The sequence below is a fragment of the Mucilaginibacter sp. KACC 22063 genome, from assembly GCF_028736115.1.
Classification (GTDB): Bacteria; Bacteroidota; Bacteroidia; order Sphingobacteriales; family Sphingobacteriaceae; genus Mucilaginibacter.
Genome location: NZ_CP117877.1, coordinates 3,689,319 through 3,746,989, shown reverse-complemented (window position 1 = coordinate 3,746,989; position 57,671 = coordinate 3,689,319). Strand labels below are relative to the sequence as shown.

Sequence of the window (57,671 nt, the reverse complement as noted above, 5' to 3'; positions counted from 1 at the left end):
ATGGAGTTAATGGATGCTGTAGATAACTACATTCCAATCCCTCCACGTCTGACCGACCTTCCATTCTTGATGCCAGTTGAGGACGTGTTCTCAATCACTGGTCGTGGTACAGTAGCAACTGGCCGTATCGAGCGTGGTGTTATCAACTCTGGTGATCCGGTTGATATCTTAGGTATGGGTGCAGAAAACTTAAAATCAACTGTAACTGGTGTTGAGATGTTCCGCAAGATCCTTGACAGAGGTGAAGCTGGTGACAACGTAGGTTTATTGTTACGTGGTATTGAGAAAACTGATATCCGTCGTGGTATGGTTATCTGTAAACCAGGTTCAGTAACTCCTCACACAGATTTCAAAGCAGAGGTTTACGTATTATCAAAAGCTGAAGGTGGCCGTCACACTCCATTCTTCAATAAGTACCGTCCTCAATTCTATTTCCGTACAACTGACGTAACAGGTGAAATTTCACTTGCTGAAGGTGTGGAAATGGTTATGCCTGGTGACAACGTTACAATCACTGTATCATTGATTAACGCTATCGCTATGGAAAAAGGCTTACGTTTCGCTATCCGCGAAGGTGGTAGAACCGTAGGTGCAGGCCAGGTAACTGAAATTTTAAAATAATAAAATTTCAAAAGGTTAATTAGAAACATAAGTCTGCCATTAAACGCAGACTTATGTTTTCTTAATAATACACGGGAATAGTTCAACGGTAGAATAGAGGTCTCCAAAACCTTTGATCAGGGTTCGAATCCTTGTTCCCGTGCCAAAAACGATTAATACAAGATGGCTAACGTAGCTGAATATATTAAAGAGTCTTATATCGAGTTAACCCAAAAGGTTACCTGGCCAACCCTGCGTGAATTGCAGAACAGCGCAATTTTAGTGTTGGTTGCCGCTATTATCATAGCCCTTGTAATTTTTGGAATGGACCAGATCATTGGTTATTTGGTTAAGCAATTTTATAGTTCACTTACTTAATTATATACAGATAGGATGAGTGAAAATTTAAAATGGTATGTGGTTAGGGCTATTAGCGGGAAAGAAAAAAAAGTAAAGCAATATATTGATGCCGAAATTAACCGTTTGGGCATTTCGCATTTAGTACCGCAGGTTTTAATCCCTACCGAGAAATATTATCAGATGCGTGATGGTAAGAAGATCGCTAAAGAGCGTAACTTCTTTCCGGGTTATGTGCTGATGGAAGCAGCCTTAGATGGCGAGCTTGAGCACATCATCAAAAATATAAATAGTGTTATTGGTTTCCTTGGCGACAAGGCTGGTAATGCTATCCCGCTTCGTCAGGCTGAAGTTAACCGTATCTTAGGTAAGGTTGATGAGATGACTACCCAGGGCGAAACAATGAATGTTCCTTATTACGTTGGCGAGAACGTTAAAGTAATGGATGGTCCTTTCAACGGTTTCAGTGGTGTTATCGAAGAAGTAAACGAAGAGAAAAAGAAACTGAAAGTAATGGTAAAGATATTCGGGCGCCGTACGCCGCTTGAGTTGAATTACATGCAAGTAGAGAAAGAATGAGGAATGAAGAAGGACTGATATTCAGTCACTCACTCATTCAATAATTCAAGACTATAAAGAGCTTAAATGTTACATAGCTTCCACTTACTAACATTGAGTAATAAATTAAGTAAATTAAAATGGCAAAAGAAGTCGGTGCGTTAGTAAAACTACAAGTTAAAGGCGGCGCTGCTAATCCATCTCCCCCAATTGGACCTGCATTAGGTGCAAAAGGTGTGAACATTATGGAGTTTTGTAAGCAGTTCAATGCCCGTACCCAGGATAAACCTGGCAAGGTGTTACCGGTAGTTATTACTGTTTACGTAGACAAGTCTTTTGATTTTATCATTAAAACCCCTCCTGTAGCTGTTCAGTTAATGGAAGTTTCAGGCTTAAAAGGTGGTTCGGCAGAGCCAAACCGTAAAAAGGTAGCTAACGTTACCTGGGATCAGGTTGAAACTATTGCCAAAGATAAAATGCCAGACTTGAATGCGTTCACAGTAGAATCAGCCATGAAAATGGTTGCTGGTACTGCCCGCAGCATGGGTATCACTGTATCTGGTACAGCCCCTTGGAACAAATAATTAACACACAAATCAGTTTAAGAAAGTGGCAAGATTAACAAAAAATCAAAAAGCAGTACTCTCTAAAATTGAGGCTAACAAAGCGTACTCTTTACAAGAGGCAGCAACTTTGGTAAAAGATATTACTACTACCAAATTTGACGCTTCAGTTGATATCGATGTTCGTTTAGGTGTTGATCCGCGTAAGGCCAATCAAATGGTTCGCGGTATTGCTACCTTACCTCACGGAACCGGTAAAACTGTGCGTGTGCTTGTACTTTGTACTCCTGACAAAGAGCAGGAAGCAAAAGACGCCGGCGCAGATTACGTAGGTTTAGATGATTACATTGCTAAAATAGAAGGCGGTTGGACTGATGTTGACATCATTATTACCATGCCAAGTGTTATGGCTAAAGTTGGACGTTTAGGTCGTATCCTGGGTCCTCGTAACTTAATGCCTAACCCTAAATCTGGTACAGTAACTACCGAAGTTGGTAAAGCTGTTAAAGAGGTTAAAGCTGGTAAAATTGACTTTAAAGTTGACAAAACAGGTATCATCCATGCCTCAATAGGTAAAGTATCTTTCCCTGCTGAGCAGATCTATGAAAATGCTTTGGAAGTATTACAAACCATTTCAAAGTTAAAACCTTCAGCAGCAAAAGGAACATATTTCAAGAGCATTCACGTCTCTTCAACTATGTCTCGCGGAATCGAAGTTGAAACTAAAACAGTAGCGGGGATCTAATCATGAATAAAGAAGAAAAATACGAACTGGTTGAAGCTCTAAGCGAGCAGATCAAAGAGTATGGTAATTTCTATATTACTGATACTGCAGACCTAACCGTTGCTAAGGTTAACGACATCCGCCGTAAATGTTTCGATGGCGACATCGTGATGAAAGTTGCTAAAAACAGCTTAATCAAGAAAGCCTTAGAAGCATCAGAAGGCGATTTCAGTCCAATCTTCGATACATTGAAAGGTTCATCAACCATCTTATTCTCAAAATCAGCAAAAGCTCCGGCTAAGCTGATCAAAGAACTAAGAAAAAAGGGTGATAAACCGGTATTGAAAGCAGCATATGTATATTCAGCAGCCTTTGTTGGCGATAACCAGCTGGATGCATTAATGACGCTGAAATCAAAAGAAGAATTGGTTGGCGAGATCATTGGATTATTGCAATCACCTGCTAAAAATGTACTTTCTGCTTTACAATCAGGCGGAACTACAATTGCAGGCCTTGTTAAAACATTACAAGAAAGAGAAGGTTAACGAACGCCTACACAAAGTTCGATATTTATTAAAAACGTATTAAAGTAAAATTTAAATAAAATGGCAGATTTAAAAGCGTTTGCTGAACAGTTAGTAAACTTAACAGTAAAAGAAGTTAACGAGTTAGCTCAAATCTTAAAAGACGAGTATGGTATTGAGCCTGCTGCTGCAGCTGTTGCAGTTGCTGCTCCTGCTGCTGGTGGTGGCGATGCTGCTCCTGCTGCTGCAGAGCAAACTGCTTTCGATGTAATATTGAAAGAAGCTGGCGGTCAGAAATTAGCTGTTGTTAAGTTAGTAAAAGACTTAACTGGCCTTGGCTTGAAAGAAGCTAAAGACTTAGTTGACGGCGCACCAAAAGAATTAAAAGCTGGTGTTTCTAAAGAAGAGGCTGAATCTCTTAAAAAACAATTAGAAGAAGCAGGCGCAGTTGTTGAGGTTAAGTAATTTAACCCGGCGATAGCCTAAAGCATACAGACTCCGACCGGTAAAACGGTTGGGGTCTATTGCCATTTATACGGTTTGTGTTAAGCAAACAGGGCTTGGGCGCTAATTAAACCCAGCCTCAATATGTTAAGCCAAATCCTCAGATGGGAGATAACAGATCAAATGCGGCAGCGCAATGCAGCCTCAAATCAAAAATCTAACATCTCAAATCTTTTTAAATAAACTTAAAATTATAATCCCTTGGCAAACAACAATAATCAAAGAGTAAACTTTGCAACCAGCAGGCACGTAATTGATTACCCTGACTTTCTGGATGTTCAGTTGCAATCTTTCAGGGAATTTTTTCAGTTGGAAACTACTTCAGACAACCGCCACAAAGAAGGCTTGTTTAAAGTGTTTGCTGAAAACTTCCCGATCTCAGATTCAAGAAACATCTTTGTTTTAGAGTTTCTTGATTATTTTATTGACCCGCCACGTTACGATATACAAGAATGTATCGAACGCGGATTAACTTACAGTGTACCTCTGAAAGCTAAGCTGCGCTTATCTTGTAATGACGAGGAGCACGAAGACTTTGAAACCATTGTACAGGACGTGTATCTGGGTACCATCCCGTACATGACTCCAAAAGGTACCTTTGTGATCAACGGTGCCGAGCGTGTTATCGTTTCTCAGTTACACCGTTCGCCAGGTGTGTTCTTTGGCCAAAGCCGCCACACTAACGGTACGAAATTATACTCTGCCCGTGTAATCCCTTTCAAAGGGTCATGGATTGAGTTTGCTACAGACGTTAACAACGTGATGTATGCATATATCGACCGTAAAAAGAAATTCCCGGTTACAACTCTGTTACGTGCTATCGGTTATGATTCAGATAAAGACATCTTAGAGCTTTTCGAACTTGCTGATGAAGTAAAGGTGAGCAAATCAGGCCTTAAAAAGTTCATTGGCCGTAAGCTTGCTGCAAGAGTGCTTAAGAAATGGGTGGAAGACTTCGTTGATGAAGATACCGGTGAGGTAGTTTCTATTGACCGTAATGAGATCATTCTTGAGCGTGAAACCGTATTGGAAGATGACCATATCGATATGATCATTGATGCTGGTGTTAAAACTATCATCCTTAACAAGGAAGATGCTTCAACCAGCGGTGATTATACCATTATATATAATACCTTACAAAAGGATACTTCAAACTCAGAGAAAGAAGCGGTAGAGCACATTTACCGTCAGTTACGTAACGCTGAACCACCAGATGAGGAAACTGCCCGTGGTATCATCGACCGTTTGTTCTTCTCTGATAAACGATACGATTTAGGTGATGTGGGCCGTTACCGCATTAACCGCAAACTGAAACTTGACACTTCAAACGATATCAAAGTTTTAACCAAGCAGGATATCATTGCTATTGTTAAGTACCTGATCAAATTGATCAACTCTAAAGCTGAGGTGGATGATATTGACCACTTATCAAACCGTCGTGTACGTACGGTAGGTGAGCAGTTATACGCCCAGTTTGGTGTAGGTTTAGCACGTATGGCACGTACCATCCGTGAGCGTATGAACATCCGTGATAACGAGGTGTTCACACCAACCGACCTGATCAATGCACGTACATTATCATCTGTGATCAACTCGTTCTTCGGGACCAACCAGCTTTCACAGTTTATGGACCAAACCAATCCACTGGCAGAGATTACGCACAAGCGTCGTCTGTCAGCCCTTGGGCCGGGCGGTCTGTCACGTGAGCGTGCAGGTTTCGAGGTTCGTGACGTTCACTATACCCACTATGGCCGTTTATGTACCATTGAGACACCAGAGGGACCAAACATCGGTCTGATCTCGTCTCTGTGCGTTCATGCTAAGATCAACAACTTAGGTTTCATCGAAACGCCGTACAAACGTGTGGTTGATGGTAAAGTAGAAGTTAACGAGCCTGTTATTTACCTGTCTGCAGAAGATGAAGACGGTAAAACAATTGGCCAGGCTAATGCCCATTATGATGATAACGGTGTGTTTGAAACTCCACGTGTTAAAGCACGTTTCGAGGGTGACTTCCCGGTTATTGAGCCAGAGCGTCTGGACTTAATGGATATTGCGCCTAACCAGATTACTTCAATTGCAGCGTCGCTGATTCCGTTCCTTGAGCACGATGACGCCAACCGTGCGTTGATGGGTTCAAACATGCAACGCCAGGCAGTGCCTTTATTACGTCCGGAAGCTCCGATCGTAGGTACTGGTTTGGAAGGCCGTGTAGCAAAAGACTCTCGTACGCTGATCAATGCCGAAGGCAATGGTGTGGTTGAGTATGTTGATGCGAACGAGATCCGTATTAAATATGACCGTAACGAAGATGACCGTTTGGTTTCTTTCGATGGCGACAGCAAAAGCTACCGCTTAACCAAGTTTAAGAAAACCAACCAGAGCACAACCATCAACCTGAAGCCGATTGTAAAAAAAGGCCAGCGTGTTGAAAAAGGACAGGTATTGTCTGAAGGTTATGCTACCCAGAATGGCGAACTTGCATTAGGCCGTAACCTTAAAGTGGCATTTATGCCTTGGCAAGGTTACAACTTTGAGGATGCGATTGTAATTTCTGAACGTGTAGTATCTCAGGATATCTTCACTTCAATTCACGTGGAAGAGTTCGAACTTGAAGTTCGTGACACTAAACGTGGTGAAGAAGAATTAACTGCTGATATTCCTAACGTATCTGAAGAGGCTACCAAAGATCTTGACGAAGACGGTATCATCCGTGTTGGTGCAGAGGTTAAAGAAGGCGACATCCTGATTGGTAAGATTACTCCTAAAGGCGAATCTGACCCTTCACCGGAAGAGAAACTTTTACGTGCCATCTTTGGTGACAAAGCGGGCGACGTTAAAGATGCTTCTTTAAAAACGCCTCCATCAATTGGTGGTGTTGTTATTGATACTAAGTTGTTCTCCCGTGCTAAAAAGACTTCAAAATCTGAAGAAAAAATGCAGCTGGAGAAACTGGATAACAAACACGAAAAAGCGATCAAGGACCTTAAAAATATCCTGATCGAGAAATTGTTCGAGATTGTTAACGGTAAAACATCACAAGGTGTTTACAACGTTTATAAAGAACTGCTTGTTCCGAAAGGTGTTAAGTTTACCCAGAAAATTCTGGCCGAGCTTCAATACGAAAACATCAATCCAACTAAATGGACTACTGATGATGACAAGAACGATCAGATCAAATTATTACTGCATAACTACGGTATCAAAGTAAATGAGGAATTAGGTGCTTACCGTCGTGATAAATTTGCGATCAGCGTAGGTGACGAGCTTCCATCAGGTATCGTACAAATGGCTAAAGTTTACATTGCTAAAAAGCGTAAGCTTAAAGTAGGTGATAAAATGGCCGGCCGCCACGGTAACAAAGGTATTGTTGCACGTATTGTACGTGACGAGGACATGCCTTTCCTTGAAGACGGAACACCGGTAGATATCGTTCTTAACCCGCTGGGTGTACCTTCGCGTATGAACCTTGGACAGATTTACGAAACTGTTTTAGGTTGGGCAGGTAAAGAACTTGGTATTAAGTTTGCCACCCCGATCTTCGATGGTGCAAGCTATAGCGAAGTGGAAGAATGGATTGCTAAAGCAGGCTTACCTGCAACAGGCCGTACTTACTTACACAACGGTTTAACTGGTGAGCGTTTCGACCAGCCAACTACAGTAGGTATTATCTACATGCTGAAATTGGGCCACATGGTTGATGATAAGATGCACGCCCGTTCAATCGGTCCGTACTCACTTATCACACAACAACCATTGGGTGGTAAAGCACAGTTCGGTGGTCAGCGTTTTGGTGAGATGGAGGTTTGGGCACTTGAGGCATTCGGTGCAGCTAACATCCTTCAGGAAATCCTTACTGTTAAGTCTGACGACGTGATTGGCCGTGCTAAAACTTACGAAGCCATTGTTAAAGGCGAAAACCTACCTACACCATCAGTACCTGAATCATTCAACGTATTGGTTCATGAACTTAGAGGCTTAGGTTTGGATATTACATTAGAATAATGAATTGATTAGTGAAGGACGGGGCTAACAAGCCCTGTCCTTTGTTAACTTTTATGTGCAAATAGTGATCAAAGGTCACTCATTCACTAAATCACTCATTTAAATATTAAAACAAAAGGAGACTATGTCTTACAAAAAGGATAATAAAATCAAAAGTAACTTTACCAGCATTACCATCAGCTTAGCCTCACCAGAGTCTATTCTTGAGCGTTCAAGCGGTGAAGTTTTAAAACCAGAAACCATCAACTACAGGACTTATAAACCTGAGCGTGATGGTTTGTTCTGCGAGCGTATTTTTGGTCCGGTTAAAGATTACGAATGCCATTGCGGTAAATACAAACGTATCCGTTACAAAGGTATCGTGTGCGACCGTTGCGGTGTTGAAGTAACCGAGAAGAAAGTACGTCGTGAGCGTATGGGCCACATTAACCTGGTGGTTCCTGTTGCACATATCTGGTACTTCCGTTCTTTACCCAACAAAATCGGTTATTTATTAGGCCTGCCTACTAAAAAGCTTGATTTAATTATTTATTACGAGCGTTATGTAGTTATCCAGCCAGGTATTAAAGAAGCTGACGGAATTTCTAAAATGGATTTCCTTACAGAAGAAGAGTACCTTGACGTGTTAGATACCCTTCCAAAAGAAAACCAATATCTTGACGACAAAGATCCTCAGAAATTTGTGGCTAAGATGGGTGCTGAAGCTTTGGAAGAACTGTTAAAACGTATCGACCTTGATCAGCTTTCATACGACTTACGTCACCAGGCTGCCAACGAAACTTCTCAGCAACGTAAAAACGAGGCATTAAAACGCCTTCAGGTAGTTGAGGCCTTCCGTGATGCCAAAACACGTATAGATAATAACCCTGAGTGGATGATCGTAAAGATTGTTCCGGTTATCCCGCCAGAATTGCGTCCGTTAGTGCCATTAGAAGGTGGCCGTTTCGCAACTTCTGACTTAAATGACCTTTATCGTCGTGTTATTATCCGTAACAACCGTTTAAAACGTTTGATTGAGATCAAAGCACCGGAAGTAATTTTACGTAACGAAAAACGTATGCTTCAGGAAGCGGTTGACTCTTTATTTGATAACTCACGTAAAGTAAACGCTGTTAAAACTGAAGGTAATCGTGCCCTTAAATCACTTTCTGATATCCTGAAAGGTAAACAAGGCCGTTTCCGTCAAAACTTATTAGGTAAACGTGTGGATTACTCTGCCCGTTCGGTAATTGTTGTAGGTCCTAACCTTAAATTACACGAGTGCGGTTTACCAAAAGATATGGCTGCCGAGCTGTTTAAACCATTCATCATTCGTAAAATGATCGAAAGAGGTGTGGTTAAAACTGTAAAATCAGCTAAAAAGATTGTTGACCGTAAAGACCCGCTTGTTTGGGATATCCTTGAAAACGTATTGAAAGGACACCCTGTATTACTAAACCGTGCGCCTACGCTGCACCGTTTGGGTATTCAGGCATTCCAGCCAAAACTGGTTGAAGGTAAAGCGATCCAGTTGCACCCGTTAACCTGTACTGCGTTCAACGCCGACTTTGACGGTGACCAGATGGCGGTACACGTACCGCTGGGTAACGCAGCTATATTAGAAGCTCAGATCTTGATGCTGGCTTCGCACAACATTTTGAACCCTGCTAACGGTACACCTATTACAGTACCTTCTCAGGACATGGTATTGGGTCTTTATTACATTACTAAAGGCCGTAAAACCGACGAAACACGTGTTGTGAAAGGTGAAGGTTTAAGCTTCTATTCTCCGGAAGAAGTAATTATCGCTTACAACGAGAAGAAAGTTGACCTGCATGCCTTTATCAAAGTAAAAGTAAATGTTAAAGAACGCGATGGCAGCATCGTTAATAAACTAACTGAAACTACTGTAGGCCGTGTGTTATTTAACCAGGTTGTACCAGAAGAAGTTGGTTACATCAACGAGCTGTTAACTAAAAAATCGCTTCGTGATATTATCGGTGAAGTGGTAAAAATCACAGGTATGGCACGTGCAGCACAATTCCTTGACGAGATTAAGGAGTTGGGCTTTCAGATGGCATTCCGTGGTGGTTTATCATTTAACCTGCAGGACGTAAACATCCCTGCACAAAAAGTGACGCTTATTGAGCAGGCTTCGAAAGAAGTTGAAGAAGTAATGAATAACTATAACATGGGTTTCATTACCAACAACGAGCGTTACAACCAGATCATCGATATCTGGACCCGTATCAACAACAGGCTTACTGCAAACGTAATGGATATCCTGTCTAAGGATAACCAAGGCTTTAACTCTGTGTACATGATGCTTGATTCAGGTGCACGTGGTTCTAAAGAGCAGATCCGTCAGTTAGCTGGTATGCGTGGTCTGATGGCGAAACCTCAGAAATCAGGTTCAGGTGGCGAGATCATCGAAAACCCAATTCTTTCAAACTTTAAAGAAGGGCTTTCGGTATTAGAGTACTTTATCTCTACCCACGGTGCCCGTAAAGGTTTGGCGGATACGGCGTTAAAAACAGCGGATGCTGGTTACTTAACCCGTCGTTTGCATGACGTTGCCCAGGATATGATTGTTGGTGAGCCAGACTGCGGTACTTTACGCGGTATCTTTACCACAGCGTTGAAAGACAATGAGGATATTGTTGAGCCATTGTATGATCGTATTTTAGGCCGTACTTCACTGCATGATGTATTTGACCCAATTAATAACGAACTGTTAGTATCTGCCGGTCAGGATATCGATGAAGATATTGCTAAGAGAATTGAGAACTCTCCGCTTGAAGGTATCGAAATCCGTTCAGTATTAACATGCGAGAGCAAACGTGGTGTTTGTGCCCTTTGCTACGGCCGTAACCTTGCTTCAGGTAAGCGAGTACAGGCTGGTGAGGCTGTCGGTGTAATTGCTGCACAGTCAATCGGTGAGCCAGGTACACAGTTAACACTTCGTACATTCCACGTGGGTGGTACTGCATCTAACATTGCTGCTGAATCTCAGATCAATGCACGTTATGACGGTATTATTGAATTTGAGAACGTACGTACTGTAGAATTCCAAACTGCTGAAGATGGTCCGGTTGACGTAGTTTTAGGCCGTTCAGGTGAATTCCGTATCATTGAAGAAGGTAGCAATAAAGTGATCATGACCAATAACATTCCATACGGTTCATACCTGTATATAAAGGATGGTAGCAAGATCACCAAAGGCGACCGTATCTGTTCATGGGATCCGTATAACGCCGTTATTATTTCAGAATTCTCAGGTAAGGCTCAATTTGATGCTGTTTTGGAAGGTATTACTTTCCGTGAAGAGTCGGATGAGCAAACCGGTCACCGCGAAAAAGTAATTATTGATACCAGGGACAAAACCAAAAACCCGGTTATCCAGATTGTTGATAAAACCGGTAATGTAATTAAAGGTTATAACATCCCGGTAGGTGCGCACATAGCAGTTGACGAGAACGAAAAAATACAAACCGGACAGGTAATTGCTAAAATTCCACGTTCAACAGGTAAAACCCGTGACATCACCGGTGGTCTGCCTCGTGTAACAGAGTTATTTGAGGCACGTAACCCATCTAACCCGGCTGTAGTAACCGAAATTGATGGTGTGGTGACTTTAGGTGGTGTTAAACGTGGTAACCGTGAAATAACTATCGAGTCTCGTGACGGACAGGTTAAGAAATACTTAGTACCGCTTTCTAAACACATCCTTGTACAGGATAATGACTTTATTAAAGCTGGTATGCCATTGTCTGATGGTTCTATTTCACCTGCTGATATCCTTGCAATTAAAGGCCCTGCTGCAGTACAAGAGTATCTTGTAAATGGTATTCAGGAAGTTTACCGTTTGCAGGGTGTGAAGATCAACGATAAGCACTTTGAGGTTATTGTTCACCAGATGATGCAGAAAGTACAGATCGAGGATCCGGGTGATACCCGTTTCTTAGAAAGAGAAGCTGTAGATGGTTGGGATTTCATGATGGAGAATGACGATATTTTTGATAAGAAAGTAGTTGTTGAGCCGGGAGATTCAAATAACCTTAAAGCCGGCCAGATCGTATCACTGCGTAAACTACGCGATGAGAACTCTGTATTGAAACGTAAAGACCTTAAACTGGTTGAAGTGCGCGATGCAATTGCAGCTACATCAAGCCCGGTATTACAAGGTATCACACGTGCATCATTAGGTACCAAGTCGTTTATCTCGGCAGCATCATTCCAGGAAACTACCAAGGTACTGAATGAGGCAGCTATTGCAGGTAAGAAAGACAAAATGCTTGGCTTGAAAGAGAACGTGATTGTAGGTCACTTAATTCCTTCAGGTACAGGTATGCGTATTTATGATAACATCAGAGTAGGCTCGCAAGAAGAGTTTGACCGCCTGATGGCTTCTAAAACTGAAGAAGCAGAAGCTTAATCAAATAAATAACAAATCAAGAGGCGTTCCGATAACCGGAACGCCTCTTTTGTTTTATGGAAATGGCACAGCATAAAAAAGGCTCAGTTGCATAACACAACTGAGCCTTTTTAAGTAGTATTAAGGTTAAGCTATTGATTTAATAGCCGCGCGAAAGATTAAAGTAATAGGCTAAATGCAAAGCAATCATACTTACGTAAGTATCGCGCTGATGATTTACCTGATAACGCAAGCTGATATCAAGGCCGGTATCATTATCATTATAACCAATACCAGGAGCCACAATCTTTGTCATGTTGCTGCCTGTTTTAGGGGTTAAATAGCCAGCGCCTACTTCAGTTGATAAATAGATATCTTGCGATACAAAAGCTTTTGCACCTATTGTGAATGGTACTACTGAATAGTTTTTATTTTTGTCTTTTCCGGGAATAGTAAAAAAACCAGTACTTACACTTACGCCAACATTAGGTGTAGGATAGTATAGCAAATGTAATTGCCCGCCTAACCCAAATCTGGAAAGCGTACTGCCCGGATTAATCACCCCGGCTGCATCAGCCCCTATCCCAAAATGCCAGGTGTTTTCGCGGTATGCATTTAAAAAAGATTGTGCTTTTACATTTTGTGCTATAAATGCACTGGAAAATAAAAAAAGTAATAAGGAAAATTTTTTCACAGCCGTTAAATTAATATTAATTATTTGCCACATTTAATAACATATTCGAAACAGAACGTAATATTAGGTATTTTTATCTAAAAATAACTGTGGTTTAAATAAAATGTTTCTTACTTTAGTGACATATTAAACTTTGATTCATAGATAACCAGGCACAGAAATAAGTGTTTTTATTTATGAATAAATATTCATCTATGGAAGAATCGAACGAGTCACAATTGAATATTGAACTTTCTGAGGATATTGCAGAAGGTATATACTCGAACTTAGCGGTAATTACCCATTCAAATGCTGAGTTTGTGGTTGATTTTATCCGGGTTTTACCGGGAGTACCTAAAGCAAAAGTAAAATCAAGAATTATACTTACGCCTGAACATGCAAAACGGCTGTTAACAGCGCTTAAAGAGAATATAGAGAAATTTGAAGATGCCAATGGACGCATTCGCACCCATGAAGAAGGAAGCCTTGGTTTTAATTTCGGTGGCACCATAGGGCAGGCTTAACTTATCAAAATCACAGTTATAATTATCTTCATGATTAAACATTTAAAAGCTTACATAATTTTTCCGTTGATGCTGGTCTTTTTCTCTTCATGTTTTAATGAAAGGAAGATCACTTATTTTCAAAAGGGGACTAATGGAAAAGATACTATTGAAATAGCGAAAAAATATATTCCGCGTATACAATCAGAAGATATACTGTCTATTTATGTTAATTCGTTAAGCCCCGAGGCCAGCAGTTTTTTTAACCCATATACTGCAAATGTTGCCACTACGGCACAAGCCCCTGATGCGGGAACCGGATTAACTCAAGCTGCTGCGCCTGGCTACCTTGTAGATGTGGAAGGCAGAATCACCCTGCCGCTTATAGGTACGGTAAATGTAAATAACCTTACTATTAACGAAGCTACTGAAAAAATTAAAAAGCAGCTGGAGATTTATCTGAAAGAGCCTACCGTAGTTGTAAGGTTTTTAAATTATAAGGTTTCTGTTTTGGGCGAGGTTGTAAAACCCGGAATTTATGTTGTGCCTAATGAGCGAATAACCCTGCCCGAAGCTATAACTATTGCAGGTGACCTTACCACATTTGCAAAAAGAGATCAGATAGAGATTATAAGAGATGTTGATGGCAAAAAAGAATTTGCTGAAGTTGACCTTACTAAAAGAGATGTATTTGCTTCTCCATATTATTACCTGCACAGCAATGATATCATTTATGTGAAAGCATCAAAAGCAAAGGTAGCTCAATCTGATATACTTTTAAGGGTGTTGCCTATTGCAATTTCAGCACTATCATTAATAATTGTTTTACTTAAATAATTTAAATGCAAGCATCTTCAGAATTTTCTGATGAACAATTTGAGCCCGAAGTTGGCCATGAGATCAACTTTAAAGAGGCTTTGCAAAAATATCTCAGGCACTGGAAATGGATCATATTATCAGTGATTGTGATGTTTGTACTTGGTATCATTTATGCCAGGACAAGGATTCCGCTTTTTAAAATTGACACCGCAATTCTCATCAAAGACAAAGAATCAAACAGCGATAAAGACATTTTACAGCAACTGGAAATGTTTTCGTCTGATAAAATTATCGACAACGAGATCCAGATCCTAAGAACAAGTGACCTGATGAAAAAGGTAATTCAGTCTTTGGATTTAGAAAACAACTACACTGTTGACAGGCGATTTTCAAAGTATACACTTTATCGTGATGTTCCGGTAAAAGTCCAGCTTTTAAAGCGTAATGCTCAATCGTTTTTACAAACCTGGCCGGTAAAGGCATTGAACGCTAATGAGGCAGAGTTCAATGGTAAAACAATTCCCTACAATAAACCTGTAGAGACAGACGCCGGACTTATCGTGGTAACGCCAACTCAAACCAAATCAAACGAGACAGTACAGGTAGCATTTGGAACAGTTGAAGGAGTAGCACAAGCTTATATCAATAAATTAGTGATTACCCCTGCAAGTAAGCAAGCTACGGTATTGTTTATTTCAATGGAAGATGAAAATGCCGACCGCGGCAAGGATATACTCACAAAATTAGTTGACGAGTATAATCAGATATCTATTGATGATAAAAATAAAACTACAGCAAATACGCTGGCCTTTATAGAAAGCAGGCTTACCGCTGTAGCAACTGAACTAAATTCGGTAGAGAAAAAAGTTCAGGACTATAAGTCGAGCAATAAAATTGTTGACATCAGTGCCCAGTCTTCCATATTTCTTTCAGAAGTGCAAACCAATGATGCACAATTATCAAAGATCAACCTTGAATTAGGTGTTTTAAAATCATTTGAAGATTATTTAAGGAATAGCTCGCTGGATCAGATGAAATTACCTGCCATGCAGGGAATAGAAGATCCGTCGTTACTGGTGCTGATACAACAACTTGCCGATGCACAGGTAAAACGCGAAAGCATGTTAAGAACTACCCCGGCAACAAACCCGAGTGTGAGTTCAATTAGTGATCAGATCATTGCCTTGAGAAAAACTGTATTACAAACAATGCAGAATGTCAGGACAGGGCTTTTAAATAACAAAGCGCAACTGCTTCAACAAAACAACAAGTTTAGTGAAGTGATAAAGAATGTACCTGCAAAAGAGCGCGGGCTTATTGATGTAATGCGCGACAGGGATATCAAAAACAACCTGTTTACATTTTTGCTGCAAAAGCGGGAAGAAACGGCCATGTCGCTTGCCTCAACTGTATCTGATAGTAAAACAATAGACAAGGCAAAAAGCTCGTCGATGTATTTTAAACCTGCAAAGAGTGTGATCTACATTGCTTTCCTTGCAATGGGTTTATTAATACCTATCGGCGTTATATACATGGTCAATATTGTTGATTCAACTGTAAAAAGACGGTTAGATATTGAAAGAATCACACGTGTGCCTATCATAGCTCAGATCAGCCATACACCAGAGTCCAATTCATTAATCACGTTGGAACGGCCGCGTTCTATGGTTTCTGAACAAATAAGGGGCCTGCGCACAAATCTTCAGTTTATTTTGCCGAATAATGACCGTAAGGTTATTTTGTTTACATCAAACATAAGTGGTGAAGGCAAGTCTTTTATTGCGCTTAATCTGGGTGCAAGTTTGGCAACAACCGGAAAAAAAGTAATTATACTGGAACTTGATTTAAGGAAGCCAAGGTTTGATGTAATATTGGGTTTCCAGCCTGGCCTGGGGTTGTCTAACTACCTTATTGAGCAGGCCGATTATAAAAGTGTCTTAAAACAACATGCGAAGCAACCAAATCTTCATATCATAACAAGCGGGCCTATTCCGCCTAACCCTGCCGAATTATTGTTGAACGGTCGTATAGAAAAGCTGGTTGATGAATTAAGGAAAGAGTATGATTATATCATTATGGATGCTCCTCCGATAGGCTTGTTAACAGATGCCCATATACTGAGCAAATATGCGGATGCTACGCTGTTTATTGTAAGGTATGGTTATACGCATAAAGACCAGATCCAGCTGATAGAGGACCTGAGAAGAAAACGCGTATTTAATAACCTGAATATTGTATTCAATTCAATTGATAAATCAAAAACAGGTTATGGCTATGGATATGGCTACGGTTATGGTTACGGTTATTATGACGAGGAGACCAAGGGCCGTAAATCATGGTTTAATCGTCTCAAGGGTTAAATTTTATGGATACAGTAACCACAGAATTAAATTCGGGAACAGTAGATTCAAAATTAAAGCATTGGATTAAGCTCATCACTGTTACCGGTAGTGCCCAAATACTGGTTCAGGCATTGGGTTTAATCAGTGGTATTTTAATTATCAGGCTTTTACCAACCAAAGAATATGCTTTTTATACCCTTGCAAATACTATGCTTGGCACCATGACCATTTTGGCAGATGGCGGTATTGGGGCAGGGGTTATGGCACAGGGCGGCAAGGTGTGGCAGGATAAAGAAAAGCTGGGCAGCGTATTGGTTACAGGTTACAGCCTTAGGAAAAAGTTTGCAATAGGAAGCCTGATCATTGCTGTGCCAACGTTATTATACCTGTTGTTACATAATGGGTCTACCTGGCTAAAGGCGATCATAATAGTTGGCACGCTTATTCCTGCATTTATTGCTGCATTATCTGATTCACTGCTTGAAATAAGCCTTAAATTAAGACAGGAGATAAATCCCTTACAGAAAAACCAGATTTGGGTTGCTTTTGTCAGGATGCTATTTGTTTTTCCTCTTTATTTTTCGCCATTTGCAGCAATAGCAGTAATTGCAAACGGTATCCCCAGGATATTAGGAAATATAAAACTCCGTAAGCTGATTTCCACTAATGTTAACTTAAACCAGAAAGCAGATCCTACTGTACAAAAAAATATATTAAAAGGAGTTGCCCGGATCCTTCCAGGTGCAATATACTATTGCGTGTCAGGACAAATCACCATATGGTTAATTTCTATATTCGGCAATTCCAAGGCAATAGCACAGGTAGGTGCATTAAGTAGGTTAACTATGATTTTAACATTGGTTACTACTATTTTTAATACACTTGCTATACCCCGTTTTTCAAGGCTATCGAATTATAAACGGGCTTTATTTAGCAACTTTTTCAAAATCATAGCTGCTTTAGCAGGCTTTTCCATCATTGTAGTAGGAGTTGTGTGGCTGTTCCCAAAGTTCTTCCTTATGATATTAGGAAATGGATATATGAATATCTCATCAGAACTTGTATTGTCTGTAATAGGAAGCTGCTTAAGCTTATCTGCCGGGATCATTTATTCCATGTCTACCTGCAGAGGCTGGCTGATAAGCCCTTTTATATATATACCCGTAAACGTGTTATGTATAATAATTACGGTATTAGTTTTTAAAGTTGACACATTGCAGGGTGCGCTGATGATCAATATCGTAACATCATCCGTGCAGGTGCTTATGAACATTTTTTACTGCCTCATAAAAATTTCTAAAAATTAATTTATAAGGAGATAACTAATGAAAAAGCTTTTGATCCGAATCTTTTTAAAGATTGAAAAAATTGTTAATCAAGAGCGTATGACAATGTTATACAACAAAATGAAGCATTGCGGCAGTAATGTACGTATAGATCATAATTGTCATATTTTAGTACCTCAGCAATTGGAGATTGGCAATAATACATCCATATCTTCATATACAACAATTTACGCAACATTTGGTGTTAAAGTAGGCGACAACTGCCTTATTTCCAGCAATTGCGGTATATCTTCATATAATCATATTCAAAATTCGGCTAACAGGCCTGCAAATATTGCGCAGGATCACTTGTATTCAAAAGCTGTAGTGATTGGTAATAACGTATGGATAGGCATGAATGCCTGTATTTTACCAGGTGTTAGCATAGGTGATAATTCTATCATTGGATCTGGAAGTGTAGTTACTAAAAATGTACCCGCCAATGAAATTTGGGTAGGTAACCCGGCCAGGTTTGTAAAAAAGATTGAAATAGTTTAAACAGACTGAAAATGAACGTTAGTATTGTGATACCAACTTTTAACCGTAATGATTTGCTTTCAAAATGCTTGGATTCCCTCGCATTGGGTACACAAAAAGTAGATTCAGTCTGTGAAGTCATTGTTACGGATGACAGCCCGGACGAGTTAGCCAAACCCTTATTACAGGAAAAATATCCATGGGCACGTTGGGTAGCCGGACCACGGAGGGGGCCTGCTGCAAACAGAAATAATGGGGTGAAAGAAGCATCGGGGCAATGGATTATATTTTTGGATGATGACTGCCTGCCGCAGAAAGATTGGCTAAAAACGTACATCGAAGCTATACAAACATACGGTGATACAGAAAATGTGTTAGAGGGTTATACAGATGCAGACAGGCCAAAACAGCGTTTTGACGAAGAAGCACCAATTAATAAAGACGGTAATAAACTTTGGTCTTGCAATTTTGCAATTAAAAAGAGTTTGTTTATAGTGTTGGGCGGATTTGATGAAACGTTTCCGTACGCCGCTATGGAAGATATTGATTTTCAGCAAAGGGTACTTGCTAAAACTAGCGTGAAGTTTTTAAGTGATGCCAAAGTTATCCATCCATGGCGTAGGATTAAACCATTTCGTAATTTAAAAAAGCATTTTAAATCACATCAGCATTTTGCAAAAAAATACGGATTAACCAGTAATCCATCATTTAGAATTACCCGAACGAAAATATTTATCGGAAGTATTTTCGGGGATTTTAAAAAGCTTGTAAAGTTTTCAATGAAAGGATGGCCGGTATACATCGAAAAATGTATTCTTAATCTATATCTGATCTTTGTTTAAGCGAATTTTGTTCATTTGACGGGTATTATATATGGCTAAATTTATACAAAGAGTATTCTTTTTGATCAGATGGCATTACCTGAAGCAGCTATCAGGTTTTTTTAGAAAAACCTGGTATTTCTTACAAGGTATGAGAGTTGGAAGCAATACGACATTGTCTTCAATAAAAGTGACGTGGCCGCACCAGGTAAGTATTGGCAATAGCTGTAATTTAGAATATAACATACATTTAAAATTTGATGGAATCTGGAAAAACGGGCCCAGCATTATTATTAAGGATAATGTATTTATAGGTACAGGGTGTGAGTTTAATATACGTAAGCAGATTATTGTGGGTAATGACAGTTTAATAGCGTCTGGATGCAAGTTCATAGATCATGATCATGGGGTGGCGATAAATGAATTAATGCGTAAGCAGCATGGGCCCGAGCAGGAAATTATCATAGGCAATAATGTATGGTTAGGCTGTAATGTAGTGGTGTTAAAAGGCGTTCACATCGAGGACGGCGCCGTTGTAGCAGCGGGAGCAGTGGTAACTAAATCCATACCGCCAAACGAAATATGGGGAGGCGTGCCGGCTAAAAGAATAGGAAGCAGAAACTAATGATGAAAATTGTTTTCATATGTGGTTCAATAGAACTTGGCCGGGATGGTGTAGGTGACTATACTATGCGTTTGGCACAAGCACTGGCTAAATACGACCATCAGCTAGCTGTAATTGCCGCTAGTGATACCTATGTAGAACATGAAATCACTGAAGTTATAAATTCATCTATAATTACATTGCGTTTACCTGCAAATTGTAAACACACACAGCGATTTGATAAGATGAATTCATTTATAAGGGGGGTTAATCCAGATTGGATCAGTGTCCAATTCGTGCCTTTTTCATTTCATCCCAAGGGCTTACCGGTTGTTTTTATTAACAGACTTGCAAAGTTGCTTATTGGGTTTAAAGTTCATGTCATGTTCCATGAACTTTGGGTTGGTATGGATAAAAAAGCATCTCTTAAATTTAAACTTTGGGGAGGCGTTCAAAAAAAGCTTATCATTAGCTTTATTAATAAATTAAAACCCAAACAAATCCATACTAATACCAATCTTTATCAATCATATTTAAATAAATTAGGTTTTAAATCAGATATTTTACCGCTTTTTAGTAATATACCTGTTAGTAGTGAAAAAGGCATAATCTCAAATGATAATACTATAAATCTAGTATTATTCGGTAGTATACATTATGGTGCACCTATAGAACAGTTGGCTAATGAAATTTCTGCGTATGCCAGCTCTTATCAAAAAAAAATTGTGTTAAACTTTTTAGGCAAATGCGGTTCTGAGCAAGACAATTGGATAGCTGCATGTTCTGATGCTAAATTAGAAACCAAGGTTTGGGGCACACAAAGTGAGAAAAACATTTCAAAAATTTTATGCGCATCAAATGCCGGTATTACAACAACACCGCAAAGCCTAGTGCAAAAAAGCGGTTCAGTGGCAGCTATGAAGGAGCATGGATTACCTATACTGTGTGTTTCCCGTTCCTGGGAACCTCGTACTGTAACTGATTTACCTGACTTACAGGGAGTTTTGACTTACGAACCCGGAAATTTTAAACAACTTCTGCTAATGGAAGCCATTGAAATAGATAATATGCTCGAGAATGTAGTTTACCAGTTTTTATTGACTATATCACAATAATCTGTATGGCAAGTTTCTCATATCTTATAAAAAATAGAGCCAAATTCAGTTTAAGTTCAAAGCGATTTTATACAGCATGGGCAAAACGGCTTTTATTATTACCAGAAATAATAAAACGAAACTATAGACGGTGGAGAATGATTCGCAAGGGGGCTTTGATTCATCAAACTGCAGAAATAGGAGTGTTCAATATAGGAGGGGATTTAAAAAATCTTACTATTGGTAGTAATTCTTTCATTGGGCGTGTTAATATAGCCTTACATGATAAAGTCAAAATTGGTAATAATGTGTGCATTAATGATGGTGTACATATTTTGACGGCTTCACATAATATACAGGATCCATGTTGGCCACATATTAAATCACCAGTTATAATTGATGATTATGCATGGGTGGCAACAAATGCAGTTGTTTTACCTGGTGTACATATTGGTGTTGGTGCTGTAATAGGTGCAGGAGCTGTAGTTAGTAGAAATGTAGCTCCTTATGAAATTATGGTCGGAAATCCCGCTAAGCCCACATCCCGAAAGCGCACCCAGAATTTACAATATAATCCATGCAGCTTTTTAGCTGGAAATTTAGCCTGGATAAAAGGATAATTAACAAAAATAATGCTAATTATGGTTTGAACTAAAAATTAGCTACACACAGCATAAATATAATTCAATGCATCTGTTGTTATCTCATCCTACAGGAAACGCTAATGTGCGGGCAGTTGCCGATGGCTTGTTAGCATCAGGCATGCTGGCAAAGTACTATACGGCAATAGCTGTTTTTCCGGGCACGCCTTTACACAAATTAAGTGGTATTGGCCCATTATCAGATATCCGCAGGCGTGAATTGAAAATGGGATTGAAAAGCTATACCAAAACAAATCCGTGGTTTGAAGGGGCGAGGTTAATAGCGCCTAAGGCAGGTCTTAAAAAGCTGGTAAAACATGAAACAGGAAAGTTTTCAGTAGATGGGGTTTACCGTAATCATGACAGATGGGTTGCTGCTCAACTAACTAAAACAGCGAATAAAACAGTAAATGCCGTATACGCTTATGAGGATGGAGCGATGTATTCTTTTACGGCAGCAAAAAAACAAGGCATACTTAGTTTGTATGATTTGCCGATAGGTTATTGGAAAGCTGCAAGAAAGCTGATGCAGTTGGAAATGGAAAAGTGGCCGGCTTGGGCATCAACGTTAACCGGTTTTAAAGACTCGGCAGACAAGCTGGCTCGTAAAGATATGGAGCTGAAACTTGCTGATCATATCTTTGTGGCAAGCAGCTTTACCGCCCAAACGCTTGAAGAATATCCTGAGCCATTAGCCCCAATTTCAGTGATTCCATATGGCTTTCCGGATGTGGCGACAGAAAAAAGGAATTACAGTGTAAGCAATGACCAGCCGCTTAAAGTACTTTTTGTAGGCGGATTATCTCAAAGAAAAGGAATTGCGTATCTTTTTGATGCAGTTGAAAAGATAGGCGCCAGCGTTCAGTTAACAGTTGTTGGCAGAAAACCTGTTGATGATTGCACTGCACTGAATGAAGCCTTAGCCAAGCATAAATGGATACCCAGTTTGCCGCATCAGCAGATTTTAGAGTTAATGCGAACTCAGAATGTACTGATTTTCCCTTCCCTTTTTGAGGGATTCGGTTTGGTGATTACCGAGGCCATGTCGCAGGGAACGCCTGTTATTACAACAGAACGAACAGCCGGGCCTGATTTAATTACACATGGAAAGGATGGCTGGATTATAGAAGCTGGCTCAAGTGTGGCTATACAACACATGATCGAGCACCTCTTAGCTAACCGCCATCAAATTGAAAGCGTTGGCAGGGCTGCACTTGAAACTGCAAAGCGCCGCCCGTGGAGCGTATATGGAAAAGAGCTCAGCGATGCTATTAATAATAAACTAAAGCTTGTTTGATTAGGTAATTAATCTTGAAACAATATAAAGCATATAGTGCCGGGTATAAAGAAAAAAACAGCGATCTAAAAAAAGGATTATGGCTTTTTTTCTGGCTGCTGATATTTGAGGGGGCGCTTCGTAAATGGGTATTCCCAGGTTTGGCAACACCGCTTTTATTGGTAAGAGACCCTATTGCCATTTGGCTTGTAATTAAAGCTTGGGAGAGGCGATTGATACCGGCAAACCTATATGTTTTAAGTTCTGTAGCAGTGGGCCTGTTAAGTATATTCACAGCGGTGCTGTTCGGGCATGGCAGCTTTATGGTTGCAATATATGGTTCCCGTATCTGGTTTTTGTATTTCCCTTTAATATTTGTTATCGGTGCCGTATTCAATAAAGATGATGTATTAGAATTTGCACGAAAATATCTGATACTGTCCATCCCGATGACGATACTTATTGTATTGCAATTTTACAGCCCGCAGTCTGCATGGGTAAACCGTGGCGTAGGTGGCAATGAAGCAGGTGCCGGTTTTAGCGGTGCACTGGATTTTTTCAGGCCACCCGGTACCTTTTCTTTTACCTCCGGAGTTGGGCATTTTTATGGAGCATTAGGTTGTTTTGTATTTTATTACTGGCTTGATCCTAAAAAAATAAATAGAAGATTGCTGATAGCGGCTACCATATGCCTGCTGATAGCAATTCCTGTCTCTATAATCCGGGGCTTGCTTTTTCAGGTTATCGTCATGCTGGTGTTCATGTTATTGGCAGCTTTCCGAAAGCCGAAAAACGCCGGACGGATAGTAATCGCTTTAGTAATGGGAAGTTTTCTCATTTTTATATTAAGTCAGTTAAGTTTTCTCCAAACCGCTATAGAGGCATTTACGGTAAGATTTACCACTGCAAATGAAAACGAAGGCGGATTGGAGGGCGTTTTTGGTAACAGGTATTTTGGTGGGTTAATAAGTTCGTTTGATTTGATCAATACTCAGCCGTTTTGGGGATATGGTTCCGGGATAGGTACCAATGTGGGAGCTGTATTAGCAGGTAAGCAAAATTTTTATGCGGTTATCAACGGAGAAATAGAATGGCAAAGGGTATTAGGCGAATTGGGCTTCTTATTCGGAATTATAATAATTGCTGTACGCTTAGGATTAAGTCTGAAGATGACAGTAATGTCTTACAAAAATTTAAGTAAGGGCTACTTTCTACCCTGGATGATTCTTCCATTTTCCTTAATGAATCTTCCGCAGGGAAACTTAGGAGTGCCCACCTCTCTTGGATTTACGATATGGATGGCTGGAATCTTGTTAGCCTCTTGCAATACCAAAGAATCAGATAACAGGGATAAAAAAGGCAAGGCGAATTATTAAAAATTCTTAATGTAATGGAAGCAACGTCTACAAAAATCATATTAATAGGGAACTATATACCAGACAGGCAGGAGAGCATGGAGCGTTTTACAGTAATGCTTCATGATGAATTTTCGGCTAATGGAGTAAATAGTGAAATATGGCGCCCTGTTGCTTTGTTCGGAGCGAAGTTTAAAAACACCAATGCAGGTATCGGGAAATGGCTTGGCTATATAGATAAATGGATCCTTTTTCCTTTGGTATTACGGTACAGGGTACTTTTTAAAAACAAGAAGGTTAGCAACGTAAGATATCACATATGCGACCATTCTAATTCGCCATATCTGGGACATCTGCCGGCCGATAAAACTGTTATTACCTGCCATGATGTTATCGCTATCAGAGGTGGCCTTGGGTATACAGATTATTATCAGCCAGCTTCGGCATTCGGTAAAATACTTCAAAAATGGATATTAGGGAACTTAAAGAGGGCAAAACAGATAGCCTGTGTTTCACAGTACACGCTTGATCAGCTAATTGCGCTTGTTCCGGGTAGTTACACACCAGACAAAGACTGGCAGGTTATTTTAAATACTTTCAATGGCGATTTCAGGCCGATACCGCCAGCGGAAACAGCAGCACTGCTTGCTGAAGCCGGTTTAAAGCCCGACACAAAGTATCTGCTTCATGTGGGGTCAAACCTGCAAAGAAAAAACAGGGAAATGCTTTTGAAAATGCTGGTTGACCTTGGTGACAATTGGGATGGTTATATCTGTTACAGCGGCAAGCCGATAGATGAGAAACTGACTCAAAAAGTGAAAGAATTAAATATGGAGCACCGGGTTATACAAGTTATTAAACCTCGGCATGAGGTGCTACGCGCTTTGTATAACGGCTGCTATGCTTTTATTTTTCCTTCTTTTGCAGAAGGATTTGGCTGGCCGGTAATTGAAGCCCAGGCCTGCGGGGCACCGGTAATTGCCAGTAATTTGCAGCCAATGCCTGAGGTTAGCGGTGGGGCTGCTATACATGCAAATCCGGCTGATTCGCAAGATTTTGCAAACGCTTTACTTTTATTAAAAGATACAGCGCTGCGTAGTAACTTAATTAAGGCGGGATTTAAAAATTGTGAGCGTTTTGAGAAGACGAAAATCACGCAACAATATTTATCTATGCATGGCTTAAATCATAATTAATACCATATGCTGTTAAAATTACTATCTGTTATTTTGCCCTGGCCATTGCGCAGAAAGGCATTGCAAAGCTGGTTTGGTTATCAAATTCACCCCACTGCCAAACTGGGTATTAACTGGGTTTTTCCACGTAAACTGGTTATGCATGCCGGTTCACGGATCGATCATTTTACTACGGCTATCCATCTTGATTACATTGAATTAGGAGAGAATGCAAAGATAGGCCGCAGCAACTGGATCACAGGTTTTAGCACACATGGCCAGTCTAAACATTTTCAGCATCAAACCGACAGGAAAGCCGAATTAGTGATGGGCGACAATTCTGCAATTATCAAAAATCATCACATAGACTGCACAAGCGCTATACACATCGGCAGGTTTAGCACAGTGGCGGGTTATAATTCTCAGCTGCTTACCCATTCCATAGATGTTTTTGAAAACAGGCAGGATAGTGCACCTATTACCATCGGAGAGTACTCATTTGTTGGAACCAATGTTGTTATATTGGGTGGCGCTAATCTACCGGCTTATTCTGTTTTGGGTGCTAAATCCCTTTTAAACTCAGCACAAACCGAAACCTGGATGCTTTACGGAGGGGTGCCGGCAAAACCACTTAAAGCAATTCCGTCAACCGCTAAATATTTCACCAGGACAATAGGCTACGTAAATTAATTTCATGAAAATACTTCACATCGTTCCATCGTACAAACCGGCCTACGTATATGGTGGGCCCATTGAATCTGTTGCGCGTTTGTGTGAAGGTTTGGCAGCGCAAGGCCATGATGTTGACGTGTTTACAACAACGGCCAATGGCAAAACAGAACTGGATATAGCACCCGGATCTACCGTTGATGTAGATGGTGTAAATGTTACTTATTTTAAACGGATCACTAAAGATCCTACCCATGTTTCGCCGGCATTATGGAAACATCTGTTTTATCACGTTAAAGAATATGACGTGGTGCATATCCATTCATGGTGGAATATCCTGGTAATGGTTGCTGCAAAAATATGCCTGCTTAAGGGTGCAAAAACTATCATAGCTCCCAGAGGCATGCTTAGTGGATATATTTTTAACTCGGGTAACAGTAAAGCCAAAAAATTAATGCACAAATTTTTTGGCCGTAGTATTTTATCAAAGTCGTTCTTTCATGCAACATCAGAAGCCGAGTATAAAGAGTGTATCAGCTTAATTGATAATTGGAAAGGCTTTATGCTCCCTAACATTTTATCATTACCAGAGCTAAAAATAGCCGATAAGAATAACGATGTATTTACCGTGATTTTTATGTCGCGTATTCATCCTAAGAAGGGAATAGAAATACTTTTGAAAGCCATTGCTAATTTAAATTTTGCTGTAAAGCTAAAAATAGCGGGCTCTGGCGAAGACGAGTACATTACCAAGTTGAAACAACTGGCAGGTGATTTTAATATAGCCGATAAAATAGAGTGGTTGGGCTGGCAAAACCGAGAGCAAAAATTCAAAGAACTGATGAACGCTGACTTGTTTGCCTTGATCTCTTACAATGAAAACTTTGCAAACGTTGTTATTGAATCGTTACATGCAGGTACTGCAACGATAGTTTCAGAACATGTTGCCCTTTCTGATTTTGTTGAAAAAAATGATTTAGGCTGGGTTACTACCTTAGACGTAGACAACGTAACAGCAAAACTTACCGATGCTTATCATGATCAGGCTAAACGTGATAGGATTGCCAAAGACGGCAGCTATATTATAGCGAAATATTTTTCTGCAGATAAGTTAATCTCTGATTATTTTAATATATATACAAGCATTTAATTTGACATTTAGTTACAAAATTTGCAATAGATGATATAAATTAATTGTTAATTTTTAACCGTTAATATTATCATTTGAAATATATGTAATTCTCGCTGATAATATTATCTTTGACAGTAATGATTGCAATTGCAAAAAACGTATTACAAGCGCTGATTCTGACCAAGAATGAAGAACCCAATATTGGGAGGGTACTTGACAAGCTTAAATGGCTTGAGCGTGTTGTCGTTATTGACAGTTATAGTGATGATAACACGGTTAAGATAATGGAATCTTATCCTAATGTGGAAATCATCTATCGCAAATTTGATACGTTTGCCCAGCAATGTAATTTTGGGTTAACGCATATTACCAGCGAATGGGTTTTAAGCCTGGATGCAGATTACGTTTTGCCTGATGACTTTATTGCCGAAACAGGACAGTTATTGAACAATGGCGGCGATTTTGTAGCTTACAATTCAAGGTTTGAGTTTTTAATTTACGGAAAGAAACTTTTAAGTAACAATACGACCCCAAGACCCGTATTATTCAAAACTAAGCTTGGAAGCTATTTTGATGACGGGCATGCCCACAGGCTTTCAATTACAGGCAGTATAGGAGATTTCAAAAGCAAAATATGGCATGACGACCGCAAGTCGTTAACCAGGTGGCTAAATAACCAAAACGGTTATTCAGTTCGTGAATGCGATAAGTTGCTGGACCTAAACAATGCCGACAGGAATTCGATCATAAACAAATTAAGGCGCACCAAAGTATTAGCTCCATTTTTCGTTTTCTTTTACTGCCTTTTTGTAAAAGGGCTGATTTTTAACGGCTGGGCTGGCTGGTATTATACCTTACAGCGCACTGTTGTAGAAATGCTGTTTGCATTAAGGTTAATTGAAGCAGAGGAGTTTAACATTGTAAATCACTGATATGTCAACAGCTGTTGGTCATCATGTTTCACGTGTAAAATTGCAGGATTTTAATCCCGATGGCTTTGACCGCGGAGCGGGCAAAATAAAAGAAACGGTGTGGTACCTGGTTAAAATGTTCTTTTTTCTTACAGCCTTTCCATTTCCGAATAAGCTAAAATGTTTTTTATTAAGAGCTTTTGGGGCAAAAGTAGGTCAGGGTGTAATTATTAAGCCAAGGGTAAACGTTCATTTTCCCTGGAAGCTTGTGATAGGAGATCATGTTTGGATCGGTGAAGAAGCATTGTTACTGAATTTTGAACAACTATACATAGGCAGCAATGCCTGCATCTCACAAAGAAGCTTTTTGTGCGGAGGCAATCATAATTATAAAGATCCGGCTATGCCATATCGAAACGATAAAATTACTGTTAATGAAGGTGCCTGGGTTGGCGCGGGTTGCTTAGTAGCGCCTGGCGTAAATATCGGGGTTGACGCTGTGGTGTCTGCCGGATCAGTAGTAGTTAGCGATCTTTTAGATAATGGAATTTATAAAGGCAACCCTGCTGTATTTGTGAAGGAGAGATGGTCATGAAGAATATTCTGCTGATAAGCCACAACTTTCTGCCCGAACCTACAGGCATTGGCAAATACAATGGCGAGATGATTGCCTGGCTGGCATCTCATGGCTACACCTGTACCGTAGTTACTACCTTCCCTTATTACCCTCAATGGAAGGTGCAGGCGCCTTATGATAAACAATGGTGGTGGTACAAAAAGGAAGTAATTGATTTTGATGGTAATAAGGTAACAGTATATCGCTGCCCATCTTATACACCTGCTGATCCGACAGGGAAAAAAAGAATGATACAGGATGTCTCGTTCTGGACGTCTAAAATCTGGCAGGTATTTAAGCTTATCCTGCTCAAGAAACGATTCGATCTGATATTAACAGTAGCGCCACCATTTCATTTAGCCTATTTAGGGCTAATGGTACGTAAATTAACCGGAGGCAAACTGGTATACCATATTCAGGATTTACAAATAGAGGCGGCACAGGAGTTAAACCTTTTATCTAATCAAAATCTTTTTAATCGTCTCTATAAAATTGAAAAACAGATACTTGATAATGCCGACTTTGTGAGCAGCATATCTGATGGGATGATCAAGAAAATAGAGGAGAAGATCGATAAAAAGGTATTGTTTTTCCCTAACTGGGCAGATACTTCTTTTTTTAAGCCGCTAAATAACAGGGCCGAATTAAAAACAAACTGGGGTTTTAAGCCTACAGATACTGTTTATCTATATTCTGGCGCCATAGGTGAAAAGCAGGGACTTGAAAATATTATATTTGCCGCTGAAAATCTTAAGCATATTAACGATATAAAATTTGTTATCTGCGGCTCGGGACCGTATAAAGGAAATCTGGTACAATTGGCCAATGATAAGTCATTAAACAACATAGTTTTTATGCCTGTACAGGATAAAGCTGTTTTTAATGAATTTTTAAATATGGCAGATTTCCATTTAGTATTGCAAAAAGCCAATGCAGGTGATTTGGTAATGCCCTCCAAGCTGACTACCATATTGGCTGTAGGTGGCGTTTGCATTGTAACAGCTGAAAACGGAACGTCTTTGGCAGAAGTTGTTAATAAACATGATCTGGGATATTGTATCCCTCCTGAGGATTGTGACAGCTTAACAGTAGTTATAAAAAATGCTAAAGATGATTTGGATGCAGCAGATAAAAAAAGGGATAACGCACGCAGGTATGCAACGGCTTATCTCAACATAGATCAAATTATGCAAAGCTTCATCAATTCGGTTTCAGTCTATAATGGCGATACTGAATTAATTAAAACAAAGGCACTACTTTAAACATATAAAATGAAAAAAAAGGCATTAGTTACGGGCATTACTGGCCAGGATGGCGCATATTTAGCCGACTTATTACTTGAAAAGGGATACGAGGTACATGGTATTAAAAGAAGAAGTTCTTTATTTAATACCGATCGTATTGATCATTTGTACCAGGACCCTCATGAAGAGAACCGTAACTTCTTTCTGCATTATGGCGATTTGAGCGATTCTACCAACCTGATCAGGATCATACAGCAAGTACAGCCGGATGAGATTTATAATCTTGGCGCCATGTCGCACGTAAAAGTGAGTTTCGATACACCTGAATATACCGCAAATGCTGATGGCATAGGCACTTTACGTATTTTAGAGGCTGTAAGGTTGTTAGGACTTACTAAAAAAACAAAAATATACCAGGCTTCAACTTCTGAGCTTTATGGTTTAGTACAGGCTGTACCACAGTCAGAAACTACTCCTTTCTACCCGCGTTCACCATATGCAGTTGCTAAGCTGTATGGTTACTGGATCACAGTAAATTATCGCGAAGCTTATAATATGTATGCTTGTAACGGTATTTTATTTAACCATGAAAGCCCATTACGCGGCGAGACATTTGTAACCCGTAAAATTACCCGTGCGGTAGCTAAAATTGCGCTGAACCTGCAGGATAAGCTTTTCCTGGGTAATTTGGATGCACAGCGCGACTGGGGGCATGCCAAAGACTATGTTGAAGCCATGTACCTGATATTACAACAGGAAGTAGCTGAAGACTTTGTAATTGCTACAGGCGTTACAACACGTGTACGCGAGTTTGTGAGGTTAGCATTTGCGGAAGTAGGTATTGAAGTAGCATTCAAAGGCGAAGGTGTTGATGAGGTAGGTTATGTTGTAAAATGTAATAATCCTGATTACCAAGTAGCGGTTGGAACAGAAGTAGTAGCGGTTGACCCTAAATATTTTAGGCCTACTGAAGTAGATCTTTTAATAGGTGACCCTACAAAGTCTCATGAAAAATTAGGATGGAAACCTAAGTATGATCTGAAAGGCTTGGTTAGCGAAATGGTTGCAGCTGATGTTGATCATTTCCAACGTGAGAAATTACTTAAAGCATCTGGTTATGTTATTAAAAACCAGTTTGAATAACCTATGAACAAAACCGCTAAAGTTTATATCGCAGGTCATCGGGGGATGGTAGGGTCAGCTATTCAGCGAAAGCTTGAAAAAGAAGGCTTTGAAAATATTATCACTAAAACCTCGGCCGAGCTTGACCTGCGCAGCCAGCAGGCTGTGGCCGGTTTCTTTGAAAACGAAAAGCCCGACTATGTGTTTCTGGCGGCTGCAAAAGTAGGTGGCATAGTTGCCAATAATACGTACCGTGCCGAATTTTTATATGATAATTTACAAATACAGAATAATATAATACATTCTGCATACATAAATGGCGTCAGCAAACTTATGTTTCTGGGTTCCAGCTGTATTTATCCTAAATTAGCTCCGCAACCCTTAAAGGAAGATTATTTGTTGACAGGTACACTTGAGCCTACCAATGAGCCCTATGCAATTGCCAAAATTGCAGGTATTAAGATGTGCGATGCCTACCGCGATCAGTATGGTTGTAATTTTATATCTGTAATGCCTACTAACCTTTACGGGTATAATGATAATTACCATCCTCAAAATTCGCATGTATTACCGGCAATGATCAGGCGTTTCCATGAGGCTAAAGTAAATAACGCTCCGCAAGTAACTATTTGGGGTACTGGTACGCCCCTGCGTGAATTTCTGTTTGCAGATGACTTGGCAGAGGCCTGCTATTACTTAATGCAGAATTATGATGAGCCCGGACTTGTAAACATTGGTACAGGTACGGATATCAGTATAAAAGACCTTGCTTATCTGGTGAAAAAGGTAACAGGTTACCAGGGCGATATTACTTTTGATACTACTAAACCCGACGGGACACCAAGAAAGTTGATGGACGTTAGCAAGCTGCACGGTAAGGGTTGGAAACATACGATTGAACTTGAACAAGGTATAGGCCTTGCTTATCAGGATTTCTTAAACAAGTACGAACTCATTCAACAATAAACATTATTTAAAAGAACTTATGAAAATTGCAGTAGTAGGAACTGGTTATGTAGGTTTAGTAACCGGCACATGTTTGGCAGAAACAGGAAATGACGTTATCTGTGTAGACATCAATTTACAAAAGGTAGAAAAAATGAAAGCCGGCCAGCTACCTATTTACGAACCAGGTTTAGAACAGCTTTTCCACCGTAATATTAATCAGGGCAGGCTGCACTTTACTTCAAATCTTGCAGAGGCAATTGAAGAAGCCAAGATTATTTTCCTGGCATTGCCAACCCCTCCGGGCGGAGACGGTGCAGCAGATCTTAGTTATGTATTAGGCGCTGCAAAAGACATTGCTAAAATCATAAAAGAATATAAGGTAATTGTTACCAAATCAACTGTACCGGTTGGTACTGCCGACAAAGTTAGAGCTGTAATGAGCCCTGAAACCAATGTAGAGTTTGCAGTAGTATCAAACCCTGAGTTTTTGAGAGAAGGTGTAGCTGTTGAGGATTTTATGAAACCAGACAGGGTAGTGGTAGGTACAACTGACGAGCGTGCACGTAAACTAATGGGTGAATTGTATGCGCCATATGTACGCCAGGGAAACCCGATCATCTTTATGGATGAGCGTTCATCAGAGCTTACAAAATATGCAGCTAACTCATTTTTAGCAACCAAAATTTCGTTTATGAACGAGATTGCCAATATGTGCGAGCTTGTTGGTGCCGATGTTGATATGGTACGTCGTGGTATTGGTGCAGATGAGCGTATTGGTAAACGTTTCTTGTTTGCGGGTATAGGTTATGGCGGCAGCTGTTTCCCGAAAGATGTACAGGCCTTAGCTAAATCGGCAGAAGAAAACCAATATGACTTTAAGATCTTAAACTCGGTAATGAGTGTAAACGAGATCCAGAAAAAAGTATTGGTGCAGAAAGTTAAAAAGTACTATGACGGCGATGTTAAAGGTAAGCACTTTGCATTATGGGGATTAGCATTTAAGCCTGAAACTGATGATATCCGCGAAGCTCCGGCACTGTACATTATTGATGAATTGGTTGAGTCCGGCGCTACTGTTACCGCTTTTGACCCTGAGGCAATGCCTAATATCAAGGCTCTGTTAGGTGATAAGATAGCCTATGCCGAAGAACCATATGCTGCACTTGAAAATGCGGATGCATTGCTGATTGTAACCGAATGGTCGTTATTCCGTACACCTGATTTTGACAAACTGACAAATGGTTTAAAAAGCAAAGTAATATTTGATGGCCGTAACCTGTATGATCTGGATAAAATGCATGAGGGCGGCTTTTATTACAACAGCATAGGCCGTAAAGTAGTTGAACAGAAATAAGCGTAACACCTTAACACTTAAACAAATGTCAAGAAAAAGAGTACTGATCACAGGAGCTGCCGGATTTTTAGGTTCGCACCTGTGCGACAGGTTTATAAAAGAAGATTACCATGTAATTGCCATGGATAATCTGATTACTGGTGATTTGCGCAATATTGAGCATTTGTTCAAACTGGAAAATTTTGAGTTTTATAATCACGATGTTTCCAAGTTTGTGCATGTTCCGGGAGAATTGCATTATATCTTGCACTTCGCTTCTCCGGCCAGCCCTATCGACTATTTGAAAATTCCTATACAGACCTTAAAAGTAGGATCATTAGGTACCCATAATTTATTAGGCTTAGCCAAAGCTAAAGGTGCACGCATGCTTATTGCCTCGACATCGGAAGTATATGGCGATCCGAACATTAATCCGCAGCCCGAAGAATATTGGGGTAACGTAAACCCTGTTGGCCCAAGAGGAGTATATGATGAGGCTAAGCGTTTCCAGGAGGCCATTACCATGGCTTACCATACCTTCCACGGATTGGAAACCCGCATTGTTCGTATATTCAATACATACGGCCCCCGTATGCGTCTGAATGACGGAAGGGTACTTCCTGCTTTCATCGGGCAAGCATTAAGAGGCGAACCGCTTACTGTATTTGGCGATGGTTCTCAAACCCGTTCTTTCTGTTATGTTGATGATCTGATAGAAGGCATATACCGCTTGTTGTTCAGTGATTATGCAAATCCGGTAAACATCGGTAACCCTGATGAGATTACTATCCGTCAGTTTGGCGAAGAGATCATTAAACTGACCGGTACTGACCAGGAGCTGATTAGCTTACCTTTACCTACAGATGATCCTAAACAACGCAGGCCAGATATTACCAAAGCAAGAGAAATTTTAGGTTGGGAACCTAAAGTGAACCGTGCCGAAGGTTTAAAAATCACATATGAATATTTTAAATCGCTGCCAGAGCACGAAATAAAACACAAAGATTTCACTTATTACAACAAATAGCATAATTTATAGTTATTGCTTAATAACTTTACAGGCCGGATAATATAATATCCGGCTTTCGTATTAAATAGCATATCTTAATTATGATTGAAATTATTGAGTCGCAAATAAGTGCATCAATTGCGGCAAAAACAGCTTTGTTAAATGATAAAACAATTATCGAAACTATCAGTAATACAGCATCTTTAATTATCAACGCCTACAAAAACGGCAAAAAAACTTTGCTGGCAGGTAATGGCGGCAGTGCAGCAGATGCTCAGCATATTTCGGCAGAGCTTGTCGCCCGCTTTTATTTTGATCGTCCGGGTTTACCCTCTATTGCTTTAACTACCGATACTTCTATAATTACAGCCATTGGTAACGATTATGGTTTTGAACGCCTGTTTGCAAGGCAGGTAGAGGCACAGGGTACTTCGGGTGATGTTTTTATCGGTCTTTCTACTTCTGGTAACTCACCTAATATCTTACAGGCTTTAGCCATGTGTAAAGAAAAAGGGATTACAACGATCGGCCTTACAGGTGGTAACGGCGGTAAAATGGCAGACCTTTGCGATATTTGTATAAAGGTTCCTTCAAATGATACGCCACGTATACAGGAAGCACATATACTTATAGGTCATATATTGTGTTACTTAATTGAAGAACAACTTTTTGGCGCGTCCCAACAATCTTAGCTAATCTCTTATATTTGAATATGAGTAAAACTTTAGTGTTCGGCGGTGCCGGGCAATTAGGTCAGTGCTTAAAAGCAGTTGCCGAAAAAAGCGGATACAATGATATTATTTTTCCGCCTGAAAATGAATCTAATATCCTTGACGCCAGTGGACTCGACCACCTGATGCAAAAGTTTCAACCTTCTTATGTGATCAATTGTGCTGCATATACGGCTGTTGATAAGGCAGAGGATGAAGTGGAACTGGCACGTAAGGTAAACCGCGACGGTGCCGAAAACCTGGCAATAGTTTGTGCCAAGTACGATGCAACACTTATACATATATCAACTGACTTTGTATTTGAAGGAAATTTGCCGAAGTTGCTTACAGAAGAGGATGAAACCAATCCTATCAGTGTTTATGGCCTGACGAAGTTAGAAGGGGAGAAAGAGATAGAAGCTAACCTTGACCAGTACTATATATTGCGTACCAGCTGGCTTTACTCAGAATATGGCAATAACTTCGTGAAGACCATGCTTAAATTAGCAGCAGACAGATCTGAGCTGAGCATTATTGCCGATCAGGTAGGTAGCCCAACTTATGCTATTGATTTAGCAGGTGCCATTTTGCACATCATCCAGAATGATAACAGATCATATGGTGTTTATCATTTTAGTAATGAAGGTACAACATCATGGTTTGATTTTGCCAAAGGCATTTTTGATATTGCGCAGGTAAACATCAAGGTAAATCCAATCAATACTTCTCAATATCCAACTAAAGCTAAGCGTCCGGCTTACTCTGTTATGGATAAATCTAAAATTAAATTAAACTTTAACATCCATATACCGTATTGGAGGGATAGTTTGATGAATTGTATTAAAGCATTATAAAATGAAAGGTATCATACTTGCCGGAGGATCGGGTACACGCCTGTATCCAATTACCAAAGCGATCAGTAAACAGTTAATGCCAATTTATGATAAGCCGATGATTTATTATCCCTTATCGGTTTTAATGATGGCAGATATCAAAGAGATCTTAATTATCACTACCCCTGAGGATAACGCTGGTTTTAAACGTTTATTAGGTGACGGGCACGAGCTTGGCTGTCGTTTTGAATACGCAGTACAGGAGAAGCCTAACGGCCTTGCACAGGCTTTTGTAATAGGCGAAGAGTTTATCGGCGATGATAAGGTAGCTTTAATACTTGGAGATAATATCTTTTATGGTACCGGCTTTGGCGAACTGATCCGCAGCTTTAACGATGTGGATGGTGCTGCCATATTTGCCTATACCGTAGCCGACCCGGAAAGATATGGTGTTGTAGAGTTTGATAAAAATTTTACAGCGTTATCTATCGAGGAAAAACCTGAACAGCCAAAATCTAATTATGCAGTTCCCGGTTTATATTTTTACGATAACAGCGTAGTAGAGGTGGCCAAGAATATTGCTCCTTCTCCACGTGGCGAGTATGAAATTACGGATGTGAATAAACACTACCTTCAACAGGGTAACTTGCATGTAGGCGTTATGGACAGGGGTACGGCATGGCTTGATACCGGTACTTTTGACTCGTTAAGTGATGCTACCGAGTTTGTACGCGTTATTGAGAAACGCCAGGCTACCAAGATTGGCTGCATTGAAGAGGTTGCTTACCGCAGAGGTTTCATCACCAGAGAGCAGCTAAATGCAGTGGCAGAAAAATATATTAAGAGCGGTTACGGCCAGTATTTGCTTAAACTGCAGGATTGATCTGCTTTATAAGGCGATCAGCTAATTCTATAACATTATCGGTAAGGGGATCAATCCAAATGATCTCCTTATCTTTTTTAAACCAGGTGAGTTGCCGCTTGGCAAACTGCCTGGTATGTTGTTTAATAAGTTCTATGGCAGCAGGCAAATCTGTTTTGCCATCAAAATAATCGAAAAGTTCATTGTAGCCTACAGTTTGTAAGGCATTCAGATGCCGGTATGGCAATAAGCTTTCCGCTTCTTTTAACAGGCCTTCATCTATCATTATATCAACCCGGCGATTAATCCGGTCATAAAGTAACTCACGGGCAACGTTTAAGCCAATTTTGATAATATTGAATGGCCGTTTGTTTTTATTGGCCAAGCGATAAGATGAAAAGGGTAGTCCAGTTGTTTTAAATACTTCTAAAGCGCGAATAAGCCGCTGTGGGTTATTGATGTCTACTTCTTTGTAGTACTCCGGATCTGCAGCTTTTAATTGTTCCTGAAGCCATTGAATGCCATTGGCTGCAAATTGCTGATTTAGCTCTTCTCTTATACCTTCTTTAGCGGTAGGTAATTCATCAAAACCTTCGCATACTGCTTTTATAAATAAGCCTGACCCGCCTGCAATTATAGCCAGATCAGTCTGTTTAAAAACCTGATTAATGACGGCCAGCGCATCCTTTTCAAAATCACCGGCTGTGTAATTTTCAGTTATACTGCATGAATCAATAAAATAGTGCTTAGCTGCTTTTTGCTCCTCTGTTGTTGGCTTGGCTGTGCCAACAGACATTTCTTTATAAAACTGGCGGGAGTCTGCCGAGATGATAGAAGTATGATAATGTTGAGCCAGTTTAATTGCAGCGGCAGTTTTGCCAATGGCAGTAGGCCCCACCACTGCAATTAAAGTTTTTTGGCTGTTCATTATATTTATTAAAGGGTTTAACCCTTTTGCGGATCAATAATCGTCGCTTTTGCCACGGCTGTAGCCTTCTTCGTCATAGTTTTCGTTGTCTGAAAACTCATCACCGAACTCATCTTCCTCTTCGGAGCTTTCTTCATCATGAGTTTCTTCGTCGTCAACGGCTTCTTTTACTTCTTCAAAACCCTCAGTATCTTCAGGTGTATATTCCATTTCGTTAAGGAAATCAAATTCTTCGGATGTAGGAGGAATTACTGTTGAGCCAAAGGTATTCCCAAACTGTTTTGGTGCTTCGCCTACAGCTTTAATCACTGCAGGATAAGCAACGCCGGGCGCCTCGTTTAAAATTTTCACCAGTTCAACATGGAAATCAAACGGCCTGTCGAAGTTAAATGTATAATAGAATTTCTGATGCGGATCATCAATAAAATTGCTAAGCTTAGCATTTTCCATTAAGGCTACCCCACGGTCTATTTTGCGCTGGTTGGGCTTATAGGCAATTTCTTCGCCTTTTGTCCATTGATCATTACTCACATAAAATGATGAAGAATAATCTGAATTGTAACCTGTGGATTGGTGAATTGCCTGATGTAAATCCACAAAGGATTGGTTCGATTTAATATCGATTTCACGAGTTACATCATCATAATCTTCAAAGGTGATTTTAAACCTGTAGATAGCCATTTTTTCCTATAAAGTAGATTTTGTCAAAAATAGTATTTTAATTCAATTTGTGTTTGCCACAACTTTTAAGCCAATTTCTTCGCCTTTTGCAATGGTAAAAGCTAAAGCAGCTTCGCGGGTGTTTGGTATTTCACCTTCTAAAATGGCTTCGCGGATCTGATTTTTTATAATTCCAACCTCTCTACCTTCCTGTAAGCCAAATATATGCATAATGTCATTGCCCGTTACAGGTGGTTGCCAGTTGCGTATCTGATCGCGCTGTTCAACATCTTTTAGCTTTTGCTGTACCAGCTCAAAATTCTGACGATATTTCCTTACTTTGTACTCATTTTTTGTTGTAACATCTGCTTTACAAAGCATCATCAGGCTGTCGATCTCATCACCTGCCTCAAATAGTAAACGCCTTACTGCCGAATCTGTAATTACATCCTGTGCCAAAACAATGGGCCGCAAGTGAAGAAGCACCAGTTTTTGCACAAACTTCATACGGTCATTAAGCGGCAGTTTCAGCTGTGCAAAAATCTTCGGAACCATGCGTGCGCCACGGTCTTCGTGTCCATGAAACGTCCATCCGTGCCCGGGTTCGAAACGCTTTGTTGCCGGCTTGGCAATATCATGTAAAATTGCGGCCCAACGCAGCCAAAGATCATAGGTTTCTGTGCTGATATTGTCAAGTACCTGCAGGGTATGGTAAAAGTTATCTTTATGCCCTCTGCCATTAATATAATCCACGCCGTACAGGGCAGCCATTTGCGGAAAAATAAGATGCAGCAGGCCCGTATCAAATAAATACCTGAAGCCGGCAGAAGGTATGGGAGATAAAATGATTTTGTTCAATTCATCCGTAATACGCTCCTGCGATACGATCTTAATACGCTCTTTATTCAGCTTGATGGCATTGATGGCATCTTCTGCTATTTCAAAATCCAGCTGCGATGCAAACCTGATGGCACGCATCATGCGCAAAGGATCGTCAGAAAAAGTTTCGTCAGGGTTAAGGGGGGTACGTATCAGTTTGTTTTCCAGATCTGCCATCCCGTTAAACGGATCAATTAATTCGCCGTAATGATCTGGATGCAGCGAAATAGCCAGTGCGTTTATCGTAAAGTCGCGGCGTTTCTGGTCATCATCCAGGGTGCCGTCTTCTACAATTGGTTTGCGAGAATTACTACGGTATGATTCTTTTCTGGCGCCTACAAACTCCAGTTCAATATCCTGGTGGCGCAGCATGGCAGTGCCAAAGTTTTTAAATACAGACAATTTGACCTTAAGCGCCTGAGCTACCTGTTCTGCAAAAGCAATACCGTTGCCTAAAACAACAATATCAATGTCTTTTGAAGGGCGGTTTAAAAAAATATCGCGTACAAAACCACCTATAGCATATACCTGCAGGTTGTTTTTACCTGCCAGCTTTGAAATAATAGAAAATACAGGATGGTTTAAGTGTTCTTTCATGAAATATCCGGCCCAAACATTAAGGTGCAAATTTAACGATAATGAATGGGAAAGCAGTTTAGAAATTAACGGCGTATAAACTCAAATTTACCGCTTGGTTCTAACCGCATAATGGTTGAGGGCTTTTTTTGTGATAAATCGTGCTGATCTACATCAACAACATAATCAACACCGTTAATGATTTCATCGCTTACTTCCGAAAAATTTTGAGGCGACGGCTGACCACTGATATTAGCCGAGGTAGACACCAGCGGTTTGCGCAAACGCTGTATCAGTTGCTGGCAAAACGGATGTTTCCCAACCCTTACACCAACGCTGCCGTCGGCGGCTATTAAAGCCGGTGATATGTTTTTGGCACCTGGCATTACTAATGTAAGCGGATTTTCGGCAAATTCTATCAGGTCATAAGCAATACCCGGTACTTCCTGGATGTAGCTTTCCAGCTTGTTCTCGGTATCCAATAAAATGATCATGCTCTTAGCTTCGTCGCGCTGTTTCAAGGCAAATATCTTTTTCACAGCTTCGGTATTGGACGCGTCGCAACCTATACCCCATATGGTATCAGTAGGATAAAGGATAATGCCGCCACCCTGAACAATTTTTAAAGCCTTTTCAACCTCGTCTCTAAGCATGTATGATATTTTGATATAATGCCGTGTATTGAGCGGCAAGTTTTTCGTCGTCAAATTTACGCGAATATGTTAAACCTGCGTCAATCATTTTAGCACTTAAGTTTTTATCAGTCAGTACCAGCCTGATCTTGTTTGCCAGGTCTTCTGCATTGTCAGGATTCACATATAAGCTATCTGGTCCGCCTGCTTCTTCCAGGCATGATCCTGTGGCCGCAATTACCGGTACGCCGAGAGATATGGCTTCAAGCACAGGTAAGCCGAAGCCTTCATATCTTGAAGGATAAATGAAGCATTCCGCTTGCTGATATATGGCTGGCAGGTGGTCGAAAGATACATTGTGCAAAAAAACTACCCGATTGGTAAGTCCGTTGCTTTCTAAATATGCTTTCACTTCATCAAGATATGCCGTGGGTTTACCCACTACCACAAGTTGAATGTCAGCAACATCTTTTAATGCTTTGGCAAGTAACAGCAGGTTCTTCCTTTCCTCAATAGTGCCCACACTTAACAGGTATTTTTCAGGAAGCTGATATTTGGTTTTTACTTCTTTAAGTTTTTCTGCCGAAGGTGTTTCCCTGAACTGTTTATCGCAGCTTTGGTAAATGACCGTTACTTTACTTTCCGGTATGCCTAAATAGGTGACAATATCATCTTTCGTTTTCTGGCTGATGGCAACAATACCATCTGCAATTTTGCAGGCATATCTTAGCTTGGCTTTATAAATCGCCCGGTTTAAAAAGCTGAAGTAATGCGGAAAACGCAGGACGATCACATCATGAATAGTTACAACCGATTTGATGCCGCTTTTTTTAATGCCGAAAGGTAATTCGTGGCTCAGCCCATGATATAGTTGGACATGATCTCTTTTCAGATCTGCAATTATACCCTTGCTGCGCCAGTAAGAAGTAAATTTTGATTCAGGCAGTTTTACTGCTGAATTTTCAACAGAAAAGTTAATAGCCGGATTGATGCGTGGGGTATATAAGATGTAATTGTTTTGAGGCTGATAGCGGGAAAGCGCAGTAATAAGCCACCGGCTGTAATTGCCAAGGCCTGTGCGATTTAAGAATGCCCGTTTTGCATCAAAACCAATGTTCATATCAATGAGTGAGTGGTGAGTTAGAGAATGAGTGAATAGTTAACTCACTCATTCAAAATTCACTCACTCAAAATTACTTTATACCGCTACGTTATTTTCTCTTAACGCATCGTTAAGCGAAGTTTTTTTATCGGTCGACTCTTTACGTTTGCCGATGATCAGTGCGCATGGTACCTGGTACTCGCCTGCAGGGAATTTTTTAGTATATGAACCAGGGATAACAACTGAACGTTCAGGAACGCGGCCTTTATACTCAATTGGTTCTTCTTTGGTAATATCGATAATTTTAGTTGAAGCAGTTAACACAACATTAGCGCCTAAAACGGCTTCTCTTTCAACGTGTACACCTTCAACCACAATAGCGCGTGAGCCTATAAAGCAGTTGTCTTCGATAATTACAGGTGCGGCCTGTACAGGTTCTAACACACCACCGATACCTACACCACCGCTTAAATGTACGTGTTTGCCAATTTGCGCACATGAGCCTACAGTTGCCCAGGTATCAACCATGGTACCTTCATCAACATAAGCACCGATGTTTACGTATGATGGCATCATGATCACGCCTTTTGCAAGATATGCGCCATAACGTGCAATACCGTGAGGAACCACGCGTACGCCTGACTTTTTATAATCAGTTTTCAGTTTCATTTTATCATGGAAAACGAACGGGCCAACCTTAATTTCTTCCATTTGCATAATAGGGAAGTAAAGGATTACAGCTTTCTTAATCCAATCATTCACATGCCAGCGATTGGTGATGCATTCGGCAACACGCATTTCGCCATTGTTAAGGCGCTCAATAACTGTTTCTACAGCAGCAATGTATTCGTTTTGGGTAAGCAGGGCACGATCTTCCCATGCTTCTTCAACTAACGTTTTAAGATCAGTGTACATGATAAAAATTTTCGCAAAGTAAACGTTTTTTAAGCAATTTTTTTGATGACAATAGGGTAATTGTTAACCTCTTTGTAACATAAATAAAAGGTTGATCACAATTAATATAGCAACTATAATAAATGGCTGTGTCAGGCTGCGGGGATAGTAATCATCCTCCGGGAAATATTTCTTGAAAAAATACAGGGTTTGTATCAATGCGCCTACCAGGTTTAGTGCCAGCATACATCCCATTACAATCAGCGAATTTTTAACATCCATGCTAGGTTTAAAGCCCAGCCATGTCATAATAAAACCTTCCAGAAAGTAATAGGCAATAGAAAACATCAGTACCTGCAATGCAGCCCGCCTGTAGTTTGCCCATTTTAAATTTAAGGCCAGCATTACACCACCAAATATTGGCGAAAATATAAGCGAGAACCAAAATATAGCTCTTTTGGAATAGATGTCAACAAAATCCTGATCTTCTGTATAGTTTTCGTTATCGTTTTCTTCGTTATACATGTTCCAAATATAAGTTAAAACAGTAGTTTATCGTTTGCATTTTACCAATTGCTAATTCTGCGTAACTTTGGGTTATGCCAGAGAAAGATAAGCTGAGAATTGATAAATACTTATGGGCCATCCGCATGTTTAAAACCCGCACATTGGCTTCTGAAGCCTGCAAGGCTGGCCGGGTAAAATTGGATGGGCAAAATATAAAGCCATCGCACGAGGTAAAGATTGGCGAAACGTATAATATAGCCAAAGGACCCGACCGCAAAATTATTACGGTTACCGGCTTGCTTGAAAACCGAGTGGATGCTAAAACGGCCGTAAACTTTTATTCGGACTTAACGCCGGTAGAACTAACGCCTGGTTTTAAAAGCATGTTTCACGCACCGATGCTGCGCCGCGACCGCGGTACAGGCCGACCAACAAAGCGTGACCGCCGCGAAATTGACGACTTGCAGGGCGAGTATTTCAATAAACCTGAAGACACAGAAGAATCATAGCAGCTTATCCGGCTGCTATTTTATGCAGCATGCCTTTAAATATAAAAAAGTGGAAAGGTAGCATGGTAAACCAGTATAGCCTGCCCCATAAACCAAGCGGGCGAAAAGTAGCGGTTTGTTGTACGCATGCCTTATCGTCAATTTTAAACTCCAGCCATGCTTCTCCGGGTAATTTCATTTCTGCATAAAGCAGCAACCTGTTTTCCTGTTTGTTGGCATAAATTACCCGCCAAAAGTCTAACGCATCGCCAACGGAAACTTCATTGGCATTCTTTCTGCCGCGACGTAAGCCCACACCACCAAAAAGTTTATCAAGAAAGCCGCGAAATGCCCAAAGCCAGTCGGCATAGTACCAGCCCGAACGGCCGCCTATGGCAAATATCCTTGCCGAGGCAGAACTTACATCCTTCGTCATTTCCTTTTGCTTGTTTTGGAAAACTCCATATTGAGGTACCTCAAGGTGCTTGGCGATACCTTCTTTAAAAATATCCGTCCATGCAGAATCGTTCCATGATGAAAGTACAAGGTTCTGCTCTATTTTATCAAAAGCGATCTGTATTGCCTCTTTGTAGGGGATAAGCTCAATATTTAATCTCTCTGGCAGATCATTGTGCTTGCCAACTACATCAATCTTCATGCTCTCTACCAGATTTTTAGCCAGTTCATAAGAGGTTGATGTTACAAAATAAAGCCAGTAAGAAGATATCCGGGGCGTCATTACAGGCACAATGCAAATGGTGCGCTTTAATTTTCTTACCGCTGCAAAATCAAGCAGCATTTGTTTGTAGGTAAGTACATCTGGGCCATAAATATCAAAATGTTTGGCGTAACAATCTTCGCGGCCGAGTACGCCGGTCAAAAACTGTATCACGTTGCGTATAGCAATAGGCTGGCATTTGGTTTTAAGCCATTTAGGAGCCACCATTACCGGTAGTTTTTCGACCAGGTCGCGGATGATTTCGAAGGAGGCGCTACCCGAGCCCACAATAATACCGGCGCGTAATGCGGTAAGCGGCACCTTGCCCGACGATAAAGCCTGCTCAACATTTAGCCTTGACTGTAAATGGGCAGAAAGTTGTTGGCTGTTTACAATGCCACCCAAATAGATCAGTTGTTTGGCGCTGGTGGTGTCGAGGTATTTTACAAAGTTTTCGGCCGACTGCTTTTCTTTGTCGCTGAAGCCAGCCCCTGTCATGGAGTGTACAAGGTAGTAGGCTGCATCAATATCTTTTGGCAGGTTATTAAGGCTGTCTGCATTTAATAAGTCGGCCTCGGCAAGCTGCACCTGCTCGGGCTTATACTTTTTAAGGTCGAGCCTTCCCTTATCTCTTACCGCACAAATAACAGTATGCCCTTCGTCAAGTAAAACGGGTAACAGCCTGTGGCCGATATACCCGGTAGCACCAGTAAGTAAAATCCTCATAAATAATAATAAACAAAACTGTTGCCAGAAGTTTTAGCTTCCCGGATATTACTAATGTATCAAAAACTTGCTGAATTCTAAGCTGTCGCCACGAAAGGTATCAAAGTCTACCGCGTGGTGTATGCCGTTAACCGTGGCCTTATCCGAGTGTTGCCAAAACTGCCAGTTAGCCGCTTTGTTAACGCGCTCATCGGGCTGGTCGTAATGGGCTATCCAAAGCGGATATTCGTCAAAATAACCTTTCAGGTAATCGGTGTAAAAACTGAGGCCCGAATAAATAATCGGTTTGCCCGGGCCATGATATTTAAGGTAAGAGAGGCACTGATCAAGTGATGACCGCATTTTTTCGGGTGATACGCCATCCAGCTTCTCGACATCAATCACAAGCGGCAGGTCGTTGCTTTCCAGCTTCACCGTTTTTAAAAGCAGTTTTGCCTGGTTGCGACCGTTTTTTTCTGGTCTGAAGAAATGGTAGGCACCGCAGATCAGCCCGGTTTTAGCGGCTTCGCGCCAGTTGCGCTGAAAGTAAGTATCTACAAATTTTTCTCCCTCAGTAGCTTTAATAAACGCAAAGCTGATATGCAGTCCGTTCTCATCCATTTCCTTAACCTTCTTCCAGTTGATCTTTCCCTGGGCGTAAGAAACATCGATACCATGCACGGTATACTTTTCTGATACATGGATGTTAAAGCTTTTATAGTGGCGGTAGTTAGCATTTTCGCCAATATCATTAAGCCAATGCCATGCGGAGGTAAAGCTACGTGTAACCAGCTTATAGTAAAACGGCGAAAATAAGATTAGCGCCGCAACTACAGCAATAACAGGCCAGTAATTGGGCTTTTGCTGGGTTTTCTTTTTTGCAGACGCACGCGGCTTAGCAGGCTTTTTAGCCTGTGCCGGTTGCTTTACAGACGGAACTTTGGGTTTTGCAGCAGGCTTTTTTTGCACAGGACTCACTATGCAAATTTAACTATCGGCTGGTGATTTAAAATTCTGAGATGTGAAATAATGTATAGTTGATGCTAACAGACTTAAAGTCAATCTTCAAAAATAGATTAGTCCATTCTTGATGATTTCCTTGGGCGCCTTGGCCTGTCTGAAGGCGCAGGTGGCGCTGACCGGTTGTATGAACCATATGATCCTGATGATGCCGGACGGCTTGAAAACTGTTTAAACGGCTTTGGCGGTGCGGCTGGTTTTTCTTCAGCAACGTGAACGGTAAGTACTTTATCTTCCAGGGGTTCGCCATTAAGGGCGGCTATGGCTTGTTCTGCGCCTGCTTCGTCAGCCATTTCAACAAAGGCATAACCTTTGCAACGGCGTGTCTGACGGTCGCGCACAACCTTTATGGTACTAATGTTACCGTGCGGAATAATCAATTTAGCGAGATCCATTTCTTTGATCTCAGCGGGCAAACCGCCCACAAATAACTTCACCATGTGAAAAAAGAATTGTGCAGATGTAAGCTGCAAAGGTACAATTAATTCAATTTAAAAAAACTTACGGTTTTAAGCACGAACGCAGCGTAAGCTATTTTATTTTTTAGCTACTTTATATAGTTTACCACCATCGGTAACGGCATACAATGCGCCGTCTTTGCCAACAGTTAAAGCACGGAAACGTTCGCCTTTGTCGGCAAGTAATCTTTCTTCGCCCACAACCTTATGCCCGTTAAGTACAAGGCGGCAAATGTGCGAACCGCTTAAGGCACCGATAAACAGATTGCCTTTCCATTCGGGGATAACGTCGCTATTATAAAACGTAATGCCCGATGGCGATATCACCGGATCCCAGTAATAAATGGGCTGTTCCATGCCGCTTTTTTGTTGTATGCCTTCGCCTACCTTTTCGCCGCTGTATTCAATACCGTAGGTAATTACAGGCCAGCCGTAATTCTTCCCTGCTTCAATCACATTAATTTCGTCGCCCCCGCGCGGGCCAAACTCTGCTTCAAAAAGCTCATTGGTTTGCGGGTTCCATGCCATGCCCTCAGGGCTACGTAACCCATATGCATAAATCTCGGGTAGTGCATTTGGCGTGTTGGCAAACGGGCCGCCGGGTACGGCTTTACCATCTTTAGTAAGATGTAAAACCTTACCAATGGCAGCAGATAAATCCTGTGCCTTAACACGTATATCATTAGCGCCGCGTTCACCAGTAGTAACAAACAAGTTGCCTTGCTGGTCGAATACTATTCTTGAGCCAAATTGCAGTCCGCCATTGTAAGCAGGTTGTGCGCGGTAGATCACCTGTACATTCTCCAACTTAGATTCATCGGCTGAAAGTTTGCCTTTTGCAATGGCAAGTAATGTTCCGCCCGATGCTTGTTCCGCATAATCCCAGTAAACCATCCGGTTTGATGAAAATTGCGGGTCGATATTTACATCAAGTAAACCGCCCTGGCCGTCGTCAACAACAGACGGTAATCCGCTTACTTGTTTGCTGGTCTTGCCATCGTTAGTTAATATAATCAGTTTGCCGCCTTTCTGCGTGATCAGGAAACGGCCGTCGGGTAAATTGCAGATAGCCCAGGGCCTGTCGAGGCTGCTGTTAAGTACGCTTACAGATAGTTCGGTTTTTGTTTTTACCCCCGGTGCGCGGGTTTGCCCTGCAAAAGCAGGCTTGTAGTTGCTATTTGGTGCTTTGGTTTCTACAGGCGCACCTTTACTGGTATCAGTAGAAGTAGCAGGGCTATCTGTTGCTGCCTTGTTTTTGCAGGCAGTTAAAACACTGAAAACAGTAAGACCAGTGATAAGGTAATTATGGGCAAATTTCATAAACACAAGCTTTATATTACTACCTTAAAATCTCAATAATGTTTGCAAAGGGGGGCTTATGGTTTCGTCCTTAACAAATTTCCTTATTTTCGTAAAGCTATGCTGAATATTTGCCTTATCGAAGATGAAGAGAAAGTGGCTGGTTTTATAACCCGTGGACTTGAAGAACAAGGTTATCATGTGGTAAACTACCGCGATGGGGCTTCGGCAAGTGATGCTGTTTCCATGCATCGTTATGACTTGATCATACTTGACTTGATGCTGCCCGACATACATGGTTTTGACCTTTGCCGCCAGATCAGGAAGTTTGATCAGCAGGTGCCTATACTCATGCTTTCGGCGCTTGGCGGCTTATCAGATAAGGTAGAAGGTTTGCAAATTGGCGCTGATGATTACCTGGTGAAACCCTTTCATTTTAGCGAACTGCTGGCACGTATCGAGGCTTTACTTCGCCGTAACCGCCCGCAGCCAGCCAAGCAGGACGGCGACGTACTTACTTTTGGCGACCTGAAGCTTGACCTTAAAAGTAAAACGGCAGAACGCGCCGGACAGGAAATTATACTTACCAGTAAAGAGTACGGCCTGCTTGAGCTTTTTATGAAGCATCCTAACCGTACCCTTGCGCGCGATTATATTGCCGAACAGGTGTGGGGCATACAGTTTGACACGGGCACCAATTTTATTGATGTATACGTAAACTACCTTCGTAAAAAGATAGAGAAGGACTTCGATGGCAAGCTGATACACACCGTTATCGGTATGGGGTACATCCTGAAAAATAAATAGGGTAGATGAAAATTAAAGACCGCCTGGCTTTTTATTACACCCTGCTTAGCTCGGGTACATTGCTGATCATCATGACGGTGATGTACCTGGCTTTTTATGTGTTTTTTAGAAGTGATTTTTACGACAGGCTGAATGACCGGGCTAAAGTAGCCGCACAGCTTTATCTTGATGCCGATGAATTGCCTACCGACTCTTTAACCCGGCTACGCGAACGGATGATCAGCGCACTACCAGAGGAAGTGATCAGGATATATAACGCCAAAAACATGGCATCTTTCATCCGGGATAAGCAGCAATACTGGAGCGATGATATTATTGACCGGGTGAGGCAGGATAAATCAGCCACCTTTACCGAGGGCAGCTATCAAACAATCGGTATCAACTATAGAGACAACCAGGGCGATTTTGTAATCATGGTTTCCGCGCATGATAAGCAGGGGCAAAGGCGCTTAAGTGTAATCCTCAGGATCATGCTCATTATATTTCTGGGGGTTAACGGAATGTTCTTCTTTATCGGCCGTTTATTTGCCAAACAGGCCCTTTCGCCAATAGATCAATTAATATCACAGATAAAAAGTATTACAGCCAGTAACCTCCACCTTCGATTAGACGAGGGCAATGGGAAAGACGAGATAAGTACGCTCGCAGGTAATTTTAACCAGCTACTCGAACATCTTCAAAACTCATTTGAGTTACAGCAGACGTTTATCGCTAATGCATCGCACGAGTTAAGGACACCGCTAACCAGCATCATCGGCGAAATTGAGGTATCTTTAAACCGTGAACGCGACCCTGCTTACTATACCCAGCTGCTGGCATCTATACTTGCCGATTCAAACCGCTTATCGGCAACGGTAACCAGCTTAATGGACCTGGCGCAAACAGACCTTAATTATACACAAGCGCGCCGGGAACCGTTGCAAATTGATGACCTGATATGGGAGATACAGGCATATTGGGCCAGCCAGAAACCGCATAAAGTACTGAATATTGATATTGGCGAATTACCTGCCGATCCGCAGCAACTGGTAATTATGGCCGATAAGCACCTGCTGGCCATCGCCTTTAATAATATTATAGGTAATGCTTTTAAGTTTTCGGAAAACAAGCCTGTTACTTTGAGATTAGAATCGGTTGATAAAAATCTGATCATCAGTATAACCGATCAGGGTATTGGTATACCTGCCAGCGATCTCGAAACTATTTTTAAACCCTTTTACAGAAGCATTAACGGGCGCAGTTTCCAGGGAAACGGAATAGGGTTATACGTAACGCAAAAAATCATACAGCTATACAACGGTACCATAAGTATTGTATCGCGCGAGAATTTTGGTACCACCTTTCAGATTATTTTCCGGTCTGTTTTCTAATCTCTTTCTAATGTTGTTATAATCCTACTCTAATACTATCTTAATATTTTTGAATCGAAGCAAATATATTATGTATAGGAAATTTGTTATTGTCCTTATTATTCAATTATGTTGTGCCGCTATTGGGGTTTCTGCCTTTGCGCAGACGCCAGGAAGCGATACATTAAAGGTTACCTTGAATGAGACTGAAGGACGGTTTTTAAAAAATAACCTCGATCTCATCGTTCAGCGTTATCACGTGAGCGAGGCACAGGCGCAGGTAGTAACCGCCCGCCTTTTCAGCAACCCTGATTTTAACATCTCTAACGTATTGTACAACCCCCAGAGCAAGCGCTTTTTCGATATGACGCATGACGGGGGAGAGTATACTGCACAGTTATCGCAATTGATACAAACAGCAGGCAAGCGCAATAAAAACATACAACTGGCCAAGATCAGTGTAGAGCAGGCGCAATTTCAGCTGTATGATCTGTTGCGCACGCTGAAATATACCTTACGCAGCGATTTTTACAAGATCTATTACCAGGAGCAATCGGCCAAGGTGTATAACGAAGAAATTACTTCGCTGTCATCTACACTAAAAGCATTTAAAGAGCAGTATGCCAAAGGCAATATTTCAGAGAAAGAAGTATTGCGTATCCAATCGCAGCTTTACAGTTTGCAGGTGGAGTATAATGATTTGAAAGATGCTATTGATGATACTCAAAGCGAATTAAAACTGATTATCAAAGCACCTGCAACCTCTTACTTACAGCCTGTGGTTAATTATATTCCGGCTAACCAAACACTGGTAGCAAACGTACCTTATCAGCGCCTTATCGATTCTGCTTATACCAATCGCAGCGATTTAAAACTGGCTAAGTCGGCAGTGGATTACAGCAATGTAAACCTGCAACTGCAAAAGGCAATAGCCGTGCCTGACATTACGCTGCAATTAGGCTTTGATAAACAAGGTAGCTTTGTGCGTAACTATAACAGTGCGGGTATAGATTTTTCACTGCCGTTTTTTAACCGTAACCAGGGTAACATTAAACAGGCCCGCTTAGCCATTGACGAAAGCAAAGTGCAGTTGGAAAGCCAGCAGGACCAGGTGCAAAGCGATGTAGCTAACTCTTACAAAAGCGCTTTACGCTTAGAACAGCTATATAACAGCTTTGACCCTAAGTTTAAAGGCGACTTTGACCACCTGATAGGCGAGGTATTTAAAAACTACAAAAAACACAACATCAGCCTGCTCGAGTTCCTTGACTTTTACGACTCGTATAAAACAAACACACTTCAATTTAATAACATACAGCTTAACCGCGCCACCTCGCTCGAACAACTGAACTACGTGACCGGCAGCCAGATATTTAACCAGTAAACAATAAAACAGATGTTTTCTAAGAAGCATATTATTTACAGTTTGATGGGGGTATTCTTCATCGGGCTAACATCATGTGGCCACCACGAGCAGGAAGCAGCACGTGATGATCATTTCCAAGTAACCGATAGTTTGTTGAACAGCCTGCTGGTTGATACCGTTAAAGCTGCCGATGCCAAATCTGAAATTTCACTGACAGGCAGCGTTGCACCAGACGAAACCAAGATGGTGAAGATATTCCCGATGGTTAGTGGTGTTGCACAGGCTGTTCATGTACAGTTAGGCGATAAGGTAAGCAAAGGACAGGTTCTGGCTACTTTAAGAAGTGCCGAGATAGCAGGCTTTACCCGCGACCTTGTAGCTTCAGAAGCTGATGCGCGCAGTGCTAAACGTGCTTTGGAATCAACCCAGGACCTTTACAAAAGCGGGCTTGCCTCTCAAAAGGACTTGGAAGAAGCAAAAGCCGATTACCAGAAAGCTGTTGCCGAAAGTGCAAGGGCTGGTTCGGTATTGTCTATCAACAAAACCAACGGTAAGGGATATGAGGTGGTATCGCCGCTTAACGGCTACATCATTGATAAAAACGTAACTGATAACATGCAGGTACGTGCCGATAATAACCAGAACATGTTTACCGTAGCTGATCTATCATCGGTATATATACTGGTGAATATGTACGAGTCGGACATTGCCGGTGTACAGGTAGGCGATCCGGTTAAGATCACTGCACTGGCCTATCCTGATAAAGTTTTTACTGGTAAGATAGATAAGTTGTTTGACGTGCTTGATCCGGATAACAAAGTAATGCGTGCCCGTGTAAAAATTGACAACCCGGGCAATTTGTTAAAACCTGATATGTATGCTGATGTAAAGATCAGCGCAAAAACAGGTGTTAATTTGCCTGCTATAAACGCCAATGCCGTTGTCTTTGATAACGATAAAAACTATGTGATTGTAGTTGACGGGAAAGCCAAAGTGCATATCCAGCCAATTAAAATTGCAAAAAGGGTAGAGAATGTGGCTTACATCAGCGATGGCCTTAAGCCGGGTGAGCGCGTGGTAGCATCACGCCAGTTATACCTGTACGAAGCGCTGAAAGACTAATTATCCAACCATTTAATACGGTTTAAATGAACAAGTTTATAAAAGGAGTGCTCTCGTTTGCACTCAAAAACCGGTATTTTGTATTTTTCATTACACTGTTGTTGGCTGTAGCAGGTTACATCAGTTTTAAAAGTATACCTATCGATGCGTTTCCGGATGTAACCAATACATCTGTAACTATAATTACCCAGTGGCCAGGCCGCTCAGCAGAAGAGGTGGAGAAATTTGTAACCCGCCCTATTGAACTGGCGATGAACCCTGCCGAAAAGAAAACCAGCGTACGTTCATCATCACTGTTTGGCTTGTCTGTTGTAAAGATCACTTTTGATGATGATGTAGACTATGCATTTGCACGTTTACAGATCAATAACCACCTTGACGATGCTAACCTGCCAGACGGTGTTTCGCCTGAGATTGAGCCGCCTTATGGTCCTACAGGTGAGATTTTCCGTTACACACTTACCAGTAACAAACGCAGTGTACGCGAGCTGAAAACTATTCAGGATTGGGTGGTTAGCCGCGAGATACGCTCAGTACCTGGTGTGGCCGATGTAAACAGTTTTGGTGGCGAGGTTAAAGCCTACCAGATCACTGTTAACCCGCAAAAAGCGGTACAGTATGACATATCTGCCTTGCAGTTATATGATGCTGTTTCAAAAAGTAACATTAACGTAGGCGGCGACGTGATACAGCAGGCAGGCCAGTCGTACGTAGTGCGTGGTATTGGTTTGCTGAACAATATCAGTGAGATCAAAAACATTGTAATTAACAATGTAAAAGGCACGCCGATCTATGTTAAGAACGTTGCCGAAGTTACTGAATCTGCTTTGCCACGTTTAGGACAAGTAGGCCGCGACCTTGACCCTGATGTGGTAGAAGGCATTGTAGTAATGCGTAAAGGGGAAAACCCAAGCGTGGTTATTGCCGGCCTGAAGGATAAAGTGAAAGAGCTTAACTCTACGATCTTACCAGAAGACGTTAAGATCAGCACTTTCTACGACCGCGAAAACCTGGTGAATTTTGCAACACATACCGTGCTGCATAACATGGCTGAGGGTATAATATTTGTAACAGTAATTGTATTACTGTTTATGGCCGACTGGCGCACCACGCTTATTGTGGCCGTAATTATCCCGCTGGCTTTATTGTTCGCATTTATGTGCCTTAAATTAAAAGGCATGTCGGCCAATCTGTTGTCTATGGGTGCTATCGACTTTGGTATTATCATAGATGGAGCCGTCGTCATGGTGGAGGGGATTTTTGTAATGCTCGACCATAAGGCGAAGGAAATAGGGATGGAACGCTTTAACAAACTGAGCAAGTTAGGCCTTATCCGCCAGGCATGCCAGGTGAACGGTAAAGGTATCTTCTTTGCAAAAGCTATCATCATTACCGGTTTGCTGCCGATCTTCAGTTTCCAGAAAGTAGAAGGTAAAATGTTCTCGCCATTGGCATGGACACTTAGCTTCGCCCTTTTAGGTGCCTTATTGCTTACGTTCACTTTTGTGCCTGCGCTGTCAAGCGTGTTGCTTAAAAAGAATGTCAGGGAACGCCATAACGTATTTGTAGAATTTATCACTAAAAATGCGTTGCGTTTTTACAGCGTATGCTTTAAACGCCGTAAACTGGTATTCCCGGTTGCATTAGTTGCTTTGTTAGTGAGCTTAGGTTGCTTTACCTTATTAGGTACAGAGTTTTTACCGGAGCTAAACGAAGGTTCTATTTATGTACGTGCTACCGGTCCGTTAAGTACCTCCCTTGGTGAGTCGGTAAAGCTGGCTAATGAGATCCGCCGCATATTCCTGAGCTTTGACGAGGTTAAGCAGGTGATATCCCAAACAGGACGCCCTAATGACGGTACCGATGCTACAGGCTTTTATAACATCGAGTTCCACGTTGACATTTATCCGCAGGATGAATGGAAACGCAAGGAAACAAAAGAACAGTTGATTGCCCGGATGCAGGATAAGCTGAAATACTTCCCGGGTATTGACCTCAACTTTTCGCAGCCTATCTCTGATAACGTGGAAGAAGCGGTGTCGGGTGTAAAGGGTTCTATCGTTGTAAAAATGTTTGGCGACGATTATAAGTATATCGAAGGCCGTGAGGAACAGATCTACAACATTCTGAAAGGTGTTAATGGTATCCAGGATTTAGGTATCCTGCGTAACATGGGCCAGCCTGAGTTACAGATTAATCTTAACCAGGATAAAATGGCTGAATACGGTGTAACTGCTGCCGATGCAAATGCCGTTATTGAAACAGCTATTGGCGGACGTTCTGCAACGCAGATCTACGAAGGTGAGAAGAAATTCGACCTGCGTATCCGTTATCCGGAAGACTTCCGTAACAACGCCACCGAAATAGGCGATTTGCGTGTACCTACCATTAATAATGGCCGTGTACCACTGCGTGAGATTGCTGATATAAACAAGATCACAGGTGTGAGTATGATCTACCGCGATAAAAACGAGCGCTATGGAGCTATCAAATTCTCTATCCGCGGCCGTGATATGGGTAGTACCATAAAAGAAGCTCAGGCTAAAGTAAACGCAAAGATCAAACTACCAAAAGACTACCGTTTAGAATGGGCAGGTGACTTTGAAAACCAGCAGCGTGCAACCAAGCGTTTATCGCAGGCGGTACCTGTCAGTTTGCTAATTATTTTCTTCATCCTGTTTGTATTGTTTGGCAACGTGCGCGATTCGCTGCTGGTATTAAACAACGTACCGTTTGCAATTATGGGCGGTATCCTTGCCTTATTGATCACGGGTGTTAACTTTAATATATCCGCCGGTATTGGTTTTATTGCCTTGTTTGGTATATGTGTGCAAAATGGGGTAATCCTGATCACGAAATTCAAGTCGAATATTAAAGACCTGAAGCACGATGTTTATCATTCATTCCCTGAAGCGCTTAAAGCCGGTATTGCCGATCGTATGCGCCCGGTAATCATGACAGCCATGATGGCAGCCATCGGTCTGTTACCTGCAGCTTTATCTACAGGTATTGGCTCAGAGGCATCAAAACCGTTGGCTATCGTTGTTATCGGTGGATTAATCACCAATACGATATTTAACTTATTCGTGTTCCCGATTGTATTCTATTGGAGCTATCAGAAAAAAGTGAACAGCGGCCGTGTAAGTGCAATCTAAAAGCTGATTATTAATAAACACAAATGCCCTGCTGAATCAGCAGGGCATTTTTTGTGTACGGCTATATTAGTTGAGAGCGTTGAGTCAGATGTCTTATAAAAACCTTCTGATATTTAACAATGTTATTGAATTACACCAAAAAGGAGTACAATGCAGAAGTTAGAAAAAGCAGCTCTGGAAGCAATTGCCGGTACCAGCATGATGACACTTTTTAGCTATATGGTTTCTGTTGCTGCAAAAGAGAATTTTAGCGAACCGGAGCATCTGGCAACATTAATTCATCGCCTTTTACCACAAACAAAAAAATTAAGCAAAGTACAGGGGTGGACTGCCCACTATTTAGTAGGGCTTGTTTTTGCTGCCGTATATACTGAGCTTTGGGAACGCCGCAAATTAAAGCCATCTGCATTAAATGCGTTAATGCTTGGCGCTGTGAGCGGTGCTGTGGCAGTAGGTGTTTGGAAACTTACTTTCAAAATGCACCCATCGCCGCCGTGGATCAAATACAATAAATATTATGCGCAGCTTGTACCTGCACATATTGTGTTTGCGTTGTTTGCAACACTTACCTACAGGCAGCTTAAAGCGGAGGAATAAATAAGCTATAGCTTTTTAGGATATATAGCAATATGGTGTGTGCGTACCAGGTAAGGCACAACCTTTTTGCCGCCTGATGCTTCCACCTCAATCACATTTGATGGCTTTAAAGGCATATGGCAGTCAATGCAGTTTTGTTTTATGGCCACACCCAGCTTGCTTTCCATAGGGCAAAAATTATGATTGGCGTTGCTATGGCAGTTCATACATTTCTGCGAATAAGCAGCCAGATCTAATTTTTGATTCGTGTGCGGGTTATGGCAGCTGCCGCAATCCATACTGCTTTTTATAAAGCATTTGCTGGTCGCTAACAAGCCGCTTTGGTTACCATGCACATCCAGTTTATCAGGGTCAGGATTTTCGGGCAGGAAATTGGGTTCTTTAAACTTGCTTAAAGTATCGCCCATTTTAAATTTAAACGAAGTTACCATGAATGCTTCTTTATTGCTGGCATGGCAAACTGCACAGGCATCAAGCTTTTGCGAGCGGGTAAGCGAAGCGTAAGTATTGATGTATTTCGCTTTCTTTTCGTTCGGAAACTCGGTGTGGTAATTAACGTGATTTGCGGCGGGGCCGTGGCAACGTTCGCAGTCGATGCCTAATATTAATGAGCTTTTGTCAAATGCAACAACGCGGTGCTGCATATCAATAGACTGCTGGGGCAGTTCTTTAATATATGAACTATGGCACTCGAAACAGCGGCGTAAAATTGGTCGCTCAAAGTCGGGTCTGTCGGTACGGTACCCAGGACTATTGGTCCAGCTGTTTAATGCCGTGAAGTAGGACATAGGCAACTGGAAAAGCTGGTTGCCGTTCCATGACAGGTATGTCTCTGCCTTTTTACCACCGAAGGTAATGTCAAAACGGTGCGCTTCTTTTTGTTTACCGTTAACGTAATAAACCTGGTATAAGCCGCTGTCGCGTTTTTCCATGGCCACTACCTGATTATTACCAAATGAAAACGTATGGTTATTAGTGAAACTGCCGTGCACAGTTTGTGATGTAGCCAACCGTGACGAATTAAAATGCGCGGTATGGACGTATGAATCATAAACATCTTTGTGGCATTTCTGGCATTTATCTGATCCGGCAAAAACGGCATCGCGCGGGTCTTGCTTTGCAGGAGTAAGGCACTGGGAGATAAATACTGTTAGCGGAAACAGCAGCAGTATGAAAAAGTAAAAACGCTTAGTTTTCATTAGTAAGTGCAAACATAACAAGTCTTCATAAAACAGAAAATGCAGGCTTGGCCTGCATTTTCTGTTAAGTAGTTATTTATTAATAACCAGGGTTCTGTTTTACCTGAGAACCATTGGTTGTTTCGTTTAAAGGAATCGGAAGTATTTCGTTTTTACCTGCCTTGAAGCCTTTAAATGCAAGTACAGTTGGCGCTTGTCCGGTTCTTACTAAGTCGAACCAGCGGTGGCCTTCTGTAGCAAGCTCTAAACGGCGCTCATTGTAAATGTTAGCTAAAGTAGCCGGTACCGATGGTAATCCAACACGTCCGCGTACGGCATCTAACAATGCTTGTGCACGGCCAACGTTGCTGCCTGCATTTACCAAAGCTTCAGCTTCCATCAGGTAAGTATCTGCTAAACGGATCTCGATATAATCATTAGGCCAGTTTAAGTCAGTAGTACCTGTGGTTACTTTGTTTTTCAGCAATGGTGCATATTTCTGGATGTAA

54 protein-coding genes and 1 tRNA gene (2 of these 55 cut by a window edge) are annotated in these 57,671 nt (G+C 41.2%); 41 read left to right on the top strand and 14 right to left on the bottom strand.

What is annotated here, in order from left to right; translation table 11 throughout:
- The 10 genes from tuf to rpoC all read left to right on the top strand — a co-directional run.
- Nucleotides 1-621 carry the 3' portion of an elongation factor Tu gene (gene tuf, locus PQ461_RS16165; RefSeq protein ID WP_274206571.1) on the top strand. Its footprint begins 567 nt before the window's first position, so 621 of the gene's 1,188 nt are visible here — the last part of the coding sequence; its start codon lies beyond the left edge, outside the window; its stop codon occupies nt 619-621.
- 71 nt (nt 622-692) lie between these two features.
- Nucleotides 693-766 (top strand) — tRNA-Trp (locus PQ461_RS16160).
- Nucleotides 767-783: 17 nt separating this feature from the next.
- Nucleotides 784-978: a preprotein translocase subunit SecE gene (gene secE, locus PQ461_RS16155; RefSeq protein WP_274206570.1), complete on the top strand. Its 195-nt coding sequence runs from the start codon at nt 784-786 to the stop codon at nt 976-978.
- 15 nt (nt 979-993) lie between these two features.
- Complete coding sequence (gene nusG / locus PQ461_RS16150; RefSeq protein WP_274206569.1) at nt 994-1,536, top strand: transcription termination/antitermination protein NusG; 543 nt, start codon at nt 994-996, stop codon at nt 1,534-1,536.
- Between the two features lie 119 nt (nt 1,537-1,655).
- The gene (gene rplK / locus PQ461_RS16145) at nt 1,656-2,099 is read left to right on the top strand and encodes a 50S ribosomal protein L11 (protein ID WP_274206568.1); all 444 of its coding nucleotides are present in this window, start codon (nt 1,656-1,658) and stop codon (nt 2,097-2,099) included.
- 25 nt (nt 2,100-2,124) lie between these two features.
- The gene (gene rplA, locus PQ461_RS16140) at nt 2,125-2,823 is read left to right on the top strand and encodes a 50S ribosomal protein L1 (RefSeq protein ID WP_274206567.1); all 699 of its coding nucleotides are present in this window, start codon (nt 2,125-2,127) and stop codon (nt 2,821-2,823) included.
- A 2-nt stretch (nt 2,824-2,825) separates the two neighbouring features.
- Complete coding sequence (gene rplJ, locus PQ461_RS16135; protein ID WP_274206566.1) at nt 2,826-3,347, top strand: 50S ribosomal protein L10; 522 nt, start codon at nt 2,826-2,828, stop codon at nt 3,345-3,347.
- A 60-nt stretch (nt 3,348-3,407) separates the two neighbouring features.
- The gene (rplL, locus tag PQ461_RS16130; RefSeq protein ID WP_274206565.1) at nt 3,408-3,791 is read left to right on the top strand and encodes a 50S ribosomal protein L7/L12; all 384 of its coding nucleotides are present in this window, start codon (nt 3,408-3,410) and stop codon (nt 3,789-3,791) included.
- Between the two features lie 240 nt (nt 3,792-4,031).
- Nucleotides 4,032-7,835 carry a DNA-directed RNA polymerase subunit beta gene (rpoB, locus tag PQ461_RS16125; RefSeq protein ID WP_274206564.1) on the top strand — a complete coding sequence of 1,268 codons (3,804 nt, stop codon included), beginning with the start codon at nt 4,032-4,034 and terminating at the stop codon, nt 7,833-7,835.
- A 124-nt stretch (nt 7,836-7,959) separates the two neighbouring features.
- On the top strand, nt 7,960-12,249 hold the full coding sequence (gene rpoC, locus PQ461_RS16120) for a DNA-directed RNA polymerase subunit beta' (protein ID WP_274206563.1): 4,290 nt from the start codon (nt 7,960-7,962) through the stop codon (nt 12,247-12,249).
- Between the two features lie 139 nt (nt 12,250-12,388).
- Here the strand turns inward: rpoC and PQ461_RS16115 are convergent, their stop codons facing one another.
- Entirely contained in the window at nt 12,389-12,922 is a 534-nt protein-coding gene (locus PQ461_RS16115) for a hypothetical protein (protein ID WP_274206562.1), read from the bottom strand.
- A 194-nt stretch (nt 12,923-13,116) separates the two neighbouring features.
- On the opposite strand from PQ461_RS16115, the gene PQ461_RS16110 reads away from it, so the two are divergent.
- The 24 genes from PQ461_RS16110 to rfbA all read left to right on the top strand — a co-directional run bounded on the left by PQ461_RS16110 (nt 13,117) and on the right by rfbA (nt 36,743).
- On the top strand, nt 13,117-13,425 hold the full coding sequence (locus PQ461_RS16110) for a DUF3467 domain-containing protein (RefSeq protein WP_274304014.1): 309 nt from the start codon (nt 13,117-13,119) through the stop codon (nt 13,423-13,425).
- 30 nt (nt 13,426-13,455) lie between these two features.
- Nucleotides 13,456-14,241 (top strand): polysaccharide biosynthesis/export family protein, encoded by a 786-nt coding sequence (locus PQ461_RS16105; protein WP_274206561.1) that lies wholly within the window; start codon nt 13,456-13,458, stop codon nt 14,239-14,241.
- A gap of 5 nt (nt 14,242-14,246) precedes the next feature.
- Entirely contained in the window at nt 14,247-16,583 is a 2,337-nt protein-coding gene (locus tag PQ461_RS16100) for a GumC family protein (protein ID WP_274206560.1), read from the top strand.
- Nucleotides 16,584-16,588: 5 nt separating this feature from the next.
- A complete protein-coding gene (locus tag PQ461_RS16095; protein ID WP_274206559.1) occupies nt 16,589-17,872 on the top strand; it encodes an MATE family efflux transporter in 1,284 nt (427 codons plus the stop codon).
- Nucleotides 17,873-17,890: 18 nt separating this feature from the next.
- Nucleotides 17,891-18,388, top strand: a complete 498-nt coding sequence (locus PQ461_RS16090; protein WP_274206558.1) for an acyltransferase — start codon at nt 17,891-17,893, stop codon at nt 18,386-18,388.
- An 11-nt stretch (nt 18,389-18,399) separates the two neighbouring features.
- Nucleotides 18,400-19,209 carry a glycosyltransferase family 2 protein gene (locus PQ461_RS16085; RefSeq protein ID WP_274206557.1) on the top strand — a complete coding sequence of 270 codons (810 nt, stop codon included), beginning with the start codon at nt 18,400-18,402 and terminating at the stop codon, nt 19,207-19,209.
- Nucleotides 19,210-19,240: 31 nt separating this feature from the next.
- Nucleotides 19,241-19,813: an acyltransferase gene (locus PQ461_RS16080; protein WP_274206556.1), complete on the top strand. Its 573-nt coding sequence runs from the start codon at nt 19,241-19,243 to the stop codon at nt 19,811-19,813.
- Complete coding sequence (locus PQ461_RS16075) at nt 19,813-20,907, top strand: glycosyltransferase family protein (protein WP_274206555.1); 1,095 nt, start codon at nt 19,813-19,815, stop codon at nt 20,905-20,907. Before PQ461_RS16080 ends, PQ461_RS16075 begins: the two co-directional genes overlap by 1 nt.
- 5 nt (nt 20,908-20,912) lie before the next feature.
- Nucleotides 20,913-21,506 carry an acyltransferase gene (locus tag PQ461_RS16070; protein WP_274206554.1) on the top strand — a complete coding sequence of 198 codons (594 nt, stop codon included), beginning with the start codon at nt 20,913-20,915 and terminating at the stop codon, nt 21,504-21,506.
- A gap of 67 nt (nt 21,507-21,573) precedes the next feature.
- The gene (locus PQ461_RS16065; protein ID WP_274206553.1) at nt 21,574-22,824 is read left to right on the top strand and encodes a glycosyltransferase family 4 protein; all 1,251 of its coding nucleotides are present in this window, start codon (nt 21,574-21,576) and stop codon (nt 22,822-22,824) included.
- 14 nt (nt 22,825-22,838) lie between these two features.
- The gene (locus PQ461_RS16060; protein WP_274206552.1) at nt 22,839-24,179 is read left to right on the top strand and encodes a hypothetical protein; all 1,341 of its coding nucleotides are present in this window, start codon (nt 22,839-22,841) and stop codon (nt 24,177-24,179) included.
- 14 nt (nt 24,180-24,193) lie between these two features.
- Nucleotides 24,194-25,354, top strand: a complete 1,161-nt coding sequence (locus PQ461_RS16055) for a glycosyltransferase family 4 protein (RefSeq protein WP_274206551.1) — start codon at nt 24,194-24,196, stop codon at nt 25,352-25,354.
- 6 nt (nt 25,355-25,360) lie between these two features.
- Nucleotides 25,361-26,023 (top strand): acyltransferase, encoded by a 663-nt coding sequence (locus PQ461_RS16050; RefSeq protein WP_274206550.1) that lies wholly within the window; start codon nt 25,361-25,363, stop codon nt 26,021-26,023.
- 4 nt (nt 26,024-26,027) lie between these two features.
- Complete coding sequence (locus PQ461_RS16045) at nt 26,028-27,152, top strand: XrtY-associated glycosyltransferase XYAG1 (protein WP_274206549.1); 1,125 nt, start codon at nt 26,028-26,030, stop codon at nt 27,150-27,152.
- A 119-nt stretch (nt 27,153-27,271) separates the two neighbouring features.
- Nucleotides 27,272-28,066: a glycosyltransferase family 2 protein gene (locus PQ461_RS16040; protein WP_274206548.1), complete on the top strand. Its 795-nt coding sequence runs from the start codon at nt 27,272-27,274 to the stop codon at nt 28,064-28,066.
- Between the two features lies 1 nt (nt 28,067).
- Nucleotides 28,068-28,640: a WcaF family extracellular polysaccharide biosynthesis acetyltransferase gene (locus tag PQ461_RS16035; RefSeq protein ID WP_274206547.1), complete on the top strand. Its 573-nt coding sequence runs from the start codon at nt 28,068-28,070 to the stop codon at nt 28,638-28,640.
- Nucleotides 28,637-29,923, top strand: a complete 1,287-nt coding sequence (locus tag PQ461_RS16030) for a WcaI family glycosyltransferase (protein WP_274206546.1) — start codon at nt 28,637-28,639, stop codon at nt 29,921-29,923. Before PQ461_RS16035 ends, PQ461_RS16030 begins: the two co-directional genes overlap by 4 nt.
- 9 nt (nt 29,924-29,932) lie before the next feature.
- Nucleotides 29,933-31,048, top strand: coding sequence for a GDP-mannose 4,6-dehydratase (gene gmd / locus PQ461_RS16025; RefSeq protein WP_274206545.1), 1,116 nt, complete (start codon nt 29,933-29,935; stop codon nt 31,046-31,048).
- Nucleotides 31,049-31,051: 3 nt separating this feature from the next.
- Nucleotides 31,052-31,993, top strand: a complete 942-nt coding sequence (gene fcl, locus PQ461_RS16020) for a GDP-L-fucose synthase (protein ID WP_274206544.1) — start codon at nt 31,052-31,054, stop codon at nt 31,991-31,993.
- Between the two features lie 19 nt (nt 31,994-32,012).
- Nucleotides 32,013-33,329, top strand: a complete 1,317-nt coding sequence (locus tag PQ461_RS16015; protein ID WP_274206543.1) for a UDP-glucose dehydrogenase family protein — start codon at nt 32,013-32,015, stop codon at nt 33,327-33,329.
- A 25-nt stretch (nt 33,330-33,354) separates the two neighbouring features.
- Nucleotides 33,355-34,335 carry a UDP-glucuronic acid decarboxylase family protein gene (locus PQ461_RS16010; RefSeq protein ID WP_274206542.1) on the top strand — a complete coding sequence of 327 codons (981 nt, stop codon included), beginning with the start codon at nt 33,355-33,357 and terminating at the stop codon, nt 34,333-34,335.
- A gap of 83 nt (nt 34,336-34,418) precedes the next feature.
- Nucleotides 34,419-35,009 carry a D-sedoheptulose 7-phosphate isomerase gene (gene gmhA / locus PQ461_RS16005; protein WP_274206541.1) on the top strand — a complete coding sequence of 197 codons (591 nt, stop codon included), beginning with the start codon at nt 34,419-34,421 and terminating at the stop codon, nt 35,007-35,009.
- A 20-nt stretch (nt 35,010-35,029) separates the two neighbouring features.
- Nucleotides 35,030-35,881, top strand: coding sequence for a dTDP-4-dehydrorhamnose reductase (rfbD, locus tag PQ461_RS16000; protein WP_274206540.1), 852 nt, complete (start codon nt 35,030-35,032; stop codon nt 35,879-35,881).
- 1 nt (nt 35,882) lies between these two features.
- On the top strand, nt 35,883-36,743 hold the full coding sequence (gene rfbA, locus PQ461_RS15995) for a glucose-1-phosphate thymidylyltransferase RfbA (RefSeq protein ID WP_274206538.1): 861 nt from the start codon (nt 35,883-35,885) through the stop codon (nt 36,741-36,743).
- Here the strand turns inward: rfbA and miaA are convergent.
- The 7 genes from miaA to PQ461_RS15960 form a co-directional block, all read right to left on the bottom strand.
- Nucleotides 36,727-37,650, bottom strand: a complete 924-nt coding sequence (gene miaA / locus PQ461_RS15990) for a tRNA (adenosine(37)-N6)-dimethylallyltransferase MiaA (protein WP_274206537.1) — start codon at nt 37,648-37,650, stop codon at nt 36,727-36,729. The genes rfbA and miaA overlap by 17 nt on opposite strands.
- Before the next feature lie 33 nt (nt 37,651-37,683).
- Complete coding sequence (locus PQ461_RS15985) at nt 37,684-38,331, bottom strand: IS1096 element passenger TnpR family protein (protein ID WP_274206536.1); 648 nt, start codon at nt 38,329-38,331, stop codon at nt 37,684-37,686.
- Between the two features lie 42 nt (nt 38,332-38,373).
- Nucleotides 38,374-39,786, bottom strand: a complete 1,413-nt coding sequence (locus PQ461_RS15980) for a CCA tRNA nucleotidyltransferase (protein WP_274206535.1) — start codon at nt 39,784-39,786, stop codon at nt 38,374-38,376.
- Between the two features lie 65 nt (nt 39,787-39,851).
- A complete protein-coding gene (locus tag PQ461_RS15975) occupies nt 39,852-40,418 on the bottom strand; it encodes an L-threonylcarbamoyladenylate synthase (RefSeq protein WP_274206534.1) in 567 nt (188 codons plus the stop codon).
- The gene (locus PQ461_RS15970; RefSeq protein ID WP_274206533.1) at nt 40,411-41,517 is read right to left on the bottom strand and encodes a glycosyltransferase family 4 protein; all 1,107 of its coding nucleotides are present in this window, start codon (nt 41,515-41,517) and stop codon (nt 40,411-40,413) included. The genes PQ461_RS15975 and PQ461_RS15970 overlap by 8 nt, the downstream gene beginning before the upstream one ends.
- Before the next feature lie 78 nt (nt 41,518-41,595).
- Complete coding sequence (locus PQ461_RS15965; protein ID WP_274206532.1) at nt 41,596-42,414, bottom strand: 2,3,4,5-tetrahydropyridine-2,6-dicarboxylate N-succinyltransferase; 819 nt, start codon at nt 42,412-42,414, stop codon at nt 41,596-41,598.
- A 63-nt stretch (nt 42,415-42,477) separates the two neighbouring features.
- Nucleotides 42,478-42,918 carry a hypothetical protein gene (locus PQ461_RS15960; protein ID WP_274206531.1) on the bottom strand — a complete coding sequence of 147 codons (441 nt, stop codon included), beginning with the start codon at nt 42,916-42,918 and terminating at the stop codon, nt 42,478-42,480.
- Nucleotides 42,919-42,992: 74 nt separating this feature from the next.
- On the opposite strand from PQ461_RS15960, the gene PQ461_RS15955 reads away from it, so the two are divergent.
- Nucleotides 42,993-43,409 carry an RNA-binding S4 domain-containing protein gene (locus tag PQ461_RS15955; RefSeq protein WP_274206530.1) on the top strand — a complete coding sequence of 139 codons (417 nt, stop codon included), beginning with the start codon at nt 42,993-42,995 and terminating at the stop codon, nt 43,407-43,409.
- 4 nt (nt 43,410-43,413) lie between these two features.
- On the opposite strand, the gene PQ461_RS15950 is transcribed toward PQ461_RS15955, so the two are convergent.
- The 4 genes from PQ461_RS15950 to PQ461_RS15935 all read right to left on the bottom strand — a co-directional run bounded on the left by PQ461_RS15950 (nt 43,414) and on the right by PQ461_RS15935 (nt 47,609).
- Nucleotides 43,414-44,832, bottom strand: a complete 1,419-nt coding sequence (locus PQ461_RS15950) for an SDR family oxidoreductase (RefSeq protein WP_274206529.1) — start codon at nt 44,830-44,832, stop codon at nt 43,414-43,416.
- A gap of 51 nt (nt 44,833-44,883) precedes the next feature.
- A complete protein-coding gene (locus PQ461_RS15945; protein WP_274206528.1) occupies nt 44,884-45,789 on the bottom strand; it encodes a glycoside hydrolase family 25 protein in 906 nt (301 codons plus the stop codon).
- Nucleotides 45,790-45,887: 98 nt separating this feature from the next.
- A complete protein-coding gene (locus PQ461_RS15940) occupies nt 45,888-46,271 on the bottom strand; it encodes an RNA recognition motif domain-containing protein (RefSeq protein ID WP_274206527.1) in 384 nt (127 codons plus the stop codon).
- A 96-nt stretch (nt 46,272-46,367) separates the two neighbouring features.
- A complete protein-coding gene (locus PQ461_RS15935) occupies nt 46,368-47,609 on the bottom strand; it encodes a PQQ-dependent sugar dehydrogenase (RefSeq protein ID WP_274206526.1) in 1,242 nt (413 codons plus the stop codon).
- Between the two features lie 99 nt (nt 47,610-47,708).
- On the opposite strand from PQ461_RS15935, the gene PQ461_RS15930 reads away from it, so the two are divergent.
- From PQ461_RS15930 to PQ461_RS15905, 6 genes are all read left to right on the top strand, one after another.
- Nucleotides 47,709-48,395, top strand: coding sequence for a response regulator transcription factor (locus tag PQ461_RS15930; protein ID WP_274206525.1), 687 nt, complete (start codon nt 47,709-47,711; stop codon nt 48,393-48,395).
- A 5-nt stretch (nt 48,396-48,400) separates the two neighbouring features.
- On the top strand, nt 48,401-49,765 hold the full coding sequence (locus tag PQ461_RS15925; protein ID WP_274206524.1) for a HAMP domain-containing sensor histidine kinase: 1,365 nt from the start codon (nt 48,401-48,403) through the stop codon (nt 49,763-49,765).
- Between the two features lie 70 nt (nt 49,766-49,835).
- Complete coding sequence (locus tag PQ461_RS15920) at nt 49,836-51,128, top strand: TolC family protein (RefSeq protein WP_274206523.1); 1,293 nt, start codon at nt 49,836-49,838, stop codon at nt 51,126-51,128.
- A gap of 12 nt (nt 51,129-51,140) precedes the next feature.
- Entirely contained in the window at nt 51,141-52,232 is a 1,092-nt protein-coding gene (locus tag PQ461_RS15915; RefSeq protein ID WP_274206522.1) for an efflux RND transporter periplasmic adaptor subunit, read from the top strand.
- Nucleotides 52,233-52,258: 26 nt separating this feature from the next.
- On the top strand, nt 52,259-55,387 hold the full coding sequence (locus PQ461_RS15910) for an efflux RND transporter permease subunit (RefSeq protein WP_274206521.1): 3,129 nt from the start codon (nt 52,259-52,261) through the stop codon (nt 55,385-55,387).
- 150 nt (nt 55,388-55,537) lie between these two features.
- Nucleotides 55,538-55,984 (top strand): hypothetical protein, encoded by a 447-nt coding sequence (locus PQ461_RS15905; RefSeq protein ID WP_274206520.1) that lies wholly within the window; start codon nt 55,538-55,540, stop codon nt 55,982-55,984.
- 5 nt (nt 55,985-55,989) lie between these two features.
- On the opposite strand, the gene PQ461_RS15900 is transcribed toward PQ461_RS15905, so the two are convergent.
- Together PQ461_RS15900 and PQ461_RS15895 are read right to left on the bottom strand one after the other, a co-directional pair.
- Nucleotides 55,990-57,183: a cytochrome c3 family protein gene (locus tag PQ461_RS15900; RefSeq protein ID WP_274206519.1), complete on the bottom strand. Its 1,194-nt coding sequence runs from the start codon at nt 57,181-57,183 to the stop codon at nt 55,990-55,992.
- A 79-nt stretch (nt 57,184-57,262) separates the two neighbouring features.
- Nucleotides 57,263-57,671: the 3' portion of a RagB/SusD family nutrient uptake outer membrane protein gene (locus PQ461_RS15895; RefSeq protein WP_274206518.1), read on the bottom strand. It continues 1,109 nt past the right edge of the window; only the last 409 of its 1,518 coding nucleotides appear in the window; its start codon lies beyond the right edge, outside the window; it ends in the stop codon at nt 57,263-57,265.

What these genes read in the sequence shown, in the direction of transcription:
- secE (WP_274206570.1), top strand. Translation starts at nt 784, where the DNA reads ATGGCTAACGTAGCTGAATATATTAAAGAGTCTTATATCGAGTTAACC.
- nusG (WP_274206569.1), top strand. Translation starts at nt 994, where the DNA reads ATGAGTGAAAATTTAAAATGGTATGTGGTTAGGGCTATTAGCGGGAAA.
- rplK (WP_274206568.1), top strand. Translation starts at nt 1,656, where the DNA reads ATGGCAAAAGAAGTCGGTGCGTTAGTAAAACTACAAGTTAAAGGCGGC.
- rplJ (WP_274206566.1), top strand. Translation starts at nt 2,826, where the DNA reads ATGAATAAAGAAGAAAAATACGAACTGGTTGAAGCTCTAAGCGAGCAG.
- rplL (WP_274206565.1), top strand. Translation starts at nt 3,408, where the DNA reads ATGGCAGATTTAAAAGCGTTTGCTGAACAGTTAGTAAACTTAACAGTA.
- rpoC (WP_274206563.1), top strand. Translation starts at nt 7,960, where the DNA reads ATGTCTTACAAAAAGGATAATAAAATCAAAAGTAACTTTACCAGCATT.
- PQ461_RS16110 (WP_274304014.1), top strand. Translation starts at nt 13,117, where the DNA reads ATGGAAGAATCGAACGAGTCACAATTGAATATTGAACTTTCTGAGGAT.
- PQ461_RS16105 (WP_274206561.1), top strand. Translation starts at nt 13,456, where the DNA reads ATGATTAAACATTTAAAAGCTTACATAATTTTTCCGTTGATGCTGGTC.
- PQ461_RS16100 (WP_274206560.1), top strand. Translation starts at nt 14,247, where the DNA reads ATGCAAGCATCTTCAGAATTTTCTGATGAACAATTTGAGCCCGAAGTT.
- PQ461_RS16095 (WP_274206559.1), top strand. Translation starts at nt 16,589, where the DNA reads ATGGATACAGTAACCACAGAATTAAATTCGGGAACAGTAGATTCAAAA.
- PQ461_RS16090 (WP_274206558.1), top strand. Translation starts at nt 17,891, where the DNA reads ATGAAAAAGCTTTTGATCCGAATCTTTTTAAAGATTGAAAAAATTGTT.
- PQ461_RS16085 (WP_274206557.1), top strand. Translation starts at nt 18,400, where the DNA reads ATGAACGTTAGTATTGTGATACCAACTTTTAACCGTAATGATTTGCTT.
- PQ461_RS16080 (WP_274206556.1), top strand. Translation starts at nt 19,241, where the DNA reads ATGGCTAAATTTATACAAAGAGTATTCTTTTTGATCAGATGGCATTAC.
- PQ461_RS16075 (WP_274206555.1), top strand. Translation starts at nt 19,813, where the DNA reads ATGATGAAAATTGTTTTCATATGTGGTTCAATAGAACTTGGCCGGGAT.
- PQ461_RS16070 (WP_274206554.1), top strand. Translation starts at nt 20,913, where the DNA reads ATGGCAAGTTTCTCATATCTTATAAAAAATAGAGCCAAATTCAGTTTA.
- PQ461_RS16065 (WP_274206553.1), top strand. Translation starts at nt 21,574, where the DNA reads ATGCATCTGTTGTTATCTCATCCTACAGGAAACGCTAATGTGCGGGCA.
- PQ461_RS16055 (WP_274206551.1), top strand. Translation starts at nt 24,194, where the DNA reads ATGGAAGCAACGTCTACAAAAATCATATTAATAGGGAACTATATACCA.
- PQ461_RS16050 (WP_274206550.1), top strand. Translation starts at nt 25,361, where the DNA reads ATGCTGTTAAAATTACTATCTGTTATTTTGCCCTGGCCATTGCGCAGA.
- PQ461_RS16045 (WP_274206549.1), top strand. Translation starts at nt 26,028, where the DNA reads ATGAAAATACTTCACATCGTTCCATCGTACAAACCGGCCTACGTATAT.
- PQ461_RS16040 (WP_274206548.1), top strand. Translation starts at nt 27,272, where the DNA reads ATGATTGCAATTGCAAAAAACGTATTACAAGCGCTGATTCTGACCAAG.
- PQ461_RS16035 (WP_274206547.1), top strand. Translation starts at nt 28,068, where the DNA reads ATGTCAACAGCTGTTGGTCATCATGTTTCACGTGTAAAATTGCAGGAT.
- PQ461_RS16030 (WP_274206546.1), top strand. Translation starts at nt 28,637, where the DNA reads ATGAAGAATATTCTGCTGATAAGCCACAACTTTCTGCCCGAACCTACA.
- gmd (WP_274206545.1), top strand. Translation starts at nt 29,933, where the DNA reads ATGAAAAAAAAGGCATTAGTTACGGGCATTACTGGCCAGGATGGCGCA.
- fcl (WP_274206544.1), top strand. Translation starts at nt 31,052, where the DNA reads ATGAACAAAACCGCTAAAGTTTATATCGCAGGTCATCGGGGGATGGTA.
- PQ461_RS16015 (WP_274206543.1), top strand. Translation starts at nt 32,013, where the DNA reads ATGAAAATTGCAGTAGTAGGAACTGGTTATGTAGGTTTAGTAACCGGC.
- PQ461_RS16010 (WP_274206542.1), top strand. Translation starts at nt 33,355, where the DNA reads ATGTCAAGAAAAAGAGTACTGATCACAGGAGCTGCCGGATTTTTAGGT.
- gmhA (WP_274206541.1), top strand. Translation starts at nt 34,419, where the DNA reads ATGATTGAAATTATTGAGTCGCAAATAAGTGCATCAATTGCGGCAAAA.
- rfbD (WP_274206540.1), top strand. Translation starts at nt 35,030, where the DNA reads ATGAGTAAAACTTTAGTGTTCGGCGGTGCCGGGCAATTAGGTCAGTGC.
- rfbA (WP_274206538.1), top strand. Translation starts at nt 35,883, where the DNA reads ATGAAAGGTATCATACTTGCCGGAGGATCGGGTACACGCCTGTATCCA.
- miaA (WP_274206537.1), bottom strand. Translation starts at nt 37,650, where the DNA reads ATGAACAGCCAAAAAACTTTAATTGCAGTGGTGGGGCCTACTGCCATT.
- PQ461_RS15985 (WP_274206536.1), bottom strand. Translation starts at nt 38,331, where the DNA reads ATGGCTATCTACAGGTTTAAAATCACCTTTGAAGATTATGATGATGTA.
- PQ461_RS15980 (WP_274206535.1), bottom strand. Translation starts at nt 39,786, where the DNA reads ATGAAAGAACACTTAAACCATCCTGTATTTTCTATTATTTCAAAGCTG.
- PQ461_RS15975 (WP_274206534.1), bottom strand. Translation starts at nt 40,418, where the DNA reads ATGCTTAGAGACGAGGTTGAAAAGGCTTTAAAAATTGTTCAGGGTGGC.
- PQ461_RS15970 (WP_274206533.1), bottom strand. Translation starts at nt 41,517, where the DNA reads ATGAACATTGGTTTTGATGCAAAACGGGCATTCTTAAATCGCACAGGC.
- PQ461_RS15965 (WP_274206532.1), bottom strand. Translation starts at nt 42,414, where the DNA reads ATGTACACTGATCTTAAAACGTTAGTTGAAGAAGCATGGGAAGATCGT.
- PQ461_RS15960 (WP_274206531.1), bottom strand. Translation starts at nt 42,918, where the DNA reads ATGTATAACGAAGAAAACGATAACGAAAACTATACAGAAGATCAGGAT.
- PQ461_RS15955 (WP_274206530.1), top strand. Translation starts at nt 42,993, where the DNA reads ATGCCAGAGAAAGATAAGCTGAGAATTGATAAATACTTATGGGCCATC.
- PQ461_RS15950 (WP_274206529.1), bottom strand. Translation starts at nt 44,832, where the DNA reads ATGAGGATTTTACTTACTGGTGCTACCGGGTATATCGGCCACAGGCTG.
- PQ461_RS15940 (WP_274206527.1), bottom strand. Translation starts at nt 46,271, where the DNA reads ATGGTGAAGTTATTTGTGGGCGGTTTGCCCGCTGAGATCAAAGAAATG.
- PQ461_RS15935 (WP_274206526.1), bottom strand. Translation starts at nt 47,609, where the DNA reads ATGAAATTTGCCCATAATTACCTTATCACTGGTCTTACTGTTTTCAGT.
- PQ461_RS15930 (WP_274206525.1), top strand. Translation starts at nt 47,709, where the DNA reads ATGCTGAATATTTGCCTTATCGAAGATGAAGAGAAAGTGGCTGGTTTT.
- PQ461_RS15925 (WP_274206524.1), top strand. Translation starts at nt 48,401, where the DNA reads ATGAAAATTAAAGACCGCCTGGCTTTTTATTACACCCTGCTTAGCTCG.
- PQ461_RS15920 (WP_274206523.1), top strand. Translation starts at nt 49,836, where the DNA reads ATGTATAGGAAATTTGTTATTGTCCTTATTATTCAATTATGTTGTGCC.
- PQ461_RS15915 (WP_274206522.1), top strand. Translation starts at nt 51,141, where the DNA reads ATGTTTTCTAAGAAGCATATTATTTACAGTTTGATGGGGGTATTCTTC.
- PQ461_RS15910 (WP_274206521.1), top strand. Translation starts at nt 52,259, where the DNA reads ATGAACAAGTTTATAAAAGGAGTGCTCTCGTTTGCACTCAAAAACCGG.
- PQ461_RS15905 (WP_274206520.1), top strand. Translation starts at nt 55,538, where the DNA reads ATGCAGAAGTTAGAAAAAGCAGCTCTGGAAGCAATTGCCGGTACCAGC.
- PQ461_RS15900 (WP_274206519.1), bottom strand. Translation starts at nt 57,183, where the DNA reads ATGAAAACTAAGCGTTTTTACTTTTTCATACTGCTGCTGTTTCCGCTA.